Origin of the sequence: Pseudomonas sp. BT-42-2 (assembly GCF_025847435.2) — a bacterium.
GTDB classification, from domain to species: domain Bacteria; phylum Pseudomonadota; class Gammaproteobacteria; order Pseudomonadales; family Pseudomonadaceae; genus Aquipseudomonas; species Aquipseudomonas urmiensis.
The window spans coordinates 1-56,929 of sequence record NZ_JAOYTM010000014.1 but is presented as its reverse complement, the minus strand read 5'-3'; the positions used below and the strand labels follow the sequence as shown (position 1 = coordinate 56,929).

At 62.6% G+C, this 56,929-nt stretch carries 53 protein-coding genes (1 of these 53 cut by a window edge); 16 read left to right on the top strand and 37 right to left on the bottom strand.

Features of this window, described 5'->3' with window-relative positions; translation table 11 throughout:
* The 12 genes from fabZ to rpsB all read right to left on the bottom strand — a co-directional run.
* Positions 1-329: the 5' portion of a 3-hydroxyacyl-ACP dehydratase FabZ gene (gene fabZ / locus OIU19_RS17585; protein WP_264236102.1), read on the bottom strand. Its footprint begins 112 nt before the window's first position; 329 of the gene's 441 nt are visible here — the first part of the coding sequence; it begins with the start codon at positions 327-329; its stop codon lies off the left edge, out of view.
* Between the two features lie 112 nt (positions 330-441).
* Positions 442-1,497, bottom strand: coding sequence for a UDP-3-O-(3-hydroxymyristoyl)glucosamine N-acyltransferase (lpxD, locus tag OIU19_RS17580; RefSeq protein WP_186555428.1), 1,056 nt, complete (start codon positions 1,495-1,497; stop codon positions 442-444).
* Between the two features lies 1 nt (position 1,498).
* A complete protein-coding gene (locus OIU19_RS17575) occupies positions 1,499-2,002 on the bottom strand; it encodes an OmpH family outer membrane protein (RefSeq protein WP_186555429.1) in 504 nt (167 codons plus the stop codon).
* A gap of 44 nt (positions 2,003-2,046) precedes the next feature.
* A complete protein-coding gene (gene bamA / locus OIU19_RS17570) occupies positions 2,047-4,407 on the bottom strand; it encodes an outer membrane protein assembly factor BamA (RefSeq protein WP_264236101.1) in 2,361 nt (786 codons plus the stop codon).
* Positions 4,408-4,478: 71 nt separating this feature from the next.
* Positions 4,479-5,831 carry an RIP metalloprotease RseP gene (rseP, locus tag OIU19_RS17565; protein ID WP_264236100.1) on the bottom strand — a complete coding sequence of 451 codons (1,353 nt, stop codon included), beginning with the start codon at positions 5,829-5,831 and terminating at the stop codon, positions 4,479-4,481.
* A 46-nt stretch (positions 5,832-5,877) separates the two neighbouring features.
* On the bottom strand, positions 5,878-7,068 hold the full coding sequence (gene ispC / locus OIU19_RS17560; protein ID WP_264236099.1) for a 1-deoxy-D-xylulose-5-phosphate reductoisomerase: 1,191 nt from the start codon (positions 7,066-7,068) through the stop codon (positions 5,878-5,880).
* Positions 7,065-7,880 carry a phosphatidate cytidylyltransferase gene (locus OIU19_RS17555; RefSeq protein WP_186555433.1) on the bottom strand — a complete coding sequence of 272 codons (816 nt, stop codon included), beginning with the start codon at positions 7,878-7,880 and terminating at the stop codon, positions 7,065-7,067. Before OIU19_RS17555 ends, ispC begins: the two co-directional genes overlap by 4 nt.
* Positions 7,880-8,635, bottom strand: a complete 756-nt coding sequence (gene uppS / locus OIU19_RS17550) for a polyprenyl diphosphate synthase (RefSeq protein ID WP_186555434.1) — start codon at positions 8,633-8,635, stop codon at positions 7,880-7,882. Before uppS ends, OIU19_RS17555 begins: the two co-directional genes overlap by 1 nt.
* Before the next feature lie 16 nt (positions 8,636-8,651).
* A complete protein-coding gene (frr, locus tag OIU19_RS17545; RefSeq protein WP_264236098.1) occupies positions 8,652-9,209 on the bottom strand; it encodes a ribosome recycling factor in 558 nt (185 codons plus the stop codon).
* A complete protein-coding gene (gene pyrH, locus OIU19_RS17540) occupies positions 9,206-9,949 on the bottom strand; it encodes a UMP kinase (protein WP_084854362.1) in 744 nt (247 codons plus the stop codon). The genes frr and pyrH overlap by 4 nt, the downstream gene beginning before the upstream one ends.
* 181 nt (positions 9,950-10,130) lie before the next feature.
* The gene (gene tsf / locus OIU19_RS17535) at positions 10,131-10,994 is read right to left on the bottom strand and encodes a translation elongation factor Ts (protein WP_264236097.1); all 864 of its coding nucleotides are present in this window, start codon (positions 10,992-10,994) and stop codon (positions 10,131-10,133) included.
* 186 nt (positions 10,995-11,180) lie between these two features.
* A complete protein-coding gene (gene rpsB / locus OIU19_RS17530) occupies positions 11,181-11,918 on the bottom strand; it encodes a 30S ribosomal protein S2 (RefSeq protein WP_186555437.1) in 738 nt (245 codons plus the stop codon).
* Positions 11,919-12,264: 346 nt separating this feature from the next.
* Here rpsB and map point away from each other — a divergent pair, with 346 nt between their 5' ends.
* From map to dapC, 3 genes are read left to right on the top strand one after another with little or no spacing between them, the layout of a single operon-like run.
* Positions 12,265-13,047 (top strand): type I methionyl aminopeptidase, encoded by a 783-nt coding sequence (gene map / locus OIU19_RS17525; RefSeq protein WP_186555438.1) that lies wholly within the window; start codon positions 12,265-12,267, stop codon positions 13,045-13,047.
* A 21-nt stretch (positions 13,048-13,068) separates the two neighbouring features.
* Positions 13,069-15,771, top strand: coding sequence for a [protein-PII] uridylyltransferase (locus OIU19_RS17520; RefSeq protein ID WP_264236095.1), 2,703 nt, complete (start codon positions 13,069-13,071; stop codon positions 15,769-15,771).
* A gap of 22 nt (positions 15,772-15,793) precedes the next feature.
* On the top strand, positions 15,794-16,990 hold the full coding sequence (gene dapC, locus OIU19_RS17515) for a succinyldiaminopimelate transaminase (RefSeq protein WP_264236094.1): 1,197 nt from the start codon (positions 15,794-15,796) through the stop codon (positions 16,988-16,990).
* A 61-nt stretch (positions 16,991-17,051) separates the two neighbouring features.
* On the opposite strand, the gene OIU19_RS17510 is transcribed toward dapC, so the two are convergent.
* Positions 17,052-18,698, bottom strand: a complete 1,647-nt coding sequence (locus OIU19_RS17510) for a Na+/H+ antiporter (RefSeq protein ID WP_264236093.1) — start codon at positions 18,696-18,698, stop codon at positions 17,052-17,054.
* A 276-nt stretch (positions 18,699-18,974) separates the two neighbouring features.
* Between OIU19_RS17510 and OIU19_RS17505 the strand changes: the two genes are divergently transcribed.
* The 4 genes from OIU19_RS17505 to OIU19_RS17490 all read left to right on the top strand — a co-directional run bounded on the left by OIU19_RS17505 (position 18,975) and on the right by OIU19_RS17490 (position 22,089).
* Positions 18,975-19,322, top strand: a complete 348-nt coding sequence (locus OIU19_RS17505; protein ID WP_186555442.1) for an ArsC family reductase — start codon at positions 18,975-18,977, stop codon at positions 19,320-19,322.
* A 40-nt stretch (positions 19,323-19,362) separates the two neighbouring features.
* On the top strand, positions 19,363-20,397 hold the full coding sequence (gene dapD, locus OIU19_RS17500; RefSeq protein WP_264236092.1) for a 2,3,4,5-tetrahydropyridine-2,6-dicarboxylate N-succinyltransferase: 1,035 nt from the start codon (positions 19,363-19,365) through the stop codon (positions 20,395-20,397).
* A gap of 79 nt (positions 20,398-20,476) precedes the next feature.
* Entirely contained in the window at positions 20,477-21,682 is a 1,206-nt protein-coding gene (locus OIU19_RS17495; RefSeq protein ID WP_186555444.1) for a cysteine desulfurase, read from the top strand.
* Entirely contained in the window at positions 21,679-22,089 is a 411-nt protein-coding gene (locus OIU19_RS17490) for a SufE family protein (RefSeq protein ID WP_264236091.1), read from the top strand. The genes OIU19_RS17495 and OIU19_RS17490 overlap by 4 nt, the downstream gene beginning before the upstream one ends.
* 67 nt (positions 22,090-22,156) lie before the next feature.
* On the opposite strand, the gene OIU19_RS17485 is transcribed toward OIU19_RS17490, so the two are convergent.
* Positions 22,157-22,939 carry a class I SAM-dependent methyltransferase gene (locus tag OIU19_RS17485; RefSeq protein ID WP_264236090.1) on the bottom strand — a complete coding sequence of 261 codons (783 nt, stop codon included), beginning with the start codon at positions 22,937-22,939 and terminating at the stop codon, positions 22,157-22,159.
* A 94-nt stretch (positions 22,940-23,033) separates the two neighbouring features.
* Between OIU19_RS17485 and OIU19_RS17480 the strand changes: the two genes are divergently transcribed.
* Complete coding sequence (locus OIU19_RS17480) at positions 23,034-23,654, top strand: energy transducer TonB (RefSeq protein ID WP_264236089.1); 621 nt, start codon at positions 23,034-23,036, stop codon at positions 23,652-23,654.
* 2 nt (positions 23,655-23,656) lie between these two features.
* On the opposite strand, the gene OIU19_RS17475 is transcribed toward OIU19_RS17480, so the two are convergent.
* The 7 genes from OIU19_RS17475 to ppc form a co-directional block, all read right to left on the bottom strand.
* Positions 23,657-24,346: an extensin family protein gene (locus OIU19_RS17475; protein WP_264236088.1), complete on the bottom strand. Its 690-nt coding sequence runs from the start codon at positions 24,344-24,346 to the stop codon at positions 23,657-23,659.
* A 6-nt stretch (positions 24,347-24,352) separates the two neighbouring features.
* A complete protein-coding gene (locus OIU19_RS17470) occupies positions 24,353-25,183 on the bottom strand; it encodes an oxaloacetate decarboxylase (protein ID WP_264236087.1) in 831 nt (276 codons plus the stop codon).
* Positions 25,184-25,212: 29 nt separating this feature from the next.
* Positions 25,213-26,082 (bottom strand): DUF72 domain-containing protein, encoded by an 870-nt coding sequence (locus OIU19_RS17465; RefSeq protein WP_264236086.1) that lies wholly within the window; start codon positions 26,080-26,082, stop codon positions 25,213-25,215.
* Between the two features lie 3 nt (positions 26,083-26,085).
* Positions 26,086-26,373, bottom strand: a complete 288-nt coding sequence (locus OIU19_RS17460) for a hypothetical protein (RefSeq protein ID WP_264236085.1) — start codon at positions 26,371-26,373, stop codon at positions 26,086-26,088.
* 130 nt (positions 26,374-26,503) lie between these two features.
* A complete protein-coding gene (gene tsaB, locus OIU19_RS17455; RefSeq protein WP_264236084.1) occupies positions 26,504-27,178 on the bottom strand; it encodes a tRNA (adenosine(37)-N6)-threonylcarbamoyltransferase complex dimerization subunit type 1 TsaB in 675 nt (224 codons plus the stop codon).
* A gap of 88 nt (positions 27,179-27,266) precedes the next feature.
* The gene (adk, locus tag OIU19_RS17450) at positions 27,267-27,917 is read right to left on the bottom strand and encodes an adenylate kinase (protein WP_186555453.1); all 651 of its coding nucleotides are present in this window, start codon (positions 27,915-27,917) and stop codon (positions 27,267-27,269) included.
* Between the two features lie 258 nt (positions 27,918-28,175).
* The gene (gene ppc, locus OIU19_RS17445) at positions 28,176-30,803 is read right to left on the bottom strand and encodes a phosphoenolpyruvate carboxylase (RefSeq protein WP_264236083.1); all 2,628 of its coding nucleotides are present in this window, start codon (positions 30,801-30,803) and stop codon (positions 28,176-28,178) included.
* A 287-nt stretch (positions 30,804-31,090) separates the two neighbouring features.
* Between ppc and OIU19_RS17440 the strand changes: the two genes are divergently transcribed.
* From OIU19_RS17440 to OIU19_RS17430, 3 genes are all read left to right on the top strand, one after another.
* On the top strand, positions 31,091-31,435 hold the full coding sequence (locus OIU19_RS17440) for a pilin assembly protein (protein ID WP_264236082.1): 345 nt from the start codon (positions 31,091-31,093) through the stop codon (positions 31,433-31,435).
* 285 nt (positions 31,436-31,720) lie between these two features.
* On the top strand, positions 31,721-32,134 hold the full coding sequence (locus tag OIU19_RS17435; RefSeq protein WP_186555456.1) for a DUF4398 domain-containing protein: 414 nt from the start codon (positions 31,721-31,723) through the stop codon (positions 32,132-32,134).
* A 50-nt stretch (positions 32,135-32,184) separates the two neighbouring features.
* On the top strand, positions 32,185-32,973 hold the full coding sequence (locus tag OIU19_RS17430) for an OmpA family protein (protein ID WP_264236081.1): 789 nt from the start codon (positions 32,185-32,187) through the stop codon (positions 32,971-32,973).
* Between the two features lie 263 nt (positions 32,974-33,236).
* Here the strand turns inward: OIU19_RS17430 and OIU19_RS17425 are convergent, their stop codons facing one another.
* The 15 genes from OIU19_RS17425 to OIU19_RS17355 form a co-directional block, all read right to left on the bottom strand.
* A complete protein-coding gene (locus OIU19_RS17425; protein WP_186555458.1) occupies positions 33,237-33,563 on the bottom strand; it encodes a hypothetical protein in 327 nt (108 codons plus the stop codon).
* Positions 33,560-34,483 carry an alpha/beta hydrolase gene (locus tag OIU19_RS17420; RefSeq protein WP_264236080.1) on the bottom strand — a complete coding sequence of 308 codons (924 nt, stop codon included), beginning with the start codon at positions 34,481-34,483 and terminating at the stop codon, positions 33,560-33,562. The genes OIU19_RS17425 and OIU19_RS17420 overlap by 4 nt, the downstream gene beginning before the upstream one ends.
* Complete coding sequence (locus OIU19_RS17415) at positions 34,455-35,732, bottom strand: flavohemoglobin expression-modulating QEGLA motif protein (protein ID WP_186555460.1); 1,278 nt, start codon at positions 35,730-35,732, stop codon at positions 34,455-34,457. Before OIU19_RS17415 ends, OIU19_RS17420 begins: the two co-directional genes overlap by 29 nt.
* Positions 35,733-35,754: 22 nt before the next feature.
* Positions 35,755-36,306 carry a hypothetical protein gene (locus OIU19_RS17410; protein WP_264236078.1) on the bottom strand — a complete coding sequence of 184 codons (552 nt, stop codon included), beginning with the start codon at positions 36,304-36,306 and terminating at the stop codon, positions 35,755-35,757.
* Positions 36,307-36,335: 29 nt separating this feature from the next.
* The gene (locus tag OIU19_RS17405; protein WP_186555462.1) at positions 36,336-37,052 is read right to left on the bottom strand and encodes a TetR/AcrR family transcriptional regulator; all 717 of its coding nucleotides are present in this window, start codon (positions 37,050-37,052) and stop codon (positions 36,336-36,338) included.
* A gap of 187 nt (positions 37,053-37,239) precedes the next feature.
* Positions 37,240-38,742 (bottom strand): lysine--tRNA ligase, encoded by a 1,503-nt coding sequence (gene lysS, locus OIU19_RS17400; protein WP_264236077.1) that lies wholly within the window; start codon positions 38,740-38,742, stop codon positions 37,240-37,242.
* A 93-nt stretch (positions 38,743-38,835) separates the two neighbouring features.
* A protein-coding gene (gene prfB / locus OIU19_RS17395; protein WP_264236076.1) for a peptide chain release factor 2 occupies positions 38,836-39,931 on the bottom strand; the annotation gives its coding sequence in 2 pieces (ribosomal slippage) (positions 38,836-39,858 and positions 39,860-39,931; 1,095 coding nt in all).
* A gap of 147 nt (positions 39,932-40,078) precedes the next feature.
* Positions 40,079-41,083: a Wsp signal transduction system regulator diguanylate cyclase WspR gene (gene wspR / locus OIU19_RS17390; protein ID WP_264236075.1), complete on the bottom strand. Its 1,005-nt coding sequence runs from the start codon at positions 41,081-41,083 to the stop codon at positions 40,079-40,081.
* Between the two features lie 51 nt (positions 41,084-41,134).
* A complete protein-coding gene (locus tag OIU19_RS17385; RefSeq protein WP_186555466.1) occupies positions 41,135-42,148 on the bottom strand; it encodes a chemotaxis response regulator protein-glutamate methylesterase in 1,014 nt (337 codons plus the stop codon).
* Positions 42,145-44,436, bottom strand: a complete 2,292-nt coding sequence (locus OIU19_RS17380; RefSeq protein ID WP_264236074.1) for a hybrid sensor histidine kinase/response regulator — start codon at positions 44,434-44,436, stop codon at positions 42,145-42,147. Before OIU19_RS17380 ends, OIU19_RS17385 begins: the two co-directional genes overlap by 4 nt.
* Positions 44,433-45,098, bottom strand: a complete 666-nt coding sequence (locus OIU19_RS17375) for a chemotaxis protein CheW (protein WP_264236073.1) — start codon at positions 45,096-45,098, stop codon at positions 44,433-44,435. Before OIU19_RS17375 ends, OIU19_RS17380 begins: the two co-directional genes overlap by 4 nt.
* The gene (locus tag OIU19_RS17370; protein ID WP_264236072.1) at positions 45,095-46,345 is read right to left on the bottom strand and encodes a protein-glutamate O-methyltransferase CheR; all 1,251 of its coding nucleotides are present in this window, start codon (positions 46,343-46,345) and stop codon (positions 45,095-45,097) included. The genes OIU19_RS17375 and OIU19_RS17370 overlap by 4 nt, the downstream gene beginning before the upstream one ends.
* Positions 46,342-46,863 carry a chemotaxis protein CheW gene (locus OIU19_RS17365; RefSeq protein WP_264236071.1) on the bottom strand — a complete coding sequence of 174 codons (522 nt, stop codon included), beginning with the start codon at positions 46,861-46,863 and terminating at the stop codon, positions 46,342-46,344. Before OIU19_RS17365 ends, OIU19_RS17370 begins: the two co-directional genes overlap by 4 nt.
* A gap of 5 nt (positions 46,864-46,868) precedes the next feature.
* Positions 46,869-48,491: a methyl-accepting chemotaxis protein gene (locus OIU19_RS17360; RefSeq protein WP_264236070.1), complete on the bottom strand. Its 1,623-nt coding sequence runs from the start codon at positions 48,489-48,491 to the stop codon at positions 46,869-46,871.
* Between the two features lie 129 nt (positions 48,492-48,620).
* Positions 48,621-49,316, bottom strand: a complete 696-nt coding sequence (locus OIU19_RS17355; protein WP_264236069.1) for a tellurite resistance TerB family protein — start codon at positions 49,314-49,316, stop codon at positions 48,621-48,623.
* A gap of 223 nt (positions 49,317-49,539) precedes the next feature.
* On the opposite strand from OIU19_RS17355, the gene ydcS reads away from it, so the two are divergent.
* The 5 genes from ydcS to OIU19_RS17330 all read left to right on the top strand — a co-directional run bounded on the left by ydcS (position 49,540) and on the right by OIU19_RS17330 (position 55,001).
* The gene (gene ydcS, locus OIU19_RS17350) at positions 49,540-50,691 is read left to right on the top strand and encodes a putative ABC transporter substrate-binding protein YdcS (RefSeq protein ID WP_264236068.1); all 1,152 of its coding nucleotides are present in this window, start codon (positions 49,540-49,542) and stop codon (positions 50,689-50,691) included.
* Between the two features lie 91 nt (positions 50,692-50,782).
* Entirely contained in the window at positions 50,783-51,823 is a 1,041-nt protein-coding gene (locus tag OIU19_RS17345) for an ABC transporter ATP-binding protein (RefSeq protein ID WP_264236067.1), read from the top strand.
* A 1-nt stretch (position 51,824) separates the two neighbouring features.
* Positions 51,825-52,763 (top strand): ABC transporter permease, encoded by a 939-nt coding sequence (locus OIU19_RS17340; protein ID WP_264236066.1) that lies wholly within the window; start codon positions 51,825-51,827, stop codon positions 52,761-52,763.
* Positions 52,753-53,559 carry an ABC transporter permease gene (locus tag OIU19_RS17335; RefSeq protein ID WP_264236064.1) on the top strand — a complete coding sequence of 269 codons (807 nt, stop codon included), beginning with the start codon at positions 52,753-52,755 and terminating at the stop codon, positions 53,557-53,559. The genes OIU19_RS17340 and OIU19_RS17335 overlap by 11 nt, the downstream gene beginning before the upstream one ends.
* Positions 53,560-53,576: 17 nt before the next feature.
* Entirely contained in the window at positions 53,577-55,001 is a 1,425-nt protein-coding gene (locus OIU19_RS17330) for a gamma-aminobutyraldehyde dehydrogenase (protein ID WP_264236063.1), read from the top strand.
* A gap of 105 nt (positions 55,002-55,106) precedes the next feature.
* On the opposite strand, the gene OIU19_RS17325 is transcribed toward OIU19_RS17330, so the two are convergent.
* Entirely contained in the window at positions 55,107-56,213 is a 1,107-nt protein-coding gene (locus OIU19_RS17325; protein WP_264236062.1) for an NADH:flavin oxidoreductase/NADH oxidase, read from the bottom strand.
* Positions 56,214-56,929: the final 716 nt, after the last annotated feature.

The following is a 56,929-nucleotide window of genomic DNA, read 5'->3' as shown; positions in this document are numbered from 1 at the left end:
TCCAGCACCAGTTGATCGCCCGGCAGTACCGGCTGACGGAAACGCAGCTTGTCGGAGCCGACGAAATAGTAGAGCGTGCCATCGGCAGGCTTGGCGTCAAGCATCTTGAATCCGAGAATCCCGGCCGCCTGGGCCATCGCCTCGATGATCAGCACGCCCGGCATGATTGGATGCGCGGGGAAATGGCCATTGAAGAACGGCTCATTGATGCTGACATTCTTGTAGGCACGAATGCTCTGGGCCTCGAAGTCCAGCTCCGTCACACGGTCCACCAACAGGAACGGGTAACGGTGAGGCAGGTATTCGCGAATCTCGTTGATGTCCATCATTTCGGGGGGAGCCTGTAATAAGAATAGGGAGCGCAGGTGCTGACCACACGCTCCTTTTGCAATCCAAAGAGGAGCCAGCTAGCGACGGTTCACTCTTGCTCAGGAAATGGTATCAGCCTTCTGATGTCGGCTGGCCACCTGAGGTCACGGTATCGACACGTTTTTCCAGTTGCTGGAGACGCTTGGCCATCTCGTCCAGCTGACGAATGCGCGCCGCGCTTTTGCGCCAATCGCCCAAGGTCTGCATGGCCGTACCCGAAGAATAGCCACCCGGCTCGGTGATCGAACGGGTAACCATGGTCATGCCGGAGACGAATACGTTGTCGCACACATCGATATGACCGACCATGCCAACGCCGCCGGCGATGGTGCAATGCTTGCCGATGCGGGTGCTACCAGAAATGCCGACACAGGCCGCCATCGCGGTGTGGTCGCCAATCTGCACGTTGTGGGCGATCTGGATCTGGTTATCCAGCTTGACCCCGTCACCAATGCGCGTGTCCGACAGCGCGCCGCGGTCGACCGCAGTGTTCACCCCGATCTCGACGTCGTCGCCAATGGTCACGCCGCCGATCTGGGCGATCTTGCGCCAAACGCCCTTCTCGTTGGCAAAGCCGAAGCCTTCACCGCCGATCACGGCGCCGGACTGAATGGTCACGCGCTGGCCGATGGTCACGTCGTGATACAACGTGACCCGCGGCGCCAACCAGCCACCTTCACCAATCACGCAGCGAGCACCGATGAAGCAGTGCGCGCCGACGGTTACGTTGGCCGCAATCTGCGCACCGCTTTCGATCACCGCGAACGGTCCGATGCTGGCGCTGGCGTCCACCTGGGCATCTTCGGCAACCACGGCGCTGGGATGAATACCCGCCACAGCCTTGGGCTTGGGATCGAACAGATGGGAGATGCGTGCATAGGCAAGGTAAGGATCAGCAACGATCAGCGCATTGCCTGCGTAACCTTCGGCATCCGCGGCCTTGAGCAGTACCGCCGCAGCCTGGGCGTTATCCAGGTACTTGCGGTACTGCGGATTGGCCAGGAAGCTCAACTGCCCGGGACCGGCCTCCTGCAAGGTGGCCAGGCCGGTGATTTGCAGCGACTCGGGCCCCTTGAGGGTGGCGCCGAGCGCCTCGGCCAGTTGGCCGAGCGTCATGGTCAGGGTCATATCAACGGGCTTGGTTCATGCGCTCGATGACTTGGCGAGTGATGTCGTACTGCGGTTTGACATCGATCACTGCGCCGCGCTCGAGCACCAGGTCAAAGCCACCCTTCTTGATCACTTCTTCCACAGCGCCGTCCAGCTTAGGCTTGAGCTGCTTGAGCATGTCACGGTCGGCAACGGCCTTGGCTTCGTTGAGTTCCTTGGACTGGAACTGGAAGTCACGGGCTTTTTGCTTGAATTCGAGCTCCAGGCGCTCACGCTCTTGCTGCTGCATCTTATCGCCGCCCTTGATCAGACGGTCCTGGATGCCCTTGGCGCTGCTTTCCAGGCTCTTGAGCTTGGTCAGCTGTGGGCCGAACTTCTTCTCCGCATCCACTGCGTACTTTTTCGCAGCGTCCGACTCGAGCAGTGCCATCTGGTAGTTCAGCACGGCAACTTTCATTTCGGCGAAAGCCGGGGTGGCGACCAGCGCCGCGGCCATAACGGCCATTTGAGTCAACTTACGCACGATGCACTCCTGAATAAACCGTTGTCGTTAAGCGAGGGCCGACCTTAGAAGGTCTGGCCCAGAGAGAATTGGAACACCTGGGTATCGGCTTCGTCCGGCTTCTTGATCGGCATCGCCAGGCTGAAGCTCAACGGGCCCAAGGCCGTAATCCAGGTCACGCCCAGGCCGACCGAGCTGGCCAGGCCAGACAGGCCGACTTTCTCGCAATCAGGCTTGGAGCCGCAATTGGTGTCGAACACGTTACCCACATCCCAGAACACGGAAGTACGCAGCGAGCGCTGGTCCTTGACGAACGGCAGCGGGAACAGCAACTCGACACCACCTTGAACCAGCACGTTACCACCGAATGGCAGCGGATCCTGATCCGGGTCGGCGACAGTGCCTTGGTTGCCGGTAACGCCCGCACCACGGCTTGGCGTACTACGTGGACCCAGGCTGCTGTCCTTGAAGCCACGCACCGAGTTGAAACCACCCGCGTAGTAGTTCTCGTAGAACGGCAGGCCGGAAGTGCCGCCGAAGCCGTCGCCGTAACCCAACTCAGTGTGCAGACGCAGGGTGTAGTCGTTGTTGATTGGCTTGAACAGCTGGCCGCGGTAGTCGAGCTTGTAGAACGACAGGTCGCTGCCCGGCACTGTGGTTTCCAGGGTCAGGCTTTGCGAATGACCACGGGTTGCCAGCACGCCTTTGTTCAGGGTCGACTCGGACCAACCGACCGACGCCTTGAAGTTGAGGAAGTTATCGCCTTCCTTCTCGACGAAGTCGAAGATCTCGTCAACGGTGTAACGGCCAGTCTTGAGTTTGTCCTGCTGTACGGTCAGGCCGTAGGTCAGACGCGACGTTTCGCTGATCGGGTAACCGATGCTGACACCAGCGCCCAGGCTGTCTACTGCGTAGCTGGCTACGTCGACGTCGAGGTCGTCGTAGTCGGTGCTGCGGTAGAAGGCGTTGTAACCCAGGCTGACGCCATCGGCAGTCCAGTAGGGGTCAACGAAGCCGAAGTTGTAGCGGGTCTGGTATTCGCTTCGGGTCAGGCCGATCGACACCTTGTTACCGGTACCCAGGAAGTTGGTCTGGCTGATCGAGCCACCGAGGATCAGGCCCGCGCTCTGGGCGAAACCGACGCTGGCGGTGATCGAGCCGGAAGCCTGCTCTTCAACGCTGTAGTTGACGTCGACCTGGTCGTCGGTGCCTGGCACTGGCGGGGTCTCGACGTTGACTTCCTTGAAGAAGCCCAGGCGCTCCAGACGGGTCTTGGACTGGTCGATCAGGTAGGTTGACGCCCAGCCTCCTTCCATCTGGCGCATTTCGCGACGCAGCACTTCGTCTTCGGTCTTGGTGTTCCCGCGGTAGTTGATGCGGTTGACGTAGGCACGCTTACCCGGGTCGACCACGAACATGATGTCGACGGTGTGGTCTTCATCGTTCGGTTGCGGCACGCCGTTGACGTTGGCGAAGGTATAGCCTTCGTTACCCAGGCGACGGGTGATCAGGTCGGACGTGGTGGTCATCACCTTGCGCGAGAACACCTGGCCAGGCTGCACCAGCAGCAGCGACTTGACCTGGTCTTCCGGCACCTTGAGGTCGCCGGACAGCTTCACGTCACGAACGGTGTACTTCTCACCTTCGTTGATGTTGACGGTGATGTACACGTGCTTCTTGTCCGGGGTAATCGATACCTGGGTCGAAGCGATGTCCATGTTGATGTAGCCGCGGTCCAGGTAGTAGGAACGCAGGCGCTCCAGATCACCGGAGAGTTTTTCGCGGGCATACTTGTCGTCGTTCTTGAAGAACGACAGCCAGTTGGTGGTCTTGAGCTCGAACAGTTGACCAAGTTCTTCATCATCGAAAACGGTGTTGCCCACCACGTTGATGTGCTGGATGGCAGCGACCGTGCCTTCGTTGATCTTGATCTTCAGGCCAACGCGGTTGCGCGGCTGCGGCACCACCTCGGCGTCGACTTCAGCCGAGTAGCGGCCCTGGGCCACGTACTGGCGCTGCAGCTCGTTACGCACACCTTCAAGGGTGGCGCGCTGGAAGATTTCGCCTTCGGCCAGGCCCGACTGCTTCAGACCTTTCATCAGGTCTTCGGTGCTGATCGCCTTGTTGCCTTCGATCTCGATGCTCGACACCGACGGGCGCTCGACCACGTTGATGATCAGGACATTGCCGTCGCGGCTCAGCTGGATGTCCTGGAAGAAGCCGGTCTTGAACAGCGAGCGGGTGGAGTCCACCAGGCGACGGTCGTCGACCTGATCGCCCACGTTCAGGGGCAAGGCGCCGAACACGCTGCCGGCGGAAACCCGCTGCAGGCCGTTGACACGAATATCGGAGATGGTGAAGGACTCGGCGTGAACTTCAGCGATCATCAGTGCGGAGAGGACCGCAGTTAGCAGCAGACGTTTCATGAAGTCCTTTTATTCCAACTGGCAATAAACAACCTGCCGCGAAAGGGCGGCAGGTTCGCAATGCGAAGCTTTTATAGTCGACCCAGATCGTTGATCAGGGCGAGCAACATCACCCCTATGACCAAACTGATACCGATCTGGACCCCCCAACCTTGCACCCGATCCGACAGCGGACGACCGCGCGCCAACTCGATCAGGTAGAACAGCAAATGCCCCCCATCCAGTACGGGAATGGGCAGCAGGTTAAGAACCCCCAGGCTTATGCTCAGGTAGGCCAGGAAATTCAGGAAATCCCCAACGCCCGACTGGGCTGAAGCGCCCGCCACTTTAGCAATGGTTATCGGTCCGCTCAAGTTTTTTACCGAGAGCTCCCCGAACAGCATTTTCTTCAGCGATTCAAGGGTCAGTATGCTCATGTTCCAGGTACGCGAGAGGCCCTCGCCCACCGCTTCGAGCGGCCCATAGCTGACTTCGCGGAGCATCTTGGCGGGCCATTCGCCACCTTTGACGCCAGCCCCGAGGTAGCCACCGGAGGCTTGACCTTCGCCTTTACGGGCCAAGGTCACCGGGATATCCAGCACCGCGCCGTCACGCTCGACGCGCAATTGCACCTTGGCCTCGGGACGAGCACGGACACTGTCGACCACTTGTTGCCAGTCGTTCAGGGCAGCGCCATCCAGGCTCAGCAGCTTGTCACCGGTCTTGAGCCCGGCAGCCGCAGCCGGCCCCTTCGGATCGATCTCGGCCAGCACCGGGCTGATTACTGGACGCCAGGGGCGCAAGCCCAGCGACTGGATCGGGTCAGGCTCATCCGCGCCTTTGAGCCATTGATCGAGCTTGATCTCGTGCTGACGCTCGGCTGTGGCGCCTTCATCGAGAACGCCAACACGCAGCACACCGCTTTCGCCAAGACGCCGTACCAACTGCAGATTGACCGCGGACCAACCATTGGTCGCCTTACCGTCAACCGAAACGATTTCTTGACCTGCGACCAAGCCAGCAGAAGCGGCCAGGCTCGCGGGCTCAACGGCACCAATCACCGGGCGCACCTGCTGAGTGCCGAGCATGGCCAGGGCCCAGAAGAACACGATGGCCAGGAGGAAGTTGGCAATAGGCCCGGCAGCAACGATGGCGATACGCTGCCCTACCGGCTTGCGATTGAACGATTGATCGACCAGCGCAGGCGGCACGTCGCCCTCGCGCTCGTCGAGCATCTTGACGTAGCCACCCAGCGGAATCGCCGCGACGACGAACTCGGTGCCATGGCGGTCGTGCCAGCGCAGCAGCGGCGTGCCGAAGCCGACCGAGAAACGCAGCACCTTGACCCCACAACGGCGGGCCACCCAGAAGTGGCCGAACTCATGGAAAGTGACAAGTACACCCAGCGCCACCAGGGTGCCGATAATCATGTAGAGCGCAGTCATATCCATCTCCGAATGACGTTCAGCACAACTCTGGAGCCACTACGCATCAGCGAGCGTGACGCCGCAACCATTCACGGGACAGCTCCCGGGCACGCTGGTCGGCAGCAAACACCGCATCCAGCGAGGGCAATGACACCACCGGCTCCTGGTCGAGCACCTGTTCGATCATACCCGCGATCTCCGGGAAGCGGATACGCCGCTGGAGAAATGCCTCGACCGCCACTTCATTGGCCGCATTGAGTACCGCCGGGGCGCTATTACCCGCCTCGGCCGCCTGGCGCGCCAGGCGCAGGCAAGGGAAGCGCTGCTCGTCGGGGGCCTGGAAGTCCAGGCGAGCTACCGCGAACAGATCCAGCGGGGCAACCCCGGAGTCGATCCTTTGCGGCCAGGCCAGGGCGTTGGCGATGGGGGTGCGCATGTCCGGGTTACCCAACTGGGCCAGCACCGAGCCATCGACATAATCCACCAGCGAGTGGATCACGCTCTGGGGATGCACCACCACTTCCACCTGCGCCGGCGCCGCATCGAACAGCCAGCAGGCTTCGATCAGCTCCAGGCCTTTATTCATCATGCTCGCCGAATCGACGGAAATCTTGCGCCCCATCGACCAGTTGGGGTGCGCGCACGCTTGTTCTGGAGTGACATGCTCAAGCTCGGCTGCCGACGCTTCGCGGAACGGCCCACCAGAGGCGGTCAGCAGGATGCGGCGCACCCCCACAGCACTCAAGCCCTGGGCATAATTGCCCGGCAGGCACTGGAAGATGGCGTTGTGCTCGCTGTCGATGGGCAGCAGTACCGCGCCACTGCGCCGCACGGCGTCCATGAACAGCGCGCCGGACATCACCAGGGCTTCTTTATTGGCCAGCAAGACCTTCTTGCCCGCCTCGACTGCCGCCAGGGTTGGCCGCAGGCCGGCAGCGCCGACAATCGCCGCCATCACCGCATCCACGTCGCTGGCAGCGGCCACTTGGCAAAGCCCCGCCTCGCCTTCCAGTACTTCGGTGACGCTACCCGCGGCACTCAGACCAGCACGCAAACGGCTAGCGGCCTCTGCGCTCGGCACCACGGCGTAGACCGGACGATGACGCAGGCACAGGGCCAGCAACTCATCCACCTGCGAGTAACCGCTCAGGGCGAACACCTGGTAACGCTCAGGATGACGGGCGATCACATCCAGCGTGCTAAGGCCGATCGAGCCGGTGGCACCCAGCACCGTAATGCGTTGCACTCGGCTCACATGACACCCCATTCAGCAGCCCAGAGCAGCACGGCGAACATCGGAATCGCGGCGGTCAGGCTGTCGATGCGATCGAGCACGCCGCCATGCCCAGGCAGCAGATTGCTGCTGTCCTTGATCCCTTCGCGGCGCTTGAACATGCTTTCGGTGAGGTCGCCGACCACCGAGGCCATGACTACCACCACGGCGCCCAGCAAGCCCAGCAGCAACTGGCCGATGCTCCACTCGCGCACCAGGCCGACACCCAGCGCAATCAGCAGGCTGACGGTGAGGCCACCATAGACGCCCTCCCAGCTCTTGCCTGGACTGACCTGCGGGGCCAGCTTGCGCTTGCCAAAGGCTCGACCGGAGAAATACGCGCCGATATCGGCGGCCCAGACCAGCACCATGACCGACAGGATCAGGCCGTTCCCCAGCGGCCAATGCTTGAGCAGCACCAACCCCTGCCACGCCGGCAGCAACACCAGCAGACCAATCAACAGACGGCAAGCGGCGCTGCTCCACAGCTCGCTGCTACGCGGATACGTCAGTACCAGCCAGGTGGCCAACCCCCACCAGATCACCGAAGCGCCGAGCACCCAGGGCGCCAGGTCCGGCATCAGGTACAGCAGCATCAGCGCCCCGGCAACCACCGCGGCGTAGGCAATGCGCAGCGGCTGGGCCATCAGCCCAGCCAAGCGTGCCCATTCCCAGGCGCCAAGCGTTACTACGAAGCCGATGAAGAGGGCGAAATCCCCGCCATTGAGCAGGAAGAAGCCACCCAGCGCGATCGGCAGCAGGATCAGCGCGGTTATGATGCGTTGTTTAAGCATTAAGCACGAGCTCCAGCCTCGACCTGCTCGCTGGTCTTACCAAAGCGGCGCTGGCGCGAAGCGAAATCGGCCAGGGCGGTACGCATGGCCTCGTGTTTGAAGTCCGGCCAGAACAGGTCGGAGAAATACAGCTCGGCATAGGCCAGCTGCCACAGCAGGAAATTGCTGATGCGGTGCTCGCCACCGGTCCGGATACACAAGTCAGGCAACGGCAGATCGCCCGTCGACAGGCAGGTCTGCAACAAGCCAGGGGTGATGTCGTCCGGGCGCAGATGACCGGCCTGGACCTCACGGGCCAACCGCTGGGCGGCCTGGGCGATGTCCCACTGACCACCGTAGTTGGCGGCGACCTGGAGAATGAAGCGATTACTCCCCGCAGTCGCAGCCTCGGCCTCGCGCATGGCTGCTTGCAGTTCCGGATGGAAGCGCGAGCGATCACCAATGATGCGCAGGCTGATGTTGTTCTCGTTGAGGCGCCGAGCTTCGCGGCGCAAGGCCGTGAAGAACAGCTCCATCAACGCGCCGACTTCTTCCGCCGGACGCTGCCAGTTTTCACTGGAGAAGGCGAACAGGGTCAGCACCTCGACCCCAGCCTCGGCACAGACCTCAATCACCGCACGCACGGCATCGACGCCTGCTTTGTGACCGGCAACGCCGGGCAGCAGACGCTTCTTCGCCCAGCGATTGTTGCCGTCCATGATGATCGCAACGTGGCGCGGCACCGAGGACGGTGCCGCTTGCTTGGTCTTATCCATGAAGAAAACCCTGGCCTCAGACGGCCATCAGGTCCTTCTCCTTGGCTTTCACGGCGACTTCGATCTCGGCCACGAACTTGTCGGTCAGCTTCTGGATGTCATCAGCGGCGCGACGCTCTTCGTCTTCGCTGATTTCCTTTTCCTTGACCAGGTCCTTGAGCTGGCTCAGGGCGTCACGACGGATGTTACGCACAGCGATACGACCGTCTTCTGCCGCGTCACGCGCCTGCTTGGTGAAGCCCTTGCGGGTTTCTTCGGTCAGCGGCGGCATGTTGATCAGCAGCAGTTCGCCAAGGTTGGTCGGGTTCAGGTTCAGGCCTGCACTGCCAATCGCCTTGTCGACCGCGCCGAGCATGTTGCGCTCGAAAGCGACGACCTGCAGGGTGCGCGAATCCTTGACGGTGATGTTGGCCACTTGCTTGATAGGCGTGTCGGCGCCGTAGTAAGGCACCATCACACCTTCCAGAATGCTCGGGTGGGCGACACCGGTGCGGATACGGCTGAACGCATGCTGGAGCGACTCCAGCGACTTGGTCATGCGTTCCTGAGCATCTTTCTTGATTTCGTTGATCATGCTTGGCCTTCCTCGATCAAAGTACCTTCAGCGCCACCCACCACGATGTTCAGCAGGGCGCCAGGTTTGTTCATGTTGAATACCCGCAATGGCATCTTGTGGTCGCGGCACAGGCAGATTGCGGTCAGGTCCATCACACCAAGCTTGCGATCCAAGACCTCATCATAGGTGAGGTGATCGAACTTCTCGGCATGCGGATCCTTGAATGGATCGGCAGTGTACACACCGTCGACCTTGGTCGCCTTCAGCACCACATCAGCATCGATTTCGATGGCACGCAGGCAGGCTGCGGAGTCGGTGGTGAAGAACGGGTTGCCGGTACCGGCGGAGAAAATTACCACATCCCCGGAGTTGAGGTGGCGAATAGCTTTGCGACGATCGTAATGATCGGTGACGCCAACCATGGAAATGGCCGACATGACCAGGGCCGGGATGTTCGAACGCTCGAGGGCGTCGCGCATGGCCAGGGCGTTCATCACGGTGGCAAGCATGCCCATGTGGTCGCCAGTAACGCGATCCATGCCGGCTGCGCTAAGCGCTGCGCCGCGGAACAGGTTGCCGCCACCGATGACCAGGCCTACCTGGACACCGATACCGACCAACTGGCCCACTTCCAGGGCCATACGATCCAATACTTTCGGGTCGATCCCGAACTCTTCCGAGCCCATCAGGGCCTCGCCGCTAAGTTTGAGCAAAATGCGTTTATAGCGAGGTTGGCGACCACTCACCTGCTGAGCCATTGCGAGTCTCTCCTGCGGCGTCTTTAAGAAAATTCTGCGCGGGCTGGATACAGCCTGCTAACTGTAGCGTGGCGCTGCTTCAGCGCCAGCGGAGCCAGGTCGGATAAACCCGGCACCGGTTTGACAAAGAGGCTGCGCGCGTGAGCGGGCAGCCTCTTTGGGGCGACAGACGGAGTCTGTCTTACTGCTTGGCAGCAGCCAGCTGAGCGGCAACTTCTTCAGCGAAGTTGTCAACTGGCTTCTCGATGCCTTCGCCGACTTTGAAGTAGGTGAAGGAAACGATTTCAGCACCGGCTTTCTTGGCCAGTTCGCCGACCTTGATCTCCGGGTTCATGACGAAGGCTTGCTCTTTCAGCGAGGCTTCGGCTTTGAACTTGGTGATACGACCGTTGATCATGTTCTCAACGATGTTCTCAGGCTTGCCAGCGATTTTGTCGGCGTTCAGCTGCAGGAAGACAGCCTTCTCGCGCTCGATGGCTTCGGCGGAGATTTCCGACGAATCCAGGAACTCTGGGTTCGACGCAGCAACGTGCATGGCGATTTCTTTGGCCAGCTGGACGTCGCCGCCCTTCAGGACCACAGCCACACCGATCTTGTTGCCGTGCAGGTAGGTACCGACCACGTCGCCTTCGACGCGCACCAGGCGGCGAATGTTGACGTTCTCGCCGCACTTGGCAACCAGGGCTTCGCGAGCGGCTTCACGGGAAGCGATCAGCGGAGCTGCGTCGGTCAGCTTCTCGGCGAAGGCTTGCTCAACGCTTTCAGCGACGAAGTTCTTGAAGTCGTCTTGCAGGGCCAGGAAGTCGGTCTGCGAGTTGACTTCCAGCAGAACGGCTACCTTGTCGTCGGCCTTGATGGCGATAGCGCCTTCAGCGGCAACGTTGCCAGCCTTCTTGGCGGCCTTGATGGCGCCCGAGGCACGCATATCGTCAATGGCTTTCTCGATGTCGCCGCCAGCCTTTTCCAAGGCCTTTTTGCAATCCATCATGCCTTCGCCGGTACGCTCGCGCAGTTCTTTTACCAGCGCTGCAGTAATTGCTGCCATTTCAAAATCCTCTTGGAAAGTTTTTCAACCATTCCACCCGCTCGTCACGGGCGTTCAATTCTGTAAATCCACTGTCTTCTCGCCTGCGAAAAACATGATGCGGCGCTAATGCTGACAGGAGGATTTCAGGTGGCAAAAAGGGGGCCAAGCCCCCTTTTCGCGTGCTAAGTAGACGCCAGGCGTCAATTACTCAGCAGCTGGTGCCGCCGCTTCTTCAGCGTAGACTTCGGTGCCGCCAGCAACGTTGTTGCGGCCGCGGATGACAGCGTCAGCCATCGAAGTCATGTACAGCTCGATGGCGCGGATGGCGTCGTCGTTGCCTGGGATGATGTAATCAACACCTTCCGGGCTGCTGTTGGTATCGACAACGCCGATAACCGGGATGCCCAGCTTGTTAGCTTCGGTGATCGCGATGCGCTCGTGATCAACGTCGATAACGAACAGAGCGTCAGGCAGACCGCCCATATCCTTGATACCACCCAGGCTGCGGTCCAGCTTCTCCAGATCGCGCGAACGCATCAGAGCTTCTTTCTTGGTCAGCTTGGTGAAGGTACCATCTTCGGCCTGGGTTTCCAGGTCACGCAGACGCTTGATCGAAGCGCGGATGGTTTTGTAGTTGGTCAGCATGCCGCCCAACCAGCGGTGATCAACGTATGGCGAACCGCAACGAGCTGCTTGCTCGGCGACCAGTTTGCCGGCGGAACGCTTGGTGCCGACGAACAGGATCTTGTTCTTGCCCTGGGCCAGGCGCTCTACGAACGACAGAGCGTCGTTGAACATTGGCAGGGTTTTTTCCAGGTTGATGATGTGGATCTTGTTACGCGCGCCGAAAATGTATTTACCCATTTTCGGGTTCCAGTAACGGGTCTGGTGACCGAAGTGCACACCGGCCTTCAGCATATCGCGCATGTTGACTTGGGACATGATAGTTCCTTGATAAGTCGGGTTGGGCCTCCACGTATCCCAATGACCAACCCGCGAAGCCGAAGCGTTCGGGGCACCCAGGCCATCGTGTCGACACGTGTGTGGGTTTAAGCTTGCCGGGACCTCCCGGAAAGCGGCGCATTTTATACCACAGACCGCGCACGAACGGAACCCGAATACTGTCTCGTCCGTCAGCGGCTTTTGCAGCCAGCGGCCAATCGCGCCAAAATGCCTCCAATAGACCGCAGCAACAGCGTCTTTATCCCGACAGATCGACGCCCTGCTCTGCTAGAATCCGGCCTTTCCCGTTTGTTCGCGCCCCATGTGGCGCCGTAGAGAGCCTGTAATGACCGTTACCATCAAGACCGCAGAAGACATCGAGAAGATGCGCATCGCCGGCCGCCTGGCCGCTGAAGTGCTGGAAATGATCGAAGAGCACGTCAAGCCCGGTGTCACCACCGAAGAGCTCGACCGCCTGTGCCATGACTATATCGTCAACGTCCAACAGGCCATCCCGGCGCCGCTCAACTACAAGGGCTACCCCAAGTCGATCTGCACCTCGATCAACCACGTGGTCTGCCATGGCATTCCCAATGACAAGCCCTTGAAGAACGGCGACACGCTGAACATCGACGTCACCGTGATCAAGGACGGCTACCACGGCGACACCAGCCGCATGTTCCATGTCGGCACGGTCCCGGTATGGGCCGAGCGCCTGTCGCAAGTCACCCAGGAATGCATGTACAAGGCCATCGAGCTGGTCAAGCCAGGCTGCCGCCTGGGTGACATCGGCGAAGTGATCCAGAAACACGCCGAGAAGAACGGTTTCTCGGTGGTGCGCGAGTTCTGCGGCCACGGCATCGGCAAGGTGTTCCATGAAGAGCCGCAGATCCTGCACTACGGCCGCGCGGGTACCGGCATGGAGCTCAAGGAAGGCATGACTTTCACCATCGAGCCGATGATCAACCAGGGCAAGGCTGACACCAAGGTACTGGGCGACGGCTGGACCGCCATCACCAAGGACCGCAAGCTCTCGGCGCAGTGGGAACACACCCTGGTGGTGACGGCTACCGGTTACGAAATCTTCACCCTGCGCAAAGACGACACCATCCCCCGTACGTCGGCCTAATACCTTCAGGAAAGCGACTCGATGCCCCAGGTGGATCCCGAGCTGTTCGACCGCGGCCAGTTCCAGGCGGAACTGGCGCTCAAGGCAAGCCCCATCGCGGCTTTCAAGAAGGCCATCCGCCTGGCCCGCGAGGTGCTCGACAAGCGCTTTCGCGAAGGCCGCGAGATCCGCCGGCTGATCGAGGACCGCGCCTGGTTCGTCGACAACATCCTGCAGCAGGCCTGGAACCAGTTCGAATGGCAGGACCCTAGCGGCATCGCCCTGATCGCCGTGGGCGGCTACGGACGCGGCGAACTGCACCCGTTCTCCGACATCGACCTGCTGATCCTGCTCGATGGCGCCGAACACGAACAGTACCGCGAAGCCATCGAAGGTTTTCTGACCCTGCTCTGGGACATCGGCCTGGAAGTTGGCCAGAGCGTACGCAGCGTCGAGGAATGCGCCGAGCAGGCCCGCGCCGACCTGACGGTGATCACCAACCTGATGGAAAGCCGCACCATTGCCGGCCCAGAGCCCCTGCGCCAGCGCATGCTCGAGGTGACCAGCACCACTGCTATGTGGCCGAGCAAGGAGTTTTTCCTGGCCAAGCGCGCCGAGCTCAAGGCCCGCCACCACAAGTACAACGACACCGAGTACAACCTCGAGCCCAACGTCAAAGGCTCACCCGGCGGCCTGCGCGACATCCAGACCGTGCTCTGGGTCGCCCGTCGCCAGTACGGCACACTCAACCTGCACGCCCTGGCTGGCGAAGGTTTCCTGCTGGAGAGCGAAAACGAACTGCTCGCCTCCTCCCAGGCCTTCCTCTGGCGGGTGCGCTACGCCCTGCACATGCTTGCCGGACGCGCCGAAGACCGCCTGCTGTTCGACCACCAGCGCAGCATCGCCGCGTTGCTTGGTTTCAGCGATGACAACCCCAAGCGCGCCATCGAGCAGTTCATGCAGCAGTACTACCGGGTGGTGATGAGCATCAGCCAGCTGTGCGACCTGATCATCCAGCACTTCGAGGAAGTCATCCTCGCTGACGACGACAGTGGCACCACCCAACCGCTCAACGCTCGCTTTCGCCTGCACGATGGTTATATAGAAGCGGTCAGTCCCAACGTGTTCAAACGCACGCCGTTCGCCATGCTGGAGATCTTCGTGCTGATGGCCCAGCACCCGGAGATCAAGGGTGTGCGCGCCGACACCGTGCGTCTGTTGCGCGAGCATCGCCATCTGATCGATGACAACTTCCGCAACGATATCCGCAATACCAGCTTGTTCATCGAGCTGTTCAAGTGCGAGATCGGCATCCACCGCAACCTGCGCCGGATGAACCGCTACGGCATTCTCGGCCGCTACTTGCCGGAGTTCGGCCTGATCGTCGGGCAGATGCAGCATGACCTGTTCCACATCTATACGGTCGATGCGCACACCCTCAACCTGATCAAGCACCTGCGCAAGCTGCAGTACACCCCGGTTTCGGAGAAATTCCCGCTGGCCAGCAAGCTCATGGGCCGCCTGCCCAAACCCGAGCTGATCTACCTGGCCGGGCTCTACCATGACATCGGCAAGGGTCGCCAGGGCGATCATTCCGAACTCGGCGCGGTCGACGCCCAGGCCTTTGGCGAGCGCCACCAGCTGCCAACCTGGGATACCCGGCTGATCGTCTGGCTGGTACAGAACCACCTGGTGATGTCGACCACTGCCCAGCGCAAGGACCTGTCCGACCCGCAAGTGATCAACGACTTCGCCCTGCACGTGGGCGACGAGACGCGCCTGGACTACCTGTATGTGCTGACCGTGGCCGACATCAACGCCACCAACCCCAGTCTGTGGAACTCCTGGCGCGCCAGCCTGCTGCGCCAGCTCTATACCGAGACCAAGCGCGCACTGCGCCGGGGCCTGGAGAACCCGCTGGACCGCGAAGAGCAGATCCGCCAGACACAGAGCGCCGCGCTCGACATCCTGATCCGCGAAGGCACCGATCCGGACGACGTCGAGCAACTGTGGTCGCAACTGGGCGATGATTACTTCCTCAAGCACACCGCCGCCGACGTGGCCTGGCACAGCGATGCGATTCTGCAGCAGCCGGCCGATGGCGGCCCATTGGTGCTGATCAAGGAAACCACCCAGCGTGAATTCGAGGGTGGCACGCAGATCTTCATCTATGCCCCCGACCAGCACGACTTCTTCGCCGTGACCGTGGCAGCGATGTCCCAGCTCAACCTGAACATCCATGATGCGCGGATCATCACCTCGAGCAGCCAGTTCACCCTCGACACCTACATTGTCCTGGACAACGATGGCGGCTCGATCGGCGATAACCCCCAGCGGGTCAAGCAGATCCGCGAGGGCCTGACCGAGGCCCTGCGCAACCCCGAGGACTACCCGACCATCATCCAGCGCCGGGTGCCGCGCCAGCTCAAGCACTTCACCTTTGCCCCGCAGGTGACCATTCACAACGATGCCCAGCGTCCGGTGACCATCCTCGAGATCATCGCCCCTGATCGCCCAGGCCTGCTGGCGCGGATCGGGCGGATCTTCCTGGAGTTCGACCTGTCGTTGCAGAACGCCAAGATCGCCACCCTCGGCGAGCGCGTGGAAGACGTGTTTTTCATTACCGACGCCGACAACCAGCCGCTGTCCGATCCACAGCTATGCAGCCGCCTGCAGGAAGCGATCATTCAGCAGTTGCAAAAAGGCCAGGCCAGCGATGCCAGCCCTACCCGCGTGACCTTCTAACGATTGACGAGACCTTGCGCCGATGAACCATGCCTTGACCCAGCTTCAGCCCTACCCGTTCGAGAAACTCCGCGCCCTCCTGGGCAGCGTGCAGCCGGCGGCGGACAAACGTGCCATCGCCCTGTCGATCGGCGAGCCGAAGCACGAATCGCCGGCGTTCGTCGCCAAGGCCCTGGCCGACAACCTCGACAAGCTGGCGGTGTACCCCAGCACCCTCGGCCTGCCGGCGCTGCGCCAGGCGATTGGCCAGTGGTGCGAACAGCGCTTCGGCGTGCCAACCGGCTGGCTGGATGCCGACCGCCATATCCTGCCGGTCAACGGCACCCGGGAGGCGCTGTTCGCCTTCACCCAGGCAGTGGTCAACCGCGCCGATGACGGCCTGGTGATCAGCCCCAATCCGTTCTACCAGATCTACGAAGGCGCAGCCCTGCTTGCCGGTGCCACCCCGCACTACCTGCCGTGCCTGGAAGACAACGGCTTCAATCCGGATTTCGACGCAGTGCCGGCAGAGGTGTGGCAGCGCTGCCAGATCCTGTTCCTGTGCTCCCCAGGCAACCCCACTGGTGCCCTGGTGCCAATGGACACCCTGAAAAAGCTGATTGCCCTGGCCGATGAGCACGACTTCGTGATTGCCGCCGACGAGTGCTACAGCGAGCTGTATTTCGACGAAGACGCGCCACCACCGGGCCTGCTGAGCGCCTGCGCCGAGCTTGGTCGTAGCGATTTCAAACGCTGCGTGGTGTTCCACAGCCTGTCCAAGCGCTCCAACCTGCCAGGCCTGCGCTCGGGCTTCGTCGCCGGCGACGCCGAGATCATCAAGCCATTCCTGCTGTACCGCACCTACCACGGCTGCGCCATGCCAGTGCAAACCCAGCTGGCCAGCGTCGCCGCCTGGCAGGATGAAGCCCACGTACGCGCCAACCGCGACCAATACCGGGCCAAGTACGATGCGGTGCTGGATATCCTTCAACCGGTATTGGACGTTCAGCGTCCGGACGGCAGCTTCTACCTGTGGGCCAAGGTGCCGGGCTGCGATGCAGAATTCACCCGCGACCTGTTCCAAGCCCAGCACGTGACCGTGGTGCCGGGCTCGTACCTGTCGCGAGAGGTGGATGGGGTCAACCCAGGTGCAGGCCGAGTGCGCATGGCGCTGGTTGCGCCGTTGGCTGAGTGCATCGAGGCGGCTGAACGGATTCGGGACTTCCTGAGCAACCGCTGATTCCAGCAGCGAGCACGCTGGCAAATTGACGATCCGGGGCCGCTTTGCGGCCCCTTTCGCTCTATTTGACCTGCCCCAGGTTCGCCTCACTCATATCCAGCTCACCCAGCACCTGGCGCACCACCTCATCGCCTACCAGATGCTGACGGTGCAGGTTGTACAATTCCAGACGCTGCGCCCGCAGTGCTTTCAACCGCAGGCGACGCTCCAGCAGGTCCATCTGCTCAGCCAGGGCGCGCGCTTCGGCAGTGTCGTTGTAACTGTCCAGCTCATCCCGATACTCAGCCATCAAACGTGCCTTGAGCTCGGTGGCCAAAGTCGCCTGCGCGGCGTCCTGCGGCGCATTGGCGTCGATCACCTCTTCTGCTTCCAAGGCATGAATCGCCGCCTCGGCCGTGCGCCGCCAGGCTTCTTGTACTTCTTGCTGCAAACGCTCGTCCGGGCTTTTGGTCACACCGCGCAACAGGATCGGCAACGCAATACAGGCGCCGATCAACGACAGCAGGATTACCCCCGCCGCGATGAAGATGAGCAGGTCTCGCTCAGGAAACGCCTGGCCTGCCCCCATCAGCAGCGGTATCGACATCACGCCCGCCAAGGTCACCGCGCCGCGCACGCCACCGAGCGTCAGCAGCCAACACGAACGGGCGGTGGGCATCAGCACCAGCTCGGGCTTGCCGCGCCAGCGGCGCACCACGCCAATCGCCCGCCAGATGCTCTGTACCCAGATGAAGCGCAACAGGATCAGCGCGGCGAAAATCGCCAGTACGTCCAGGCAGCGATAGGCCAGGGTCGGCCAGATGGTCGCCTCATGACTGACCACAGCCTTGATGATGTCCGGCAACTGCAGGCCCAGCAGCAGGAAGATCAGCCCATTGAAGGCGAACTCCAGCAGCGACCAGACGCTACGGTTGAGCAGACGTGTGCTGGTCTGGCGTGGCAGCAGATCGAGCCAGCTTTGCATCATCCCCGCCGCCACCGCCGAAAGAATGCCCGAAACGCCGAGACGCTCGGCCAGTACATAGGCAGCGAATGGCAGCAAAAGCATGAACACCACGTGGGTGGCAGGGTCATCCCAGCCACGAGCGATCATCCAGGCACGCAGGCGACCGATCAGCCAGCTCAGCGCAACCCCCACCGCCAGGCCTCCCAGCGCCACCAGCACGAATGTGAAACTGGCCTCGGCCAACGAGAAGGCACCGGTAATCGCCGCCACCAGGGCGAACTTGAAGGTCACCAGGCCCGTGGCATCGTTCATCAGCGCCTCGCCCTGGAGCATGTGCATCAACGGCGTAGGCAAACGGTCCTGGGTAATCGCCGAGACTGCCACGGCATCGGTAGGCGACAACACGGCAGCCAAGGCGAAGGCCACTGGTAGCGGGATGCTCGGCAGCAACCAGTGGATGAAGTAGCCGGCCCCGACCACCGTGAACAACACCAACCCCACCGCTAGCGCAACCACCGGGCCACGTATACGCCACAGCTCACGCTTGGGGATGCGCCAGCCATCGGCGAACAGCAACGGCGGCAAGAACAGGAACAGGAACAACTCCGGCTCCAGCGCCACATGCAGGCCCAGGCTCGGCCAGGCCAGCAGTGCCCCGGCCGCGATCTGCACCAGCGGCAGAGGCAGCGGGATCATCCGCCCCACCAGTTTTGACACGCTTACCAGCGTCAGCAGGATGAGGACGGTATAGGCTGACTGCATCAGCAAGCTTCCTGTGTAATTCGAAAAACCCTGGCGGGGCAAACATCGCCATTGAAACAATATGTTAGCGGCGTGCAGCAATAATGCACCGCTGCACCATAGTCGCAGGCGAGCAGAGAATATGTAACACAATGCTACCCGACATCAGGTGACACGCTTCGCCCTTGCGCGCTCGGCAGCCAGCCGTGGCGCCAGGCTCGTCGATGTCGCATAATCGCCCTCACCTTTTCTTCACGGAGTATCGGGACGCCTACCCCAAGGCGCCCCAGGCATTCAATGGCTTACACTCTCTACGGCATCAAAGCCTGCGACACCATGAAAAAAGCCCGTACCTGGCTCGAAGAAAAAGCCATCGGCTATCAATTTCACGACTACAAGACTCAAGGCATCGACCGCGACAGCCTGAATCGCTGGTGCGACGAGCACGGCTGGGAAGTCATCCTCAACCGTGCCGGCACCACCTTCCGCAAGCTCGACGATGCCAGCAAAGCCAACCTCGATCAGGCCAAGGCCGTCGAATTGATGCTGGCCCAGCCGTCGATGATCAAGCGCCCGGTGCTTGACCTCGGCGAGCGTACCCTGGTCGGCTTCAAGCCTGACCTGTACGCCGCAGCGCTGGCCTGAGTCCGCTCCGCTTCCACCCTATTTCGCAAGAGGTAATCGCATGTCCACTACTCTGTTCAGCCTGGCCTTCGGTGTCGGCACCCAGAACCGCCAGGGCACCTGGCTGGAAGTCTTCTACGCGCAACCACTGATCAACCCGAGTGCCGAGCTGGTCGCTGCGGTCGCGCCGATCCTCGGCTATGAAGGCGGCAACCAAGCCATCGCCTTCAGCAACGCCCAGGCTGGCCAGCTGGCCGATGCGCTCAAGGCCGTCGATGCCACCCAATACGCCCTGCTGACCCGCCTGGCTGAAAGCCACAAGCCGCTGGTCGCGACCTTGCTGGCCGAAGACAGCGCGCTGACTTCGACCCCAGAGGCCTATCTCAAGCTGCACCTGCTCTCGCACCGCCTGGTCAAGCCGCACGGCCTGAGCCTGGCTGGCGTGTTCCCGCTGCTGCCAAACGTTGCCTGGACCAACCAGGGCGCCGTCGACTTGGCCGAGCTTGCCGAACTGCAACTCGAAGCACGCCTGAAGGGCGAGCTGCTGGAAGTGTTCTCGGTCGACAAGTTCCCGAAAATGACCGACTACGTGGTCCCGGCCGGCGTACGTATCGCCGATACCGCCCGCGTGCGCCTGGGCGCCTACATCGGCGAAGGCACCACCATCATGCACGAAGGCTTCGTCAACTTTAACGCCGGCACCGAAGGCCCAGGCATGATCGAAGGCCGCGTGTCCGCTGGCGTATTCGTCGGCAAGGGCTCGGACCTGGGCGGCGGTTGCTCGACCATGGGCACCCTCTCCGGTGGTGGCAACATCGTGATCAAGGTCGGCGAAGGCTGCCTGATCGGCGCCAACGCGGGTATCGGCATTCCGCTGGGCGATCGCAACACCGTTGAAGCTGGCCTGTACATCACTGCTGGCACCAAGGTGAACCTGCTCGACGAGAACAACCAACTGGTCAAAGTGGTCAAGGCCCGCGAGCTGGCCGGCCAGACTGACCTGCTGTTCCGCCGCAACTCGCTGAACGGCGCAGTGGAGTGCAAGACCCACAAGTCGGCCATCGAGCTGAACGAGGCGCTGCACGCGCACAACTGAGAACCTCGCGGGGTTTGAAGTGATAAGATCGGGTCTGGCGTTAGCGCCAGGCCCGTTTTTATTTCCAGGTCCCTCGATCATGTTTCAGCCCTCCCCGTGGCGTGCCGACTTTCCCGCCATCGCCGCTCTAGAACGCCAGCACCAGACCTATCTGGACAGCGCCGCCACCACGCAAAAGCCCCAGGCCCTGCTCGATGCCCTGAGCCATTACTACGGCCATGGCGCGGCCAACGTTCATCGTGCCCAGCACCTGCCCGGTGCGCTGGCCACCCAAGCCTTCGAGACCAGCCGCGACAAGGTCGCCGCCTGGCTCAATGCCGCCGATTCGCGGCAGATCATCTTCACCCATGGCGCCACTTCCGCGCTGAACTTGCTGGCCTATGGCCTGGAACATGGCTTCAACGAAGGCGACGAGATCGCCATCAGTGCCCTGGAGCACCACGCCAACCTGCTGCCGTGGCAGCAACTGGCGCGGCGGCGCAATTTGCGCCTGGTCATCCTGCCACTGGATGAACAGGGGCACATCGACCTCAATCAGGCGCTGCAACTGATCGGCCCGCGCACCCGCCTGCTGGCAGTCAGCCAACTGTCCAACGTGCTCGGCACCTGGCAAGCACTGCCCGCCCTGCTCGCCCACGCCCGCGCCCAAGGCGCATTGACCGTGGTCGACGGCGCGCAAGGCGTGGTGCATGGCCGCCACGATGTGCAGCAGCTCGAATGCGACTTCTACGTGTTCTCCAGTCATAAACTGTACGGACCTGAAGGCGTAGGCGTCCTGTATGGGCGCCCGCAGGCCTTGGAACAGCTGCTTCATTGGCAGTTTGGCGGCGAGATGGTGCAACTGGCCGACTATCACGGCGCCAGTTTTCGCCCTGCGCCGCTGGGCTTCGAGGCGGGAACGCCGCCCATTGCCGGGGTCATTGGCCTGGGTGCGACCCTCGACTACCTGGCCAGCCTCGACCCACACGCCGTCCAGGCCCATGAAACCAGCCTGCATCAGCACCTGCTACGTGGCCTGGCCGATCGTGATGGCGTGCGTATCCTCGGCATGCCGCAAAGCGCCCTGGTGAGCTTCGTCGTCGACGGTGTGCACAACGCCGATATCGCTCACCTGCTGACCGAGCAGGGCATTGCCGTACGCGCCGGGCATCATTGCGCGATGCCGCTGCTCAAGGGGCTGGGGCTGGAAGGGGCAATTCGGGTATCGCTGGGCCTGTACAACGACAGTGACGACTTGCAGCGCTTCTTCGACGCGCTGGATCAGGGCCTGGAGTTGTTACGATGAGCCTGTCGAGCGAGGCCAGCCAAGCGCTGCAGGCATTCCAGCAGGCTCGGGGGTGGGAACAACGAGCGCGCCTGCTGATGCAATGGGGCGACCGACTGGCGCCGCTCAACGAGCGCGAAAAGACCGAGGACAACCGTGTCCATGGCTGTGAGAGCCTGGTGTGGCTGGTCGCCAACCAGCAAGGCGGGCAATGGCAATTCAAGGCCGCTAGCGATGCACGCTTGCTGAGGGGGCTGCTGGCCTTGCTGTTGGTCCGGGTCCAGGGGCTCGATAGCGCCGAGCTGTCGCAGCTTGAGCTGGGAGCGTGGTTCACCGAGCTTGGCCTGGAGCGCCAACTGTCGCCCTCGCGCAGCAACGGCCTGCATGCAGTACTGCAACGCATGGCTCAGTTGGCATCCGCCGCCTGAACGTGGCTGGGAAACCGCCGCTAAGGGCTGCAAAGCAGCCCCGGTGCCGGAATCTGCAAACGCTGCGCTAAGCCTTCAAGGCCTTCTTCGGATAGATGTCATAGCGACTCGATTTGCCCTCAAGACTATGACTGGGCTTGGGCCCGTCGATAATCGGCGCCTTACGCGGCCGCTTGACCACGACCCGGTGCGAAGCCAACGCCAAGGCTGCCTCGAGCAACGCCGGCGCATCCAGGTCGTCACCGACCAACGGCCGGAACACGCGCATTTCCTTCTTCACCAAGGCACTCTTGTCGCGGTGCGGGAACATCGGATCCAGGTAGATCACCTGTGGCGCCTCGCCCTGCCAGGTGCGCATGCGCTCGATGGCGTTGCCCACCAGCAAACGCATCCGCTCAACGATTGGCCCTACCTCGACATCCCCACGGCCGCGCGCCAGGCCATCTTCGAGTAACGCGGCAATCAGCGGCTGGCGCTCGATCAAGGTCATCTGGCAGCCAAGGCTGGCTAGCACGAAAGCATCTTTACCCAGCCCGGCAGTTGCATCCAGCACCTGCGGCCGCACGCCCTGAGCGATTCCGACCGCCTTGGCGATCATCTGCCCATTGCCACCCCCGAACAAGCGCCGATGCGCCGCCTGGCCCTCGACGAAGTCGACGCGCACCGGACCCGGTGCCTGCGGCCCCAACTGCTGGATCTGCAAGCCGTCCACACCTACCTGCACGGCAAACTCCGCCGCCTCGTCAGCCAATGGCAACCCCAGCCGCTCAGCCCATACGGCCGCCTGCGCCTGGTACTCGGGCGCCAGCGCCTCGACCCTGATGCCTGTGCCCTGCTCTTGCTCTACCATCCGATCCCGCATCCAAAATAATTAATGAAACGCCGGCCACGGCCGATACACGCAGTATCCGCTATTCTGCCAGAGCACAACACGCGCGACTGCCATGTCAGATACCCTTCCCATCGGCTTGACCTACCTGTCGCCTGTCGGCAACTACGGTCGACAGAATACCCAGGCCCTCGGCGGCGTCAGCCACCTGTGGCAGGATTTCTTCGCCCAGGCGTTGGCCGACCAGCAAGGGCAAGAGGCCGACGCCGTCAGCCAAGCGCTGGTGCAGTACGACAACGAAAGCGGAGAACCGATCGGGGGCGCCCGTGCCCTGGCGTTGATCGATGCCCAACGTGCTTGCAGCGTGCAAGACACCGAGGTCAAGCCTCCCGAGCCGCTGTTCCTGCCCAAGGCCGAACTTGAAGCCAACCTGCTCGAGCCTGCCCCCGAACCGTTCAGCGCCGCCGAGTTGATCGAGCAACAACGCGATCTCGATCTGAGCAACAGCTGGCTGCGTCCGGTGGTCATGAGCCAGGGCCATGCGCAACCTGAACCTGGTGCCGCGCCTTCGCCGCGCCCACTGCACCTACCGATCGCCGAATTTGAAATGGACCTGCTGGACCCGGCGCCAGAACCGTTCGATGAGCCGACCCTGGCCCAGCAGCAGAATGCGCTGGAGTTCGACATTCACTGGGCACGCCCTGTCGTGCTGAACAACGTCCGCGCCCACGCTTGAGCTCAGCGGCAGATCTGCCAGAGCCCCATGTCGAGATGAAAGTGGTTGTGGTGCGCCGCGTTGTAGTCAGGGCCTAATACCGTATTGAAACTCTCGCAGGCCGCTTGCCGCACTTGCCTGAGAAACTGCGCGTTCTGCCCCCCGCCCTGCCAGTGCTGCGCCAACACGATGCGCTGACCGTCCTTGAGCCGAAAGGCGCTGATGTCCAAGGCATTGGCCGTGGCATGCTGGCTCAGCCGACCTTGCTTGCGGTTGTAGACGTTGCGACAGGCAAAGCTGCCAAGGTGCTCAACCTGCACCACCGGCTGGCCAAATACCCGTTGCGCCGCCGGTTGCAAGCCATGCGCCTCGAACAGGGCATAGGCCACCGCCAGCGGGCAGGTGGCGAGAAAACTACTGCTCAGCCGCGCCTCACCGGCCTCTACTCGCCACACGTTCTGCAGCGGACATTGCGCCGTCGCTGCGCTGTCGGCCTGGGCTCGGTAGCGCAAGGCCGAGGTTTGCAGCGCCTGCTGGCATAAGGCCGGGTCCTTGCGCAGACGCGACAGCTTATAAGGTGTGAGCAAGTTCGGCGGCTGCCGTACATCCAGCGCCGCCCACGGATTCCACTGCGCGGGTGGACGCCAGCCCAGGTACCAGGCCTGGCCCGCTGCGAGCAGCAGCACCAACAGCAGCCAGACAAGCCAGCGCATCTGGGCTCAGCGTCGGAACAAATCGTTGAGCTGGGCAAACGGCAGCGCCTGCTCGGCGTAGCTGAAGGTGCCCTGCTCGCGAATCTCCAGCGCCGCCCGCTGCAACGCGCCGAGTGCCGCCCGGGCCAGCGATGAGCCGACGCTGATACGTCGCACCCCCAGGTCTTGCAGTTGGTTGACGCTCAGCGGCACGCCCGCCAAGCCCATCAATACATTCACAGGCTTCGGTGCCAGCGCCTGGACCACCGCACGCACCTCATCGACACTGCGCAGCCCTGGGGCATACAGCACATCAGCGCCGGCTTCGGCATACGCCTGCAGGCGCAGGATGGTGTCATCCAGGTCCATGCGCCCATGCAGCAGGTTCTCGGCGCGGGCACACAGGGTGAACGCAAATGGCAGGCTACGCGCCGCCTGTACTGCTGCACGCACGCGTTCCACAGCCAGGCCGAGGTCATAAATGGGCGCTTCGCGGCGACCGCTGGCGTCCTCGATCGAACCGCCGACCAAGCCCACCTCAGCGGCGCGCATAATGGTCTGGGCGCAATCTTCTGGCAGGTCGCCGAAACCATTCTCCAAGTCCGCAGCCACCGGCAATGGCGTGGCATCGACAATCGAGCGGGCATTGGCCAGGGTTTCGTCCAGGCTCAGCTCAGCCTCGGCATCCGGCCGCCCTAGGCTGAAGGCCAACCCCGCACTGGTCGTGGCCAGCGCCTCGAAGCCCAGACTGGCCAGCAGCCGAGCCGAGCCAGCATCCCAGGGGTTGGCAATGACAAAGGCGCCATCACGCTCATGCAGCGCCTTGAAGGCCTCCGCTCGCAGGGTTTGCACATCCATGGTTACAGCTCCGGCAGGTTGAGAAGTGGTCAGAGTAGCCCTAGTTGTTCGACCTCAGGGGCACGTGGCAATTCAGCTAAAGGCGCAAGGCCCGGCAAGCGCTCGCTCAGCCGTTGATGAAAACGCTGGGCCAAGGCCGCTGCCAGGCGGTTATCCGAGGTATGCAGGAAGATATACGGGCTACGTCCCTGTTCGATCCACTCAGCGACCTTGCCCACCCACGGCGTGAGGAAGTGCTCATTCGCCTCAAGCTGCGGATGGCCAATGAAGCGCACCTGTGGGTGCTGACTGAAGGCCGCAGGCCGCGCTGGCACGTTGGGCTTCTTCGACTGGGCATGCAGCACTGCCGGCTCGCGCGAGGTGCAGCTGAATAGTGCCCGTGGATCCAGGCAGATGCGCTCCACCCCGCACCCATGCAGCAGGCGGTTCAGCGCCCGCTCTTCATCGCCACGGGCAAAGAACCGCGGATTACGCACCTCGACCGCCACCGGTACGCCAATGTGATCAAGAAAGTGCGCAAGCTCACCCAGCCGCGCCGGGCCGAACACCGCTGGCAGTTGCAGCCAATAGGGCGAAACCCGTGGGCCAAGAGGTGCTAGCAGGCGAGTGAAGTCGATCGCCGATTGCAGCTGCTCACGCAGGTCACCGGCATGGCTGACATCTCGCGGAAATTTGGCGGTAAAGCGAAAGTGCGCTGGCATGACCTGAGCCCAGCGCTCTACCGTGGAAGGCGCTGGACGGGCATAAAAGGTGGTATTGCCCTCGACCGCGTTGAATACCTGGCTATACAGGCCTAGAAACTCAGTGGCGCGGGCGTCGGCGGGATACAGGTAATCGCGCCAGGCGTTTTCGCTCCAGGACGGACAACCGAGAAAGTAAGGCAGAGGCGATGGATTCATCCATCAAATGTACAGATCCAGCCCCAGCACTTCCATATCCCAATCGGTGAAGCCGGCAGTGGCCAGGTAGCTGGCCAGAGCGGTCGCGGTGCGTCGATCGCGCGCACGCGGGAAGATCAGATCCTGCTGACGGGCTGGCAGACCAGCGCCACCACGGCGGGTCCTGGCCTCTTGTGGGACTTCGCTGTCTTCGATCAGCTCGCCATCTTCGACAGACTCATCACGCACCTGCGCCTTGCGCGGTGCGCGCTTGATCGGGTAGGACTGAGAAGAGAAGCCGTCGATACGCATGGAATGAACACTCAGGATCAATGATGGCAATCTAGCAGCATCAGAGATCCATCGCTAATGCCGTTGTGATAACTGGACCACAGTTCCCACGAAAGGTTTAGCGCGAATGTAAATAGCCGACGAACTGCGGTTAACGAGGCGCCTTGGGCGTGGCCACGTTATCGCGCAAATAGACGGGCTGAGCCTGGTCGGCGGCAATCGCCTCACCGCGTGCCCAAGCGTAGCCGGCCAAGCTGAGGATATCCAAGGCGGTGGGCAGCAGGCTGGCATCACTGTCGCTCACCTGCGCAGCCAGGCGCGGCGCGTAACCCCAGCCAGTCCCCGCACCGAACCAATCACCGCCTGCCTCAGGCAAGGCCACTCGCTCTGGCGGCAAGACGGCTTCGCGACCGAGCAGGCGCATCTCACCCTCGCAGGCCTGGTAGCAGCCCCAGTAGACCTCATCCATCCGCGCATCGATGGCCGCCGCAACGTGCTGCGTGCCACGCTCGCGCAAGGCCCGTTGCGCCAAGGCGGCCAGGTTCGATACCGGCAGCACCGGGCGCTCCAAGGCGAAGGCCAGGCCCTGCACCACGCCAATGGCGATGCGCACCCCGGTGAACGCACCTGGGCCACGACCAAAGGCGATGGCATCCAGATCGCTCAGCGCCACGCCAGATTCCGCCAGGATCTGTTTGATCATCGGCAGCAGCTTCTGCGCGTGTTGGCGGGGGATCACCTCATGGTGGCTGGTCACCTTGCCGTCATGCAGCAGCGCAACGGAACAGGCTTCGGTGGCGGTATCCAGGGCCAGCAGGGTGGTCATCGAACGGGTTTCCAGGGGCAAAGAGAAAAGAGCGCCAGTATAAACGACAACGGCCCGCAAGCGGGCCGTTGTCGTTTATAGGCGTGGATCAGCTCAAGGCTGCCAGGACCTTGGCGGTGATCGCTTCAACCGAGCCGACACCTTCGATGTGGCTGTACTTCGGCTTGCCAGCGTTGGCGGCCGAGAGCTTCTGGTAGAAGTCCACCAGCGGCTTGGTCTGGCTGTGGTAGACCGACAGGCGATGGCGCACGGTTTCTTCCTTGTCGTCATCACGCTGGATCAGTTCTTCACCCGTGACATCGTCCTTGCCTTCCACTTTCGGCGGGTTGTACTGAATGTGGTAGGTGCGGCCCGAGGCCAGGTGCACGCGGCGACCGGCCATACGGCCAACGATTTCTTCGTCGTCCACGGCGATCTCGACTACAGCATCGATATCGACACCGGCGGCAACCATGGCTTCAGCCTGAGGGATGGTCCGTGGGAAGCCGTCGAACAGGCAGCCCTTGGCGCAATCAGGCTGGGCGATACGCTCCTTGACCAGACTGATGATCAGGTCGTCGGAGACCAACTGACCGGCGTCCATGACTTTTTTCAGTTCCAGACCCAGTGGGGTGCCGGCTTTGACGGCAGCACGCAGCATGTCACCGGTGGAGATCTGTGGAATGCCGAACTTCTCGGTGATGAACTTTGCCTGAGTACCTTTACCGGCCCCGGGAGCTCCCAGCAGAATTACGCGCATCTTGTGCTCCTCATATTTTTTTATGCAAATCAATGGATTCGGCGTCAGGGCCAATTCCGGAAAATCGGGTATCGACCAGAAAATCGGTCAAAAGGCTGCTCAAGATACACAGCACCCGGCGACCAGACAAGCGTCCCAAAGTTGCAGCAAAGCGCCACTTGCGACCTGCCGCCGCAGGGGTTGCGCCCAGCGCAACCTCCCTTCTCGCCCCGGCCCTGCCCCGGCACTGGGCCAGACTCGCGGCTGGCCAGGCGCCGCTTAACCGGTGTTGCGCAGGCCGGCGGCAATCCCTGCCACAGTGACCAGCAAGGCCTGCTCTAACGGGCTGTCCAGAGCGGCTTGGCGGCTGCGCGAGCGCGCCAGCAGCTCGGCCTGGAGCCGATGCAGCGGGTCCAGGTAGGTGTTGCGCAGGCTGATGAATTCCAGCGTCTCAGGGCTGTGCGCCAGTAGCACCGGCTGCCCGGTCAGACTCAGCACCACCTGGCATGACTGCGACAATAGGTCGCGCAGCTGCGCACCCAACGGGAGCAAGTCGGGTTGCACTAGACGTTGGTCGTAGGCCTCGGCGATTTGTGCATCGGCCTTGGCCAGGACCATTTCCAGCATGTCGATCCGGGTGCGGAAGAACGGCCACTGCTCACGCATCTGCGCCAACAGTTCGCCCTGGCCACGGGCCAAGGCATTGCTCAGCGCGGTTTCCCAGCCTAGCCAGGCTGGCAGCATCAGCCGGGTTTGCGTCCAGCCAAAAATCCACGGAATGGCCCGCAGGCTTTCAATGCCACCCGCGCGGCGTTTGGCCGGGCGACTGCCCAATGGCAGGCGGCCGAGCTCCTGTTCAGGGGTCGACTGGCGGAAGTACTCGACGAAGTCGGGATTCTCCCGCACCACGTCGCGGTAGGCCTTGACCCCATCGGCGGCAAGCTGGTCCATCACCTCGCGCCACGCAGGTTCCGGCGGCGGCGGCGGTAACAGGGTCGCCTCGAGCACGGCCGCTAGATAAAGGTTGAGGTTTTGTTCGGCGATGCCCGGCAGGCCGAACTTGAAGCGAATCATCTCGCCCTGTTCGGTCGTACGGAAACGGCCCGCCACCGAGCCCGGGGGTTGCGACAAGATGGCCGCGTGCGCCGGGCCGCCGCCACGGCCAACGGTGCCACCGCGGCCATGGAACAACAGCAGCTCGACCTGGTGCTCGCGACAGATGCGCACCAGGTTCTCCTGAGCGCGGTACTGGGCCCAGGCCGCCGCCGTGGTGCCAGCGTCCTTGGCCGAATCGGAGTAACCGATCATCACCTCCTGCGGCCCACGCAGCCCGGCGCGGTAACCTGGCAAACCGAGCAGACGCTGCATCACCGGCCCCGCGTTATCGAGGTCGGCCAGGGTCTCGAACAGCGGCACCACGCGCATCGGCCGGGTCAGGCCGGCTTCCTTGAGCAGCAACTGCACCGCCAGTACATCCGACGCCGCGCCCGCCATGGAGATGACGTAAGAGCCGAGTGAGGCGGCAGGCGCCGCGGCGATTTCCCGACAGGTGTTGAGCACCTCGGCAGTGTCTGCCTGGGGTTTGAAGTGAGCAGGCAACAACGGCCGACGGTTGTTCAGCTCGGCCTGGAGAAACTCGATACGCTGCTCTTCGTTCCAATCGGCGTAGCGGCCAAGACCTAGGTAGTCGGTGATTTCCGACAGGGCATCACGATGACGGGCAGCATCCTGGCGCACATCCAGGCGCACCAGGAACAGGCCAAACGTCACTGCCCGACGCAGGCAGTCAAGCAGCGGGCCATCGGCGATCACGCCCATGCCGCACTCATGCAGCGAGTGGTAGCACAGCTGCAGTGGCTCGATCAGCTCACGTGTATCGACCAGCACCTCGGCACTGGCCGGCTGGCTGCTGGTCAGCGATGCATGCGCCCAGGCGCGCGTTGCACGCAGGCGATCACGCAGTTGCTTGAGCAGGCTGCGATACGGCTCGGCGCTGTCACCGACCCGCTCGCGCAATGCGCCGCTGGCTTGCTGCATCGACAACTCTGCGGCCAGGTAATCGATATCGCGCAGGAACAAATCGGCGGCCATCCAGCGCGCCAGCAACAACACTTCGCGGGTCACGCAGGCGGTGACGTTGGGGTTGCCGTCGCGATCGCCGCCCATCCACGAGGCGAAACGAATCGGCGCCGCCTCCAGCGGCAGGCGCAGGCCGGTGGCCTCGAACAGCGCCTTGTCGACCTTGCGCAAATGGCTGGGGATCGCCTGCCACAGCGAGTGCTCGATCACCGCAAACCCCCACTTGGCCTCGTCCACTGGGGTGGGTCGAGTGCGACGGATTTCTTCGGTGTGCCAAGCTTCGGCGATCAAGCGGCGCAGGCGCTCGCGAATCTGCTGGCGCTCGGCAGGGGTCAAGTCGCGGTGATCCTGCGCAGCCAACTGAGCGGCGATGGCATCGTATTTCTGGATCAGGGTCCGCCGGGCAACTTCGGTGGGATGAGCGGTGAGCACCAACTGGATGTCCAGCTTGGCCAGCTGGCGGGCCAGGGCGTCATTGCTGTGTCCTGCTTGCTTGAGGCGCGCCAGCAACTCGGGCAGCACCCGCGCCTCGAAAGGCTCTGGCTGACCGGCTTCGCGGCGGTGGATCAGCTGATACTGCTCGGCGATGTTGGCCAGGTTGAGGAACTGGTTGAAGGCGCGCGCCACCGGCAGCAGCTCTTCGTCGGCCAAATCGTCCAGGGTCGAGCTCAACTGCTCGGCGCCGCCACGCCGATCAGCCTTGGCGCTGTGGCGGATGTCCTCGATCTTCTGCACAAACGCATCGCCGTGCTGCTGGCGAATGGTTTCGCCAAGCAACTCCCCCAACAGATGGACATCTTCACGCAAGCGAACATCGATATCGGTCATCAGGCCCTCTCTGTGGCGCGGCTGCTCCGCGCTCCGCTCAGGAAACTGCATGTAGCCAAGAGTGCCCATAGCAACCCGCTCAAGGCAAGCCTGCGGCGGGGTTAGCAACTAAAGTGAATGCAGGGCAGTCCACTCACTGCCCCTTTTGAGGCTTCACCATCGTAGGGGGCTGTTGCGCAGCCCATCGCCGGCAAGCCAGCTCCTACACACAGCGCAGATCTTGTAGGAGTTGGCTCGCTGGCGATAAGCCGCAGCGGCCCTGAAAACGACGTCCACACGAGGTCACCATGAAAATCCGCGAACTCGCCCAGCACTGGGAACAGAACGCCGCCGGCAGCTTGAGCCCCACCAGCCATGTGTTGCATTTGGACCTTGAGTCCGAAGCGCGCCTGGCCGCGCTGATCGACATGTACCCCAAGCGCACCGCCGAAGAACTGCTCGGCGAACTGGTCGCCTGCGCCCTTGAAGAGCTGGAGGCCAGCTTCCCCTATGTCCAAGGCCGGCAGGTGATTGCCACCGATGAAGAAGGCGATCCGCTGTACGAAGACATCGGCCCTACCCCGCGCTTCCTAGCCCTGTCACGGCGCCACTTGCATGAGCTGAGCAACACCGCTGAAGAGCCCGGCAACTGACGCTTTGCTTGCGCACCACACGGCTGTGCGCTGCCGTGCGGGCGCAAGCTTGCCCGCCATTCGTGACCAACACCCCCGTCCAGCCCGCTGACTGATCAGTCAGAAAAATACTTGCCAAGCCTAGGTATTTTTTTCTGAACTATTGGAAAAACGCTCCGGTCCGACCAAATAGCCATCACGCTAAAACCCTGCACACAGTTGGCTGTGCACAGTTCAGCTGAAATGCGCGCACTGTCAGGGAATAGGCGATGGACTGCTACGGACATTGTTATCAGGAGTGATCCAATGGAGCTGACCAACATGAAGACCCGCACTTCGCCAACCTCATCCACTCACTTGCGCGGGCTCAAGCTGGCCGCGCTGGCCCTGGGCAGCAGCCTGGTACTGGCCGGTTGCGCGGGCAAGCCGCCAAGTGAGCAATATGCCGTGACTCAATCGGCGGTGAACTCCGCTGTCAGTGCCGGTGGCACCGAGTTCGCAGCCGTGGAAATGAAGGCCGCGCAGGACAAGTTCAAGCAAGCTGAAATCGCCATGCACGACAAGAAGTACGACGAAGCCAAGCTGCTCGCCGAACAGGCCGAGTGGGACGCGCGTGTCGCTGAGCGTAAGGCGCAAGCGGCCAAGGCCCAGAAGGCCGTGCAGGACTCCCGCCAGGGCGTCCAGGACTTGCGTGAGGAAGGTCTGCGCAGCGCCGAATGAGCCTGCCCAGCGTTCCCTGAGCCTTCGTAACTGATCAAAGGATGAACATTATGCGCAACTACGTCATGATCCCCGCCCTGCTGGCCCTGAGCGTTGGCCTTGCCGCCTGCTCGCATGACCCAAACCCTAACCTGGAATCGGCCCGCACCAACTTCTCGGCGCTGCAAAGCGACCCGCAGTCGAGCAAACTGGCCGCGCTGGAAACCAAGGACGCCCAGGATTGGCTGAACAAAGCCGACAAAGCCTACCTGGACCGCGAGAACGACAAGAAGGTCGACCAACTGGCCTACCTGACCAACCAACGGGTTGAAGTTGCCAAGCAGACGATTGCCCTGCGTGCCGCCGAAGGCGAGCTGAAAAACGCTTCTGCCCAGCGCGCCCAGGCTCGCCTGGATGCCCGCGATGCACAGATCAAAAAGCTGCAGGACAGCCTCAACGCCAAGCAGACCGACCGCGGCACCCTGGTGACCTTCGGCGACGTGCTGTTCGACTTCAACAAAGCCGAGCTCAAGAGCAGCGCCCTGCCCAACGTGACCAAGCTGGCCCAGTTCCTTCAGGAGAACCCTGAGCGCAAGGTGATCGTCGAGGGCTACACCGACAGCGTCGGTTCGGCCAACTACAACCAGACCCTGTCCGAGCGCCGCGCCGCTGCCGTACGCATGGCCCTGGTACGTGCTGGCGTCGACCCAGCGCGCATCGTTGCCCAAGGGTATGGCAAGGAGTACCCGGTAGCGGAAAACTCCAGCAACTCGGGCCGCGCGCAGAACCGTCGGGTGGAGGTGACCATCTCCAACGACAACCAGCCAGTGGCACCGCGTACCGTGAGCCAAGCGCAGTAAGGCTTGGTGCACGAACGAAAACCACGGCGTAAAGCTGTTCACTGATGTTTTGGGGCCGCTTTGCGGCCCTGCGCGGGCAAGCCCGCTCCTACAGGTACGGCGCCGACCGTTAGAGCGGCGCTATCCCTGTGGGAGCGGGCCCGCGAAGGGCTGCAAGGCGGCCCCAAAATCTTCAGTGGGTAGCTTTAGGCTTTGATGTCGCTTTTTGGGGTGGGCGCTGAGAGTTTAGGCTTCCACTTGGACATGCCCAAGCGACTCACCAATCACTGAACCTGCTGCGGCGTCTCTTCGCCCATGCAGCGCACCGCGCGCTTGCGGTTGTCCACCAGCACGCCAGTCAGGCCTTTTTGCTGGGTATCGAACAACACCAGTACACCATCCACGCATTGCGCCACCTGCGGCGCTGCGTCCAACGACACCTTGTAATCCTCGCCGGGCACGGTCTTGAGCATGGTGTAGTCCTGCAACAGCAGGGCATCTTCAGGCTTGGCGAAATGCAGGTAGCCGTAATACCACAGAGCCCCAACCGTCACGATGATGCTGCCGACACCGGTCAGGATCAGCGGGATGGCGTTGCGTTCTTCACTCATTGCTGGTTCTTCTCGTCAGGGTAGTTGGGCACTTCGGCCAAGCGGCGCAGGCCGTTGAAATGGCTGGGGTCGTCCATGAAGCGCAGCATTACCTGGCGCCAGGTCGGGTCGGCGAAGGTCTGCACATGGCCGCCTCGGGTCAATTGCAGCACCCGCGGTGGCGGAGCGTGCTGATACAGGCGGATGCCGTTGTCCATCGGCACCAGGTTGTCATCGATGCTGTGGAAGAACAGTTTCGGCGGGCTACGCACGTGCTCGATGGAGCGAATCGCACTGTCACCGTCCGGTACCAGCCAGGACAGCGGCACCTGTAACGGCCAGGTCAGCCATGAGGTGCTCAAGGCGAAGCGGCCGACCGCGCGGTAGCTGGCCGGTACCCCATCGAACACCAAGGCGCTGAAGCGCTGTTGCTGCTCGGGATGCGCGGCCAGGTAATGAATGGCCATGGCGCCGCCCAGGCTCTGCCCCAGCAGCACCAGCGGCTTGCCACGCACTTCAGGGGCCTGATCCAACCAGGCCATGGCCGCCGCAATGTCCTGGTAGACGTCGGGCAGGCTCGGCGTGCCTTGGGACAGTCCATAGCCGCGGTAATCGATCATCAGCACCTGATAACCCTGCTCCGGCAGCCAGTAGCTGCCACCTAAATGCCCGGGCAGGTTGCCGCCATTGCCGTGCAGGTGCAGTACCGTTCCCTTGACCTCGACCCCCGCCTTGGCCGGCAACCACCAGCCATGCAGGCGCACCCCATCGGCAGTGGTAAGCGTCACGTCGCGATAGGCCAACTTGGCCCGCTCAGGGGTGAACGGCTGGCCGGGCTCTGGATAGAACAGCAGGCTGCTGCAACCGCTCAGGGCCAACAGCAGCCAACCGAGGAGCAGGCCGCGCCAGGCCTCAGAGAATGTTCGCGTAGTCGGCTTCAATGCGATCCAGGCTCAGGTGGTTGAGGAAGTTGGAGAAGCACATCCAGGCCGACAGCGCGTTGAGGTCGCGGAACTGTTCGGGCAGGTACTTGGGCGGCTCGACCAGGCCTTCCTCGACCAGCTGGCGCAGGGTGCGCATGTCTTCCAAGGTAGTCTTGCCGCAGAACAGCAGCGGAATCTGCTCGAGTTTGCCCTTCTTCACGGCCAACTGAATGTAGTTGTAAACCATGATGAAACCCTTGAGGTAGGACAAGTCCTTGGTGAATGGCAGGCCATTGGGCACCGAGCCGCGAAATACCCGGCTGGCATTGCTGTAGCTCTGGCCGATCTCGAAGCCCTGGCCGCGGAAGAACTCATAGACCTGCATGAAGTCTGCGCCCTCCTCGACCATGTGGATGGCGCGGGTGCGGTTGGTCAACTTGCGCAGGCGGCTGGGATAGGAGGCAAAGGCAATCACCTCCATGAGGATCGCCAGGCCTTCCTGGGTCACCGTCGACGAGGGCGGGCCCTTGGCCAGGAAGGTGCAAATCGGCTGGTTCAAGCCATTGAGCGTGGTGCCGACATGCACCAGCCCCTCGTGGACCTCCAGCGCGCGCACGTCGCGGCTGTTGAACATGGCGTCGGCGCGCACCTTGATGTAGTCGGCGCCGGCCGCGGCGTCAGCGACGATGCCGTCGGACTCGAACACACGAATGGTGCTTTCGGCCTCACCGAACACCTTGTTCAGGCGGCGCTGGAGAATGTCCACCGCCTCCTTGGCAGTCAGGTTCTTCGGCTCGTCCTTCAGATCGCCCCGGCCATCGATGTTGTTCAGGTAGTCCGAGAGCATCAGGCCCAGGTCAGCCAGGGTCGGGTCGCCGGCATGGAAGGCATCGGAAGCGGCGCCATACAGCTCCTGGGAGATCAAGCCGAAGTCTTCGGTGCCGCGCGCTTCGAGCATGCGCACGACCATGCGGTACTCCTTGCACATGCGCCGCATGATCTGCCCGACCGGGTTGAACTGGCCGAGCTGGCGGGTGATATCCCGCTCGATGTTCTGGAACTCTGCTTTCAGTGCAGCAGAATCGAACGAAAGCGGCCGCGACTGGTAATAGGCTCGGTCCACCGCCGGTGGCTCCTTGCCTTTGGTCTTGAGAAAGCCCTGGCGGATGCTGTCATCCCACTTCACGGCATCGAGCACGCGAATCGGGGTTTGCGCGGCGACAATACGGTCGGACAACGCACGGATAGTCTGCTGGTACTCGTCCACACCCAATTCCTTGTATCGGCTATTACTTGCCAGCGCGCTGGAAGCGCGCCACTTCGACGAACAGATCGGAGTTGGCTGGATCGTCCAGGTAGGCCAGGACGCGCTCTGTGGGGCTGTCGATCAGCACACCGGGGCCATTGTCTTCTGGCACTTCGGTACTACGCCCGGTCAGTTCCTTTTTCTGTACAGCCTGCTGCACCTGATCGACATCGAGGTTGTAGATCACCAGGTCCTTGCCGTCCTGGCTGACCTCGAAACCGCCAATCAGGAAATTGCCCCCCAGCCGCTTGGGAACGCCGGCTGAGAGATACCAGCGGTTGCCGTGGCGGGCAACGGTGAAGGTGTACTCCTCAGCCGGCTTGCCTTGTGCGCGCGCCACCGCCTTGTAGGTGTTGCCCCCGGCGCGACTGATCGCCAGCTTCAGCGGCTGGCCCCAGGCATCCTTGCTGCTCCACTTGCCCAGCAGGGCCTTGGGCGCCGCCTGATTAGCGGGGAGTGGATCACCGAAGGTCACCAGACAACCGCCCAGCAGCAGGAATGACAACGTCAACAACACCACACGCCAGGCTTTCATCAGGTTCTCCTTGAAAAGTCGGTCGCTACCTAGGCCGAGGCCAGCACCAGGTGCAGGTACCGGGTAAGGATAGCGAGCATCTGCCCATCGGCTTGCGCATTCGCATCCATGAGCAGGCCCTGATATTCCATCTGCTCGATAATCGCCGTCAACATCTGGGCGTCCTGTTCCGGCTGACGCGAGCCGACCACCTGGAGCATCTGCCGCGCGCCGTGCAGAAGAATCTGCTCATGGGCGCGGACCAAGTCAGCCAAACGCGGGCACAACAGCGCCTCTTGGCGAAAAGCCTGCTCGGCCATGAGGAAGTCACGCCGGTTATGCAGTTGGCGGCTGACGTAATCGGCGGTCATGCGCGCCACTTCGTCGACCAGCCGCGCGCGTGATTGCGCGCTGCCATCACCCTGAGCCAGCAACTGGCGCAACACCACTTCGGTGTTGGACCAGAGCTTGGCCATGTAGGCGGCGCTGCGCTCGACGTACTGGGCGAAGGTGTCGGTGAGCAGGTCTTCGATGTCCTTGAAGTAATAGGTAGTGGCCGACAGCGGCACCCCAGCCTCGGCTGCCACCGCGCGGTGACGCACGCCGCGCACGCCATCGCGCACGACGATGCGCATGGCCGCGTCGAGAATCAGCTGGCGGCGCTGCTCGCTGCCCTGGCGGCTGGTCTTGCGCCCTTGGTACTGCACGCTCTCGGCGACAGCGCTGGCCACGCCGGCCGCGCCTTGTTGGGCGTTTGCTGGTGTCACGGTGGGTACCTCGTAAAGTTGAATGTTGTCTGTGCCGTCTCTGTCGGGGGGGCAAGCCCGCTCCCACGTAATCAACATCAGCAGCGAACTACGTGGGAGCGGGCTTGCCCCGCGATAGAGACGGCACAGGCACGCTAAGACTCAAGGCAAGAAAAAGCCGCCCAATAAGGCGGCTTGTTCAGATCACTCAGGCCTGCGGACGCATGTGCGGGAACAGGATCACATCGCGAATCGACGGTGAGTTGGTCAGCAGCATCACCAGACGGTCGATGCCGATACCTTCACCCGCAGTCGGCGGCATGCCGTACTCCAGCGCGCGCACGAAGTCGGCGTCGTAGTGCATGGCTTCGTCGTCACCGGCGTCTTTCTCGGCCACCTGGGCCAGGAAGCGCTCGGCCTGGTCTTCGGCATCGTTGAGCTCGGAGTAGGCGTTGGCGATCTCGCGACCACCGATGAACAGCTCGAAGCGGTCGGTGACGGCGGGGTTTTCGTCGTTGCGACGGGCCAGCGGCGAGACTTCGAACGGGTACTCGGTGATGAAGTGCGGCTGCTCCAGCTTGTGCTCGACCAGCTCTTCGAAAATCATCACCTGCAGCTTGCCCAGGCCTTCGTGGCCGAGCACCTTGGCACCGGCTTTCTTGGCGATCGCACGGGCCTTGTCGACATCTTGCAGGTCGGCGGCGGTGAGCTCTGGGTTGTACTTGAGGATCGAGTCGAATACCGACAGGCGCACGAACGGCTCGCCGAAGTGGAACACTTTGTCGCCGTACGGCACGTCAGTGCTGCCCAGCACCAGCTGCGCCAGCTCGCGGAACAGCTCTTCGGTGAGGTCCATGTTGTCGTTGTAGTCGGCATAGGCCTGGTAGAACTCGAGCATGGTGAACTCGGGGTTGTGCCGGGTCGAAACGCCTTCGTTACGGAAGTTGCGGTTGATCTCGAAGACCTTCTCGAAGCCACCGACCACCAGGCGCTTGAGGTACAGCTCAGGCGCGATGCGCAGGAACATGGCCATGTCCAGCGCATTGTGATGGGTCTCGAACGGCTTGGCCGCAGCACCACCAGGGATAGTCTGCAGCATCGGCGTTTCGACTTCGAGGAAGTCGCGCTCGATGAGGAACTTGCGGATGTGCGAAATCACCTGCGAACGCACACGGAAGGTGTGGCGGGTTTCTTCGTTGACCATCAGGTCGACGTAGCGCTGGCGATAGCGCTGCTCGGTGTCGGTCAGGCCGTGGTGCTTGTCCGGCAGCGGGCGCAGCGACTTGGTCAACAGGCGCACGTTGGTCATTTCGACGTACAGGTCGCCCTTGCCGGAACGGGCCAGGGTGCCTTCGGCGGCGATGATGTCGCCCAGGTCCCAGGTTTTCACGGCAGCCAGGGTTTCTTCAGGCAGGGTCTTACGGTTGACGTAGACCTGGATACGCCCGGTCATGTCCTGGATAACCATGAACGAGCCACGGTTGAGCATGATGCGACCGGCGACCTTGACCGGGATCGCTGCAGCTTCCAGCTCTTCCTTGGTCTTGTCGACGTATTGCTTCTGCAGGTCATTGCAGTAGCTGTCGCGGCGGAAGTCGTTGGGGAAGGCCTGACCCTTCGCACGTTCTGCGGCAAGTTTTTCCTTGCGCAGAGCGATCAGGGTGTTTTCTTCCTGTTGCAGGTCTTGCGCTTCGGTCTTCAGATCGCTCATGTCGTCATTCTTTCCATCAGGTATTCGTTGCCCTTTTCGGGCAGGGCGCGCGATGCCGGCAGGCGGCCAGGCATCGCGGCGGTGGTGTACGGCTTACAGCCCCTGCTTGAGGCTCGCCTCCAGGTACTGGTCGAGGTCGCCGTCGAGGACTTTCTGGCAGTCGCTGCGCTCGACGCCAGTTCGCAGGTCCTTGATGCGCGAGTCATCCAGTACGTAGGAGCGGATCTGGTGGCCCCAGCCGATGTCCGACTTGCTGTCTTCCAGTGCCTGCGAGGCGGCATTGCGCTTTTGCATCTCCAGCTCGTACAACTTGGCCCGCAGCATTTTCATGGCGGTGTCCTTGTTGGCGTGCTGAGAACGTTCGTTCTGACAGGCCACCACGGTGTTGGTCGGCACGTGGGTGATACGCACCGCCGAGTCGGTGGTGTTCACGTGCTGACCGCCGGCACCGGAGGAGCGGTAGGTGTCGATACGCAGGTCGGAAGGGTTGATCTCGATCTCGACCTTGTCGTCGATCTCAGGCGAGACGAACACCGCCGAGAACGAGGTGTGCCGACGGGCGCCGGAGTCGAACGGGCTCTTGCGCACCAGACGGTGCACGCCGATCTCGGTGCGCAGCCAGCCAAAGGCGTATTCGCCCTTGATATGCACGGTGGCACCTTTGATGCCAGCGACTTCGCCTTCGGACAGCTCGATGATGGTGGCGTCGAAACCGCGCTTGTCGGCCCAGCGCAGGTACATGCGCAGGAGGATGTTGGCCCAGTCCTGCGCTTCGGTACCGCCGGAGCCAGCCTGGATGTCCAGGTAGGCGTTGTTCATGTCCATCTCACCGCTGAACATGCGACGGAACTCAAGCTGGGCCAGGCTTTCTTCCAGGCTTTGCAGCTCGGTCACGACGTCGCTCACGGCGCCTTCGTCATTTTCCTCGACGGCCATGTCGAGCAGGTCCTGGCAGTCGGCCAGGCCGTTGGACATCTTGTCCAGGGTCTCGACCACCTGCGCCAGCATGGCACGCTCGCGGCCCAGGGCCTGGGCGTACTCGGGTTTGTTCCAGACGGCCGGGTCTTCCAGCTCGCGGTTGACTTCGATCAGGCGATCAGCTTTGTGATCGTAGTCAAAGATACCCCCGAATGGACTGGGAACGCTCGGTGAGGTCCTTGATGGTGTTCAGGATCGGTTGGATTTCCATGGGCAGGCTACTCGCGCGAATTCGGTGAAAAGCCGGTGAGTATAAACGAGTCTGTCCCATGGCGGCAGACCCGCCGGGCGGTGGGTTTGGCTTGCGTGCCGGTTTTTTCCAGCCCAGGTTGCAAGTGCCGACCCAATCCTGGGGCAATCAGGCGATGCCGACCTGATTGCGCCCACTGTTCTTGGCCAGATACAAGCCCTTGTCCGCCGCCGAGATCAACTGCCGGCAATGACTGCCAATGCTCGGGGTCAGGGTGGCCAGGCCGATGCTGACAGTCAGGTGCGCGTCAGTTTCAGGGGCGCAATGGGGAATATTCAGGCCACGCACGGTCTGACGCAGCTTCTCGGCGATCAGCCGCGCGCCGCCTGGGGAAGTATTGGGTAGCACCAGGGCGAACTCCTCGCCGCCATAGCGCGCCGGCAGGTCGGTCGGTCGCGAGCACGAGCCACGAATGGCCTCGGCCACCTGGCGCAGGGCTTCGTCTCCGGCCAAGTGGCCGAAACTGTCGTTGTATAGCTTGAAGTAGTCGACGTCGATCATCAGCAGCGATATCTGCTGCTGCTCGCGCATCGCCCGGCGCCACTCAAGCTCCAGGTATTCGTCGAAATGACGGCGGTTGGACAGCCCGGTCAGGCCATCGGAATTCATCAGCCGCTGCAGCATCAAATTGGTGTCGAGCAGTTGTTGCTGGCTGACGCGCAAGGCCCGATAGGCCTCGTCGCGCTGCAACAGGGTCAGGTAAGAGCGCGAGTGATAGCGAATCCGCGCCACCAACTCGATGGTATCGGGCAGCTTGACCAGGTAATCGTTGGCGCCGGCGGCGAATGCCGCGCTCTTGACCAGTGGATCTTCCTTGGTCGACAGGACGATGATTGGAATGTCCTGAGTGGCCGGGTTATTACGGTATTCGCGCACCAGGGTCAGGCCATCCAGGCCCGGCATGATCAGGTCCTGGAGAATCACCGTCGGCTTGATGCGCATCGCTTGGGCCACGGCCTGGTGCGGGTCGGCGCAGAAGTGAAAGTCGATGTTCTCTTCATGGGCCAGGCCACGGCGTACCGCTTCACCGATCATGGCCTGATCGTCGACCAGCAGGACCATCGCCGAATTCTCGTTGCTGGTCGTGAAACCTTCGATCGGTAGATCATTCATGCCTATTCACCAGGTCACTGCCGGCCAGGCGGCGTGGTTCAATACATATCGTCATTTCGAAAAAATTTCCATCAGTCGCCCGGCAATCCGCTCCAGAGGACGGATCTCCACCGCAGCGTCGATCGCCGCAGCCGCCTTGGGCATGCCGTACACCGCGCTGCTCTGCTGGTCCTGGGCGATGGTGAGAAAACCCTGCTGGCGCATCATCTTAAGCCCTTGGGCACCGTCGCGGCCCATGCCGGTGAGCAGCACGCCGACGGCATCGCCACTCCAGTAACGGGCCACGCTTTCAAAGAACACATCGATCGAAGGCCGGTAGATTTCGTCCACTGGGTCGGCAGTGTAGGCCAACTGGCCGCCCTTCATCAGGCGGATATGGTGATTGGTGCCGGCCAACAGCACCTGCCCAGGCTGTGGCGGTTCGCCTTCGCGAGCCAGGCGCACCACCAGCCCGCAGGCGCTGCTGAGCCATTCGGCCATGCCTGCGGCGAACACCTGATCGACATGCTGGACCAGCACGATCGCCGCGGGGAAGTTCTTCGGCAGGCCCTTGAGCAATATCTCCAGGGCAGCCGGGCCACCCGCCGACGAGCCGATCGCCACCAGCCCCAGCCGTTGGGACGCCTCGCGCAGCGGCGCGGCGACCGGCCGTGGCGTGCTGGCCCGTTGTTGGCCGATCAGCCAGCCAATATTGAGAATCTTGCGTAATAGCGGCGCGGCCGCCTCGCGGGCATCGCCTGCGCCCAAGGCCGGGGTGTCGACCACATCCAGGGCGCCGTGGCCCATGGCTTCGAACACCCGGTGCACGTTCTGCTTGCGATCGACCGTGACGATGACAATGGCGCATGGCGTTTCGGCCATGATCCGCCGAGTCGCCTCGACCCCGTCCATCACCGGCATGATCAGGTCCATCAGAATCAGGTCTGGGGTCTGCTCGGCGCAGCGCTGCACGGCTTCGGCGCCATTGGCCGCGACCCAGATCACCTGATGCGCGGGCTCAAAGGCCAATGCCCGGCGCAAGGCCTCCACGGCCATGGGCATGTCGTTGACGATGGCGATCTTCATCCCTGTGCACCTCCGATCAACTCGACCACTGCGTCCAGCAGAGCATCGTCATGGAAACTGGCCTTTGCCAAATAGTAGTCGGCCCCGGCATCTAGTCCACGCCGGCGATCTTCTTCGCGGTCCTTGTAGGACACCACCATGACCGGCAGCGATTGCAGGCGCTGGTCGCGGCGTACCAGGGTCACCAGCTCGATGCCATCCATGCGCGGCATGTCGATGTCGGTGATCAACAGGTCGAAGTCCTCCCCGCGCAGCGCGTTCCAGCCATCCATGCCATCGACAGCGACGGCCACGTCATAGCCGCGATTACCCAGCAGCTTGCGTTGCAGCTCACGCACGGTCAGCGAGTCGTCGACCACCAGCACGCGCTTGCGTGCCGCCCCTTTGAGTGGCTGGCCGCCACGCTCGATACGTTCCAGACGGCCCGTGGTGAGCAGCTTTTCCACCGAGCGCAGCAGATCCTCGACATCGACAATTAGCACCACCGAGCCGTCGTCGAGCAAGGCGCCAGCGGAAATGTCCTGGATCTTGCCCAGGCGCGGGTCGAGCGGCATCACTACCAGCACCCGCTCACCGATCAGCCGCTCCACTGCCACGCCATACAGCTGGTCACGCTCGCGGATCACCACCACGCGGATGCTGTCCTGCTCCCCCTGCCCTGCCGGGCGGTTGAGCAACTGACTGGCCGCAACCAGGCCAATATGGCGCTGTTCGTGCCAGAAGTGCTGTCGGCCTTCGATCTGCACAATGGCTTCGCTGGGCACATCCAGGGTACGTTCGATATGCGCCAGCGGGAACGCATAGGCCTCGCCGCCGACCTCGACCACCAGGCTGCGTACCACCGACAGGGTCAGCGGCACTTCGAGGTGGAAACAGCAACCTTGCCCAGCGACCTGGGTCAGTTCGATCGAGCCACGCAGCTCGCGAACCATGTGCTGCACAGCGTCCAGGCCGACCCCGCGCCCGGAGACTTCGGTGACCTTGTCGCGCAGGCTGAAACCGGGCAGGAACAGGAAGGTCAGCAGTTCGGCCTCGCTCATCTGCGCCACCGTCTCGGCCGGCGACAGGGCGCGCTCGACGATACTCTGGCGCAAGCGCTCCAGATCGATACCTGCGCCGTCGTCGCTGATTTCAACAATCAACAACCCGGCCTGGTGCGAGGCGCGCAAGCGAATCACACCGTCGCCCGGCTTGCCGGCCAGCAGGCGCCGTTCTGGCAACTCGATACCGTGGTCGACGGCGTTACGCAGCAGGTGGGTCAGCGGGGCTTCGAGTTTTTCCAGCACGTCGCGGTCGACCTGGGTCTTCTCGCCTTCGATCTGCAACTGCACCTGCTTGCCCAGCGAACGACCAAGGTCACGGACCATGCGGCTCTGCCCGGCCAGCACATCGGCGAAGGGGCGCATGCGGCACGCCAGCGCCGTGTCGTACAGGTTCTGCGCACGCTGGCTGGCCTGCCAGCCGAACTCATCCAGCTCGGCGGCCTGCTGCTGCAGGATCTGCTGGGTCTCGCCCAGCAGGCGCTGGGTTTGTGCCAAGGCGTCGAGCACTTCCGGGCTTTGGCCACTGCCTTCGAGCTCGGCCTTCAAGCCATCGAGGGCGCGCATACCCTGGCCATGCATGCGCTTGAGGCGCTGCAGGCTGGCTAAATAAGGTTTCAGACGCTGAGTTTCCACCAGCGATTTGCTCGACAGGTCGAGCAGGCTGTTCAATCGATCGGCGGTGACCCGCAGTACCCGCTCGCTGCCTTCGCTAGCGCGCTTGCCGGCTCTACGCGCAGTGGCGTCATCGCCTAGCGGTTCGGCGGCGAGCACGGCTGGCTCGATGGGCGGCGACGCTGCAGCAACCGGCTCGGCAGGCGCAGGCGCAACGGGTGCACTGACGTGGGCAAGCGCCGCGTTTGGATCGAGCAACATCGCCATTTGCACCAGGAAACCCGGCACCGCCGCCTCACCGGCAGGATCGCCGGGCGTGGCGATGTGCAATAGCAGGTCGGTGCCTTTGAGCAGCGCGTCGATGTGCTCCGGGCGTAGGCGCAGGCGGCCTTCCTGGGCGGCCACCAGGCAATCTTCCATGACATGGGCAACGCTGACTCCGGCATCGATCCCTACGATCCGCGCAGCGCCCTTGAGCGAATGGGCAGCGCGCATGCAGGCTTCGAGTTGATCGGCCTGGGTTGGATTACGCTCCAGCGCCATCAGGCCGGCACTGAGCACCTGAGTCTGGGCCTCGGCCTCCAGGGCGAACAGTTCGAGCAGCGAAGCGTCGCGCAGTTGCTCTGGGGTCATGACAGGCTCCGCTTCACGGCAGACAGTAGATGTTGCGCATCCAGCACCCTGACACTGCGCCCGCGCCACTGCAGCACCGCGGCAGTGAAGTGAGCGGCATCCTGGCCGTCGTTGAGGTGCTCGACATCCAGGCGATGAATGCCATCGATCTCGTCCACCGGCACCACCACCGAACCGCCTTCGGCAGCCAGGATCAGCATGCGTGGCATGACTCGCCCGCTGCGTTCCTGGGCCGGCAGCACTTCGATGCCGAGCAGATCGGCCAGCGACAGACACGGCACCAGCGCACCGCGCACGTTGGCCACGCCTTGCAAAACACGCGAGCGCTGGTGCGGCAGGGAGTGGACCGGCTGCAGTGGCGCGATTTCCGCCAAGCACGCCGTGGCCAGGGCCAGCCATTCTTCACCCAGGCGGAACAGCAGCAGTGAGCGGCCGAGGTTCTCCACCACTGGCGCGGCGTTATCAACCTGTTCGTCCTGCATCAAGGCATAGCGGTCGAGCAGACGGGTGGCGGCCGAGGCGTAGACCTCGCAGTTGCGGCAATGGATATGCCGCTCCAGCAGCGGGCATTGCTTGGTGCCGTGCACGCCAATGCGGTTCCAGCAATCGTCGATCTGCTCGTCGTCCTGGCGGACCAGCGGCATGTGGCTGGCAAAACTCATCGTTCAGACTCCCGTCCGACCCGGGCGGCTCGTTCTTGCAGGCGGCGAGCGCCTGCGATATCCCCTTGCGAGGCCAGCAAGGCCGCCAGGTGGATCAACGCCTCAGGATGCTGCGGCTCAAGGTACAAGGCCTTGCGGTAATGGATCAGCGCATCCTGGCTGTTGCCCTCGGTGTCGCTGAGCAAACCCAGCCAGTAATAGACCTGCGCGGTCGGCGCAAATAGCTGCAAGTAGCGCGCACAGTTGGCGCGGGCCTGCTCGCTGTCGCCAGCGTTGGCCTGACGGGCGATGGCCGCCAGTAAATCATCCTTGTCTTGCGCAGGTTGCGCAGCGCTGGGCGCAGCTACCGAACGCAACGGCCGTGGCGCAGGTGCAGGCGCTCGCGGGGCAGCCAACGGCGCCGGCTGCGCGCGGGCAACCGGCAGCGGTTTGCTCACCGCCAGCGCTGCACTTTCCTGCTGGCGAACATAGGCGAACGACTGGGCGATGCCCACGGGTCGCATGCCCAGCCGCGCCAGCAAACTGCCTTCAGCGGGGCCGATAAACAAGACGCCCTGGGCATGAGTCAATTGCTTGAGCACCTCGAACACCCGACGCTGGGTCGGCACATCGAAATAGATCAGCAAGTTGCGGCAAAACACGAAATCGTATTGCCCCTCGCGGCTCTTGAGCTGCGGATCGAGCACATTGCCCACCTGCAAGCGAACCTGCTGAGATACCCGCTCATCCAGCTGATGGCCTTCGTCACGCTCAGTGAAGTGCCGTTGGCGAAAAGCCAGGTCGCTGCCGCGGAACGAGTTTCGCCCGTAGACAGCCTGCTGCGCCTTGGCAACCGAGATGGGGCTGATATCGAGGCCATCGATGCCGAACGCCGAGGGGCTCATACCGCTGTCGAGCAGCGCCATGGAAATCGAGTAAGGCTCTTCACCGGTCGAACACGGCAGGCTGAGGATGCGCAGCGGCCTGGCTCCGGCCAGTTCGGCCAGGCGCTTATGCGCCAGGCCGACCAACGCAGCGAACGACTCCGGATAGCGGAAGAACCAGGTTTCCGGAACGATCACCGCCTCGATAAGGGCTTGCTGCTCCTCTGCCGACTGTTGCAAGCGTACCCAGTAATCGTCCAGACCGTTTGCCGCCAAGGCCGCGCAGCGCTGGCGCAAGGCACGCTCGACCATCGGCGCGCCAACCGACTCGACATCCAGGCCAATGCGCTCCTGCAAGAACCGGAAAAACCGCTGCTCGATCATGCCGGCTCCTGCCCTGGCTGCTCAGGAAACAACAGCCGACGCACTTCATCGGACAACAGGTCATCGAGTTGGATGCGCTGCAACAGGCCTTGGGCGTCCTGGCGTACCGGGCCCAGGTATGGCGCAGCAGCGTTGTCCAGGCCATAGGGGCGGAACTCGTCGGGCTGACAGCGCAAGGTATCGGTCGCCTGCTCCAGGATCAGGCCAAGGCGCAGGTCAGGGCGGCGGGCATCAGCCCGATAATGCACCACTACCAACCGCGTGCTGGTACGCAGCGGCGCAGGCATGACAAAGCTCAGGGCCGAGAGGTCGATCACCGGGATCAGCGCGCCTCTATGGGTGAGGATGCCCGCGACCCAAGCCGGCGCCTGGGCAATCGGCTTGAGCGGACGACGCGGCAGCACTTCGACCACCTCGCGCACATCGAGGGCAAAGCGTTGGTCCTGTATGCGAAACAACAGGTACAGGGCGCCCTTGGCGCTGGCGGCCTGTTCCTCGCGAGGGTGCAAGTCGTTCATGCTCGTCAGACTTTGAAGCGCGACACACCGCCACGCAGCCCGGCGGCCACCTGGCTCAACTCATCGATGGCAAAGCTAGCCTGGCGCAACGACTCAACCGTCTGCGTACTGGCATCGCTGAGCTGGGCCAGTGCCTGGTTGATCTGCTCGGCTCCCGTCGCCTGGGCCTGCATGCCGTCGTTGACCATCAGCACCCGCGGTGCCAAGGCCTGGACCTGGTGAATGATCTGGCTGAGCTGCTCACCGACCTGCTGCACCTCGAACATGCCGCGGCGCACTTCTTCGGAGAACTTGTCCATGCCCATGACCCCGGCCGAGACCGACGACTGGATCTCACGCACCATCTGCTCGATGTCATAGGTGGCTACAGCGGTTTGATCGGCCAGGCGGCGCACTTCGGTGGCGACCACGGCGAAACCACGGCCGTACTCACCGGCCTTTTCCGCCTCGATGGCGGCATTGAGCGACAGCAGGTTGGTCTGGTCGGCGACCTTGACGATGGTCACCACCACTTGGTTGATGTTGCTGGCTTTCTCGTTGAGGATTGCCAGTTTTGCATTGACCAGGTCGGCAGCGCCCATTACCTGATGCATGGTTTCTTCCATCCGCGCCAGCCCTTGCTGGCCGGAGCCAGCCAGGCTCGACGCCTGGTCGGCGGCCGAGGTGACTTCGGTCATGGTACGTACCAGGTCACGCGAGGTCGCGGCGATTTCCCGGGACGTCGCGCCGATTTCAGTAGTGGTCGCGGCGGTCTCGGTGGCGGTAGCTTGCTGCTGCTTGGAGGTAGCGGCGATTTCAGTGACCGAAGTGGTCACCTGCACCGACGAACGCTGGGCCTGGGACACCAGGTTGGCCAGCGCTTCGGCCATTTCATTGAAGCCGCTCTCGATGGCGCCGAACTCGTCCTTGCGGTCGAGGCTCAGGCGCATGCTCAGGTCGCCTGAACGCAGCTTGTCGAGGGCGTGGACAATCCGCTGCACGGGCGCCGTAATGGCACGCATCAGCAACAGTCCGCAGATCCCGGCAGCAATGATTGCCAGCACCAGCGAAACGATCATGCTGCCCTTGGCGGTGGCCACGGCGCTGACGATTTCGTTGGTGGCGGCGTCGGCCGACTCGCGATTGCGCTCGATCACCCCGTTGAGGTGCTTGCGCCCGGTCACCCACGCTGGCGTCAGGACTTCAGCGATCAGGCGTTCGGCTTCGGCGTAGTTTTTCTGCCGATAGGCTTCCAGTACCTGATCGACGGACTTGATGTACTCCTGCTCCAGGCGCACGAACTCATTGAAGCTGGCCTGGTCATCATCTGTGCGAATGGTCGCCTGGTAACTGGCCATGTGTTGCGTGAGGCGATCATCGAAGCTCTTGAACAGCTCCAGATCCGCCGAGGTCACTTCGCGGTGATCGGAGAGGCCGACCAACTGCTGGCTGGTGACATAGCTGTCGACCCAGGCACTGCGGATCATCGAGCTGTAGTAGACCCCAGGAATGCTGTCGGACCCTACCGCTTCTTCGCTGGTCGAGATCGCCACCAAGCGTGAGTAGGCGGCCACGATCATCAGCAACATGATGGCGATGATCACGGCGAAACTTGCCAGGATCCGTTGGCGCAAGGTCCAGTTGTTCACATTCAGCCCTCAAGAATTCAGTGCGAGCGGGGAAAAATCGCCGAAGTATAGCCCAGGCGGGTTTGCCGTTCGCAGCTCAATTGCAGAGGATTGGGGCTGGCGTGCCCGCACCGATGGCCAAATGCCTAACTATTGACCAGCAGCAAGCCTGACCTGGTTTTCCAGTTCCTGGCGCAAAGCCGGATCCAGGCGCAGCTGACGAGCCAGTTCGTCCAGGTAGGCGCGCTCCATGAAGTTTTCCTGATCGACCATCATCACGCTGGCCAAGTACATCTCGGCCGCCATTTCCGGGGTTTGCGCAGCGCGCGCCACTTCGGCCGGATCCAGCGGTTTGTTCAGCTCGGCATGCAGCCAGTGTTGCAGCTCACGATCGTTATCGAGACGGGTGAATTCGCCCTCGATCAGCTCACGCTCGCGCTCGTCGATATGGCCATCGGACTTGGCCGCTGCCACCAGTGCACGCAGCACCGCCTGGCTGTGTTGCTCGGCCTCGGCGGGCGGCAGCCGATCGAGCGTCTGTGGTTCGTGACGCTGGCCGGCGGCCTGGTTGGCCTGCCAGTTGCCATAGGCCTTGTAGGCCAACACGCCAAGCGCGGCCAGGCCACCGTAGGTGAGGACTTTGCCGCCATATTTGCGCGCGCTCTTGTTGCCCAGCAGCAGGCCCATGGCGCTGCCCGCCAGCGCGCCCCCACCGGCGCCAGACAGCAGATTGCCAAGGCCGCCAGCGCCCAAACCTGGCTTGTTGGAGGTGCCTTTGCCTGCTTGCTTGGCGAGCAGTTCCTGGCCGGACTTGAGCAGTTGATCGAGCAAACCCCGGGTGTTCATGCGCGAGTCTCCACGGTGCGAAAGGTAACGCCCAGAGTAAGGCTTGCCTGGCCGTTCGCCACGGGGGGATTTGCTTCCGGATGTTGCATACCCAGGCAAAAACACAACTAGACTCGACATCGCCGCTGCGCTGCACCGGCGATAACCGCACTACGCTTATAACGATCGCTTCACTGCTTTCTTGATGACTGCCCGCCCCTACATCCGAACAAGAGGGAACACCATGTCAGTGCACAAGACCGCATTGCTCAGCGCCCTGAGCAGCGCCCTGCTGGCCAGCGCCAGCCTGCAGGCCGCCGAGCCGCTCAAGGCTGTAGGTGCCGGTGAAGGACAACTCGATATCATTGCCTGGCCCGGCTACATCGAGCGTGGTGAAAGCGACAAAGCCTACGACTGGGTCACAGGTTTCGAGAAGGACACTGGCTGCAAGGTCAGCGTCAAGACGGCGGCCACCTCCGACGAGATGGTCAGCCTGATGACCAAAGGTGGCTACGATCTGGTCACCGCCTCCGGCGATGCTTCGCTGCGCCTGATCGCCGGCAAACGCGTGCAGCCGATCAATACCGCGCTGATCCCTAACTGGAAGAATCTGGACCCACGCCTGCAGAATGGCAGCTGGTACGTGGTCGACAAGCAGGTCTATGGCACGCCCTACCAGTGGGGGCCGAACGTGCTGCTGTACAACACCAACGTGTTCAAGCAGCCGCCGACCAGCTGGGCCGTCGTGTTCGAGCCGCAAGCGTTGCCCGATGGCAAGCCGAACAAAGGCCGGGTGCAGGCCTACGATGGGCCGATCTACATTGCCGACGCCGCCCTGTACCTGAAATCGACCCAGCCAGCGCTGGGCATCCAGGACCCCTACGAGCTGAACGAAAGCCAATACCAGGCGGTACTCGATCTGCTGCGCAAGCAACAACCGCTGGTGCACCGCTATTGGCACGATGCAACGGTGCAGATGAGCGACGTAAAGAACGAAGGCGTGGCCGCATCCAGCTCCTGGGGCTACATGGTCAACAGCCTGAAAGCCGATAACCAGCCGGTGGCCTCGACCATTCCCAAGGAAGGCGCCACCGGTTGGGCCGACACCACCATGCTGCACAGCCAGGCCAAGCACCCCAACTGCGCCTACAAATGGATGGATTGGTCACTGCAACCCAAGGTGCAGGGCGACGTGGCGGCGTGGTTCGGCTCGCTGCCGGCAGTACCGGCTGCTTGTACCGGCAGTGAACTGCTCGGCGCAGAAGGCTGCAAGACCAATGGTTTCGACAACTTCGACAAGATTGCCTTCTGGAAGACCCCGCAGGCTGCCGGCGGCAAATTTGTCCCCTATAGCCGGTGGACCCAGGACTACATCGCGATCATGGGTGGCCGCTAGGGCGGCGCAGCGTTTTGTTATCGGCGATCCTTGTAGGCGCGGGCTTGCCAGCGCCTACAAGGATCGCCTGCTGATGACCTCAGGAGTCGCCATGCCACTAGCCGTCCAGTTCACCCAGGTCTCGCGAACCTTCGCTGAGGTCAAGGCCGTCGACCAGGTCAGCATCGACATCGAAGACGGCGAGTTTTTCTCCATGCTCGGCCCCTCAGGCTCGGGCAAGACCACTTGCCTGCGCCTGATCGCCGGCTTCGAGCAGCCCAGTAGCGGCTCGATCCGCATTCATGGCATCGAAGCCGCGGGCGTGCCGCCCTATCAGCGTGATGTCAACACCGTGTTCCAGGACTATGCGCTGTTCCCGCACATGAACGTGCGCGACAACGTCGCTTATGGCCTGAAGGTCAAAGGCGTCGGTAAACAGCAACGCCACGCTCGCGCCGACGAAGCCCTGGCGATGGTGGCCCTGGAGGGCTACGGCCAACGCAAGCCCGCGCAGTTGTCTGGCGGCCAGCGCCAGCGCGTTGCCCTCGCTCGCGCCCTGGTCAATCGCCCGCGGGTACTGCTGCTCGATGAACCGCTAGGCGCTCTGGATCTGAAGTTGCGCGAACAAATGCAGGGCGAGCTGAAGAAGCTACAGCGCCAACTGGGCATTACCTTCATATTCGTCACCCACGACCAGACCGAAGCGCTGTCGATGTCCGATCGGGTCGCGGTGTTCAACCTCGGGCGGATCGAGCAAGTGGATAGCCCACGCAACTTGTACATGAAGCCGGCAACCACCTTCGTTGCCGAGTTCGTCGGCACCTCCAACGTGTTGCGCGGCGCGCTGGCCGAGCAGCTAAACGGCAGCCCGACGCCCTTCTCCATCCGCCCTGAACACATTCGCCTGGATGAGCTGACCGCCGCCAGCCATGAGGTGCAGGTCAGCGGACTGCTGCACGATATTCAGTACCAAGGCAGCGCCACCCGCTACGAAGTGCAACTGGACAACGGCCAACTTCTAGCGGTGAGCCAGGCCAATGACCAGTGGCAGCAGCATCCACAGATCTGGCAGACCGGGCAGCGGGTACAGGTTCGTTGGCCACGGCAGGCGATGACGGCCCTCAAGGAAACCGTCCTCGTCGAGGGCCAGTAGCATGAACCTGGCGCTGGACAAGCAGCATCCACATGCCCTTCGGCGCTTGTCCGATGTGCTGTATCGACGGCCCAACCTGTATCTGTTGCTGCTGTTGACCCCGCCTCTGCTGTGGTTCGGCGCCGTCTACCTGGGCTCATTGCTCAACCTGCTCTGGCAGGGTTTCTACACCTTCGACGACTTCACCATGGCGGTGACGCCGGACCTGACCCTGGCCAACTTCGCCGCGCTGTTCAACCCGGCCAACCTCGACATCATCCTGCGCACCCTGGGCATGGCCGTGGCGGTGTCGCTGGCCAGCGCGGTGCTGGCCTTCCCCATCGCCTACTACATGGCGCGCTACACCAGCGGCAAGACCAAGGCGTTTTTCTATATCGCGGTGATGATGCCGATGTGGGCCAGCTACATCGTCAAGACTTATGCCTGGACCCTGTTGCTGGCCAAGGGCGGAGTGGCCCAATGGTTTGTCCAGCAGTTGCATCTGGATGGCCTGCTGCAGCTGGTGTTGAGCGTGCCTGGGGTGGGCGGCAGCACCCTGTCGACGTCACACCTGGGGCGCTTCATGGTGTTCGTGTACATCTGGCTGCCATTCATGATCCTGCCGATCCAGGCCTCGCTCGAGCGCCTGCCACCATCCTTGCTACAGGCCTCGGCGGATCTAGGCGCCAAGCCGCGACAGACCTTTACCCAAGTGATCCTGCCGCTGTCGGTACCCGGGATCGCCGCAGGCTCGATCTTTACCTTCTCGCTGACCCTGGGCGACTTCATCGTGCCGCAATTGATCGGCCCGCCGGGCTATTTCATTGGCAGCATGGTCTACGCCCAGCAAGGCGCCATCGGCAATATGCCGATGGCCGCCGCCTTCACCCTGGTGCCGATCGTGCTGATCGCGATCTACCTGGCGCTGGTCAAACGCCTGGGAGCCTTCGATGCACTCTGAAAAAGCCTCGCTGAGTCTACGCCTGGCGGCGTGGGGTGGATTGCTGTTCCTGCATTTTCCGATCCTGATCATTCTGCTCTACGCCTTCAATACCGAAGATTCAGCGTTCAGCTTCCCGCCACGCGGCTTCACCTTGAAGTGGTTCGCCGTGGCATTCTCGCGCCCGGATGTGCTCGAGGCGATCAAGCTGTCGGTGCAAGTGGCTTGCCTGGCGACAGTCATCGCGCTGGTGCTCGGCACCCTGGCCTCGGCGGCGCTGTACAAACGCAATTTCTTCGGCAAAGAAAGCATTTCGCTGCTGCTGATCCTGCCCATCGCCCTGCCCGGGATCATCACCGGTATCGCGCTGCTCTCGGCGTTCAAGAGCCTGGGCATCGAGCCGGGCATCTTCACCATCGTGGTGGGCCACGCGACCTTCTGCGTGGTGATCGTCTACAACAACGTCATCGCCCGCCTGCGGCGCACCTCGCAGAACCTGATCGAAGCGTCGATGGACCTGGGTGCCGACGGCTGGCAGACCTTTCGCTACATCATCCTGCCCAACCTGGGCTCGGCGCTGTTGGCCGGCGGCATGCTGGCGTTTGCCTTGTCATTCGACGAAATCATCGTCACCACCTTTACCGCCGGCCACGAACGCACCCTGCCGATCTGGCTGCTCAACCAACTCAGCCGCCCGCGTGATGTACCGGTGACCAACGTGGTCGCCATGCTGGTGATGCTGGTAACCATGCTGCCGATCCTCGGCGCCTATTACCTGACCCGCGGCGGCGAAAGCGTTGCGGGCAGCGGCAAATGACCTTGGAGGACTCATCCATGCAAACCCACATGCTGATCAACGGCCGCCTGGTAGCGGGCCAAGGCCCGACCTGGACCGTGCTCGACCCGGCCACCGGCAGCGCACTGGCGCAGATCAACGAGGCCACCGAGGCCCAGGTCGACAGCGCCGTGCGCGCCGCTGACAAAGCCTTCAGCGACTGGTCGCAGACCAGCCCCAAGGACCGCTCCCTGGCGCTGCTGGCCCTGGCCGATAGCATCGAGCAGCATGGCGAGGAGCTTGCCGGTCTTGAATCGCAGAACTGTGGCAAGCCGCTTGCCGCCGCGCTGAATGACGAAATCCCGGCGATCGTCGACGTGTTCCGCTTCTTTGCTGGCGCCGCCCGCTGCCTGGGCGGCTCGGCGGCAGGCGAATACCTGCCCGGGCATACCTCGATGGTGCGCCGCGACCCACTCGGCGTGGTCGCCTCGATCGCGCCGTGGAACTACCCGCTGATGATGCTGGCCTGGAAGATCGCCCCGGCCTTGGCCGCCGGCAACAGCGTGGTGCTCAAACCCTCCGAGCTCACCCCATTGACCGCCCTGCGCCTTGGCGAGCTGGCCCAGGACATCCTGCCCGCAGGGGTGCTGAACATTCTTTTCGGCCTTGGCCAGACCGTGGGCACACCACTGGTCAGCCACCCCAGGGTGCGGATGGTTTCGCTGACCGGCTCCATTCCCACCGGCGCGCACATCATCAGCGCTACTGCCGATAGCGTAAAACGCATGCACATGGAGCTGGGCGGAAAGGCCCCAGTGATCGTCTTCGATGACGCCGACCTGGACGCTGCCATCGAAGGCATTCGCACCTTTGGCTTCTACAACGCCGGGCAAGATTGCACCGCCGCGTGCCGGCTGTATGTGCAGGAGGGCATTTATGAGCGCTTCGTCGAACAACTCGGCCAAGCGGTGGCGAGCATCAAGCCAGGCTTGCAGAACGATGCCGACACCGAACTTGGCCCACTGATCAGCGCACTGCACCGCGACAAAGTGGCCGGCATCGTCCAACGCGCCATTGCCCAGCCGCACATCCGCCTGGTCACCGGCGGCAAATCGCTGCCTGGCGATGGCTTCTTCTTCGAGCCCACGGTGCTGGCCGATGCCCAGCAGGATGATGAGATCGTGCGCCAGGAAGTGTTCGGCCCGGTGGTCTCGGTCACCCGCTTCAGCGATGAGGCCCAGGCGCTGGCGTGGGCAAACGACTCCGAGTATGGCCTGGCATCTTCAGTCTGGACCCGCGACAGCGGCCGCGCCCACCGCCTTGCGGCGCGCTTGCAGTATGGCTGCACCTGGGTCAATACCCACTTCATGCTCGTCAGCGAAATGCCCCATGGCGGGCAGAAGCATTCTGGGTATGGCAAGGACATGTCGATGTATGGGCTGGAGGACTACACCTGCGTGCGGCATGTGATGTTCAAGCATTGATTCTGTAGGAGCGGGTTTACCCGCGAATGCGATGGGGAATTCACGATCGCACTCGCGGATAAACCCGTTCCTACAGAGGACGAGTTGAGCTTGATAGCTTCGTTCTCAATCCCTTAGATCCGACTCATGGATCGGATTCGCCCGACTGGTCGCACGCTGATATTGGGCAGGCCAAGTCGCCTTGTTGCCACCCAGATCGTCATCGGCATGCAGCGGCCAGTATGGATCGCGCAGCAGTTCACGGGCCAGGAAGATCACGTCAGCCTGGCCGGTGCGCAGGATGTGCTCGGCCTGGGCGGGTTCGGTGATCATGCCGACGGTACCAGTGGCGATTTCCGACTCTTTGCGCACGCGCTCGGCGAAGCGGGTCTGGTAGCCGGGGCCGGTAGGGATCTCGGCGTTGACCGAGGTACCGCCGGAAGAAACGTCGATCAGGTCTACCCCGATCACTCGCAGTCGGCGCGCCAGCTCCACGGTTTCGTCCGGGTTCCAACCGTCTTCCACCCAATCGGTGGCCGAAACCCGGACGAACAGCGGCAGCTCTTGCGGCCAGACCTTGCGTACGGCTTCGGTAACTTGCAGGGTCAGGCGGATGCGGTTTTCAAAGCAACTACCGTACTCATCACGGCGCTGATTACTCAGCGGTGAGAGGAATTGATGCAGCAGGTAGCCATGGGCGGCGTGGATCTCTACGACCTTGAAGCCCGCAGCCAGGGCGCGCTCAGCCGACTTGACGAAGGCAGCGACGACATCCTGGATCTCGTCCGTGCTCAACTCCCGTGGTGAGGTGTGTTCCGGGTCGAAGGCAATTTTGGACGGACCGACAGGCTGCCAGCCGCCGTCTTCGGGTTTTACGCTGCCATGTTTGCCGAGCCAGGGTCGGTGGGTGCTGGCCTTGCGGCCGGCGTGGGCCAGCTGGATACCTGGGACCGAACCTTGGGCGGTGATAAAGCGCGTGATCCGCTGTAGGGGCTGGATTTGTGCGTCATCCCAGAGGCCGAGGTCTTCAGCGGTTATGCGGCCATCGGCGGTGACCGCTACCGCTTCGGTGATCACCAGGCCGGCGCCGCCTACCGCGCGACTGCCCAAGTGGACCAGATGCCAGTCGTTGGCCAGGCCGTCAGTGGCGGAATACTGGCACATGGGCGAGACAGCGATGCGGTTGGGCAGCGTTAGCTGACGCAGGGTGTAAGGCTCAAGCAGCAGGCTCATGAGGGCACCTCCCAAGGACTCCAAATGGTTGACCGGCCCGGACACTCATGCGCGTCCTTGGCCCGATACCGGTTTCTTTGAGCCTAGACTAGATTCACTTGGGGTATGGGTTGGGAGGTTGGATTGTGGGCTTGGGCTTGGGCTTGGGCTTGGGCTTGGGCTTGGGCTTGGGCTTGGGCTTGGGCTTGGGCTTGGGCTTGGGCTTTTAGAGTTTTGAGCATATCCATTGGCGATGGCGACGCTGAGTCACCTTTCCGCCCTTACGGCGGGTCACTTTTGGTCGTGGCCAAAAGTAACCAAAAGCCGTGCGCTCCACCATCCGGCCCTCCGCTACGCTCCGGGTCCCCTCGCTTCGGTGCCTTCCGGGCCCGCGCGGCCTACGATTTGCTGCGCAAATCTACATCTCGCGCCTTCGGCTGCGCCGAAGGGTGCTACCGCACCTGGCCCTACAGACACCTACGCTCGGCCTCCTGAAGTCGCGAAGTTAGTGGCGGCGACTGGGCTGGCGTTATCTGGCGATAGTGGCAGGTGTGGTGGATAGTCGGACGCCATCGCGGGGCAAGCCCGCTCCCACGGGTACCGCCAGCCGGAAGTGCTGCGCGGTATCTGTGGCAGGTTTGGTGGATATTCCGGCCTCTTCGCGGGCAAGCCCGCTCCCACACGCTCACCGCCAGCCAGAAGAACGGCGCGGTACCTGTGGGAGCGGGCTTGCCCGC

Excerpts from the sequence above, each read along its gene's own strand:
- OIU19_RS17555 (WP_186555433.1), bottom strand. The coding sequence starts at position 7,880 with ATGCTTAAACAACGCATCATAACCGCGCTGATCCTGCTGCCGATCGCG.
- ydcS (WP_264236068.1), top strand. The coding sequence starts at position 49,540 with ATGTCAGTGCACAAGACCGCATTGCTCAGCGCCCTGAGCAGCGCCCTG.
- OIU19_RS17430 (WP_264236081.1), top strand. The coding sequence starts at position 32,185 with ATGCGCAACTACGTCATGATCCCCGCCCTGCTGGCCCTGAGCGTTGGC.
- tsaB (WP_264236084.1), bottom strand. The coding sequence starts at position 27,178 with ATGACCACCCTGCTGGCCCTGGATACCGCCACCGAAGCCTGTTCCGTT.
- OIU19_RS17435 (WP_186555456.1), top strand. The coding sequence starts at position 31,721 with ATGGAGCTGACCAACATGAAGACCCGCACTTCGCCAACCTCATCCACT.
- uppS (WP_186555434.1), bottom strand. The coding sequence starts at position 8,635 with ATGGATAAGACCAAGCAAGCGGCACCGTCCTCGGTGCCGCGCCACGTT.
- dapD (WP_264236092.1), top strand. The coding sequence starts at position 19,363 with ATGTCCACTACTCTGTTCAGCCTGGCCTTCGGTGTCGGCACCCAGAAC.
- OIU19_RS17440 (WP_264236082.1), top strand. The coding sequence starts at position 31,091 with ATGAAAATCCGCGAACTCGCCCAGCACTGGGAACAGAACGCCGCCGGC.
- pyrH (WP_084854362.1), bottom strand. The coding sequence starts at position 9,949 with ATGGCTCAGCAGGTGAGTGGTCGCCAACCTCGCTATAAACGCATTTTG.
- lysS (WP_264236077.1), bottom strand. The coding sequence starts at position 38,742 with ATGAGCGATCTGAAGACCGAAGCGCAAGACCTGCAACAGGAAGAAAAC.
- OIU19_RS17385 (WP_186555466.1), bottom strand. The coding sequence starts at position 42,148 with ATGAAGATCGCCATCGTCAACGACATGCCCATGGCCGTGGAGGCCTTG.
- OIU19_RS17370 (WP_264236072.1), bottom strand. The coding sequence starts at position 46,345 with ATGATCGAGCAGCGGTTTTTCCGGTTCTTGCAGGAGCGCATTGGCCTG.
- OIU19_RS17410 (WP_264236078.1), bottom strand. The coding sequence starts at position 36,306 with ATGAAAGCCTGGCGTGTGGTGTTGTTGACGTTGTCATTCCTGCTGCTG.
- rseP (WP_264236100.1), bottom strand. The coding sequence starts at position 5,831 with ATGACTGCGCTCTACATGATTATCGGCACCCTGGTGGCGCTGGGTGTA.
- OIU19_RS17335 (WP_264236064.1), top strand. The coding sequence starts at position 52,753 with ATGCACTCTGAAAAAGCCTCGCTGAGTCTACGCCTGGCGGCGTGGGGT.
- OIU19_RS17345 (WP_264236067.1), top strand. The coding sequence starts at position 50,783 with ATGCCACTAGCCGTCCAGTTCACCCAGGTCTCGCGAACCTTCGCTGAG.
- OIU19_RS17375 (WP_264236073.1), bottom strand. The coding sequence starts at position 45,098 with ATGAGTTTTGCCAGCCACATGCCGCTGGTCCGCCAGGACGACGAGCAG.
- OIU19_RS17485 (WP_264236090.1), bottom strand. The coding sequence starts at position 22,939 with ATGGTAGAGCAAGAGCAGGGCACAGGCATCAGGGTCGAGGCGCTGGCG.
- OIU19_RS17490 (WP_264236091.1), top strand. The coding sequence starts at position 21,679 with ATGAGCCTGTCGAGCGAGGCCAGCCAAGCGCTGCAGGCATTCCAGCAG.
- OIU19_RS17470 (WP_264236087.1), bottom strand. The coding sequence starts at position 25,183 with ATGGATGTGCAAACCCTGCGAGCGGAGGCCTTCAAGGCGCTGCATGAG.
- OIU19_RS17325 (WP_264236062.1), bottom strand. The coding sequence starts at position 56,213 with ATGAGCCTGCTGCTTGAGCCTTACACCCTGCGTCAGCTAACGCTGCCC.
- OIU19_RS17355 (WP_264236069.1), bottom strand. The coding sequence starts at position 49,316 with ATGAACACCCGGGGTTTGCTCGATCAACTGCTCAAGTCCGGCCAGGAA.
- OIU19_RS17340 (WP_264236066.1), top strand. The coding sequence starts at position 51,825 with ATGAACCTGGCGCTGGACAAGCAGCATCCACATGCCCTTCGGCGCTTG.
- OIU19_RS17465 (WP_264236086.1), bottom strand. The coding sequence starts at position 26,082 with ATGAATCCATCGCCTCTGCCTTACTTTCTCGGTTGTCCGTCCTGGAGC.
- ppc (WP_264236083.1), bottom strand. The coding sequence starts at position 30,803 with ATGACCGATATCGATGTTCGCTTGCGTGAAGATGTCCATCTGTTGGGG.
- OIU19_RS17495 (WP_186555444.1), top strand. The coding sequence starts at position 20,477 with ATGTTTCAGCCCTCCCCGTGGCGTGCCGACTTTCCCGCCATCGCCGCT.
- adk (WP_186555453.1), bottom strand. The coding sequence starts at position 27,917 with ATGCGCGTAATTCTGCTGGGAGCTCCCGGGGCCGGTAAAGGTACTCAG.
- OIU19_RS17475 (WP_264236088.1), bottom strand. The coding sequence starts at position 24,346 with ATGCGCTGGCTTGTCTGGCTGCTGTTGGTGCTGCTGCTCGCAGCGGGC.
- OIU19_RS17480 (WP_264236089.1), top strand. The coding sequence starts at position 23,034 with ATGTCAGATACCCTTCCCATCGGCTTGACCTACCTGTCGCCTGTCGGC.
- rpsB (WP_186555437.1), bottom strand. The coding sequence starts at position 11,918 with ATGTCCCAAGTCAACATGCGCGATATGCTGAAGGCCGGTGTGCACTTC.
- frr (WP_264236098.1), bottom strand. The coding sequence starts at position 9,209 with ATGATCAACGAAATCAAGAAAGATGCTCAGGAACGCATGACCAAGTCG.
- lpxD (WP_186555428.1), bottom strand. The coding sequence starts at position 1,497 with ATGACCCTGACCATGACGCTCGGCCAACTGGCCGAGGCGCTCGGCGCC.
- OIU19_RS17460 (WP_264236085.1), bottom strand. The coding sequence starts at position 26,373 with ATGCGTATCGACGGCTTCTCTTCTCAGTCCTACCCGATCAAGCGCGCA.
- bamA (WP_264236101.1), bottom strand. The coding sequence starts at position 4,407 with ATGAAACGTCTGCTGCTAACTGCGGTCCTCTCCGCACTGATGATCGCT.
- OIU19_RS17520 (WP_264236095.1), top strand. The coding sequence starts at position 13,069 with ATGCCCCAGGTGGATCCCGAGCTGTTCGACCGCGGCCAGTTCCAGGCG.
- OIU19_RS17425 (WP_186555458.1), bottom strand. The coding sequence starts at position 33,563 with ATGAGTGAAGAACGCAACGCCATCCCGCTGATCCTGACCGGTGTCGGC.
- OIU19_RS17510 (WP_264236093.1), bottom strand. The coding sequence starts at position 18,698 with ATGCAGTCAGCCTATACCGTCCTCATCCTGCTGACGCTGGTAAGCGTG.
- wspR (WP_264236075.1), bottom strand. The coding sequence starts at position 41,083 with ATGAATGATCTACCGATCGAAGGTTTCACGACCAGCAACGAGAATTCG.
- map (WP_186555438.1), top strand. The coding sequence starts at position 12,265 with ATGACCGTTACCATCAAGACCGCAGAAGACATCGAGAAGATGCGCATC.
- OIU19_RS17380 (WP_264236074.1), bottom strand. The coding sequence starts at position 44,436 with ATGACCCCAGAGCAACTGCGCGACGCTTCGCTGCTCGAACTGTTCGCC.
- OIU19_RS17365 (WP_264236071.1), bottom strand. The coding sequence starts at position 46,863 with ATGAACGACTTGCACCCTCGCGAGGAACAGGCCGCCAGCGCCAAGGGC.
- dapC (WP_264236094.1), top strand. The coding sequence starts at position 15,794 with ATGAACCATGCCTTGACCCAGCTTCAGCCCTACCCGTTCGAGAAACTC.
- OIU19_RS17330 (WP_264236063.1), top strand. The coding sequence starts at position 53,577 with ATGCAAACCCACATGCTGATCAACGGCCGCCTGGTAGCGGGCCAAGGC.
- OIU19_RS17505 (WP_186555442.1), top strand. The coding sequence starts at position 18,975 with ATGGCTTACACTCTCTACGGCATCAAAGCCTGCGACACCATGAAAAAA.
- tsf (WP_264236097.1), bottom strand. The coding sequence starts at position 10,994 with ATGGCAGCAATTACTGCAGCGCTGGTAAAAGAACTGCGCGAGCGTACC.